Consider the following 56,209-nt stretch of genomic DNA (forward strand, 5'->3'; position numbering starts at 1 on the left):
TTTACCCTGATCGGCACCACCGACCGCGACTACACCGCCGATCCGAAGGATGTGAAGATCTCCGAGGAGGAGACCGTCTATCTCTGCAATGCGGCCTCTGAATATTTCAAGGAGCCGGTCAAGCCGGAGGATATCGTCTGGACCTATTCGGCGGTGCGCCCGCTCTTCGACGACGGCGCCTCGAAGGCACAGGAAGCCACGCGTGACTACGTGCTGAAGGTCGAGGGCAAGGCGGGTGAGGCGCCGCTTCTCAATGTCTTCGGCGGCAAGCTCACCACCTACCGGCGTCTGTCGGAACATGCGCTGGAGAAGATCGGCGAGGCGATCGGCGTCAAGGGCAGGCCGTGGACGGCGGGCAGCCATCTGCCGGGCGGGGATTTTCCGGTGCAGGGCTATGAGGGCGAGGTCGTCAAGCTCAAGAGCCGCTATCCGTTCCTGGCCGATGCCCATGCCCGACGTCTCATTCGCCGCTACGGCACGAAGGCTGCAACGCTTCTCGGCAATGCCGCAAAGATCGACGATCTCGGCCGGCTGTTCGGATCCGACCTCTACGAGGCCGAGGTCCGCTACCTCATCGACAATGAATGGGCCGTCACCGCCCACGATGTGCTCTGGCGGAGAACCAAGGCCGGCCTGCACATGACACCACAACAGATAGATATTTTGGAGGAGTACATCGCCGCTCTGCCCGCGAAACTCGCAGGCTAAGCCGGCATGTGGTCCCCGTCTTGAGGAGGCACGGGAACCGGAATGCTCGAATTGCGCCATGCCGCAAAGATGGTCGGCGGTGAATACCATATTCACCCGACGGACCTGACATTTGAACGGGGATCGCTGAACGTCCTGCTCGGACCGACGCTCGCCGGCAAGACATCATTGATGCGGCTGATGGCCGGTCTCGATCGGCCGACCAGCGGTTCCGTGCATTTTGACGGCGCCGACGTCACCGGCATGCCGGTGCAGAAGCGCAATGTCGCGATGGTCTACCAGCAGTTCATCAATTATCCCGCACTCAGCGTCTATGAAAACATCGCCTCGCCGATGCGCATTGCCGGGCACGATTCCAAGACGATCGATATCGAGGTGCGCAAGGCCGCAGAGCTTCTGAAGCTGACGCCCTATCTCGACCGCACGCCGCTCAATCTTTCCGGCGGCCAGCAGCAGCGTACCGCCCTTGCCCGCGCGCTCGTCAAGAACGCCAGCCTCGTGTTGCTCGACGAGCCACTCGCCAATCTGGACTATAAGCTGCGCGAGGAACTGCGCGAGGAACTGCCGCGTATCTTCGCGCAATCCGGCGCCATCTTCGTCTATGCGACGACCGAACCTTCCGAAGCCCTTTTGCTCGGCGGCAATACGGTGACGCTGAGCGAAGGCCGCGTGACGCAGTTCGGCAAGACGATCGAGGTCTATCGCCGCCCGGTCGATCTCGTCACCGCCAAGACCTTCGCCGACCCGCCGCTGAACTTCATCGAGGTGGAGAAGAACGGCAGCATCTTCCGCCATGGAGCTGGCGCTGAGATCGTCGTGCCGGCGCATCTTGCCGCCACGCCGGATGGCGCCGTCACGATCGCCTTCCACCCGCATCATCTGTCACTGCAAGCCCAGACTCCGGCTTCGCCGCGACTGACGGCGCGCACGCAGATTTCCGAAATCACCGGCTCGGAAAGCTTCGTGCATGTCGATTTCAACGGTGTGCGCTGGGTGATGCTGGCGCACGGCATTCACGACATCGATCCCGATACCGAGATCGCCGTCTTCCTCGACACCCGCCATCTCATGGCCTTTGGGCCTGATGGGCGGGCAATCGCAACCGGCAGCCAGGCGGCATAGGAGGTTTCAATGGCACGCATCACGCTCGACCATATCCGCCACGCCTATGGCCCCGATCCGAAGTCGGACAAGGATTATGCGCTGAAGGAAGTCGATCACGAATGGACCGATGGCGGCGCCTACGCGCTGCTCGGTCCCTCCGGCTGCGGCAAGACCACGCTGCTCAATATCATTTCCGGCCTGTTGCAGCCCTCGCACGGGCGCATCCTTTTCGATGGCCGCGATGTCACCAATCTTTCGACACAGGCGCGCAATATTGCGCAGGTCTTCCAGTTCCCGGTTATCTACGACACGATGACCGTCTACGACAATCTGGCCTTTCCGCTGCGCAACAGGGGCGTTGCCGAACCCGAGGTCGACCGGCGCGTCCGCGAAATCCTCGAGATGATCGATCTGACCGACTGGGCAAAACGCAAGGCGCAGCGCCTGACGGCCGATCAGAAGCAGAAGATCTCGCTCGGCCGCGGCCTCGTGCGCAATGACGTCAACGCCATCCTGTTCGACGAACCGCTGACCGTCATCGATCCGCATATGAAATGGGTGCTGCGTTCGCAGCTGAAGCGCCTGCACAAGCAGTTCGGCTTCACCATGGTCTATGTCACGCATGACCAGACGGAAGCGCTGACCTTCGCCGAAAAGGTTGTGGTCATGTATGAAGGCGAGATCGTCCAGATCGGCACGCCGGCCGAACTCTTCGAGCGGCCAAGCCACACATTCGTCGGCTATTTCATCGGCTCGCCCGGCATGAACGTCATGCCCGCAAAGGTCGCCGGTTCCAGCGTCAGTGTCGGCGGAGAGACCATCAATCTCGATTATGCGCCCGACACGTCGCGGGCCGCCAAGGTCGAGCTCGGCATCCGTCCCGAATTCATCCGGCTTGGCCGTGACGGCATGCCGGTATCGATCTCCAAGGTCGAGGATATCGGACGCCAGAAGATCGTACGCGCCCGTTTTGCCGGCCAGCCGCTGGCGATCGTCCTATCGGAGGACGCCGAGATCCCGGAAGATGCGCGGGTCAGTTTCGACCCCGCAGCGATCAGCATCTACGCCGATTCCTGGCGTGTCGGCAGGGAGGCCTGAGTCATGGAAAAGACCTGGAACAACAAGGCCTGGTTTCTGGTTCTGCCTGTCCTGGTGCTCGTCGCCTTCTCGGCGGCCATCCCGCTGATGACGGTCGTCAACTATTCGGTGCAGGATACGTTTGGCAATAACGAATTCTTCTGGGCCGGCACGGACTGGTTCGTGCAGACCCTGGAGTCGGATCGCTTCTGGGCAGCCCTGCAGCGCAACCTGCTCTTCTCGATCATCATCCTGGCGCTCGAAATTCCGCTCGGCATCTTCATCGCGCTCAACATGCCGAAGAAGGGTATCGGCGTGCCGGTCTGCCTCGTCCTGATGGCGCTGCCGCTGCTGATCCCGTGGAACGTCGTCGGCACGATCTGGCAGGTCTTCGGTCGCGTCGATATCGGCCTGCTCGGCCATACGCTGGAAGCGATCGGCCTCGACTACAACTATGTCCGCGATCCGCTCGATGCCTGGATCACCATCATCGTCATGGATGTCTGGCACTGGACGAGCCTCGTCGTGCTGCTCTGCTATGCCGGCCTCGTGTCTATCCCCGACGCCTATTACCAGGCTGCCAAGATCGACGGCGCCTCGCGCTGGTCCGTCTTCCGCTACATCCAGCTGCCGAAGATGAAGCGGGTGCTTCTGATCGCCGTGCTGCTGCGCTTCATGGACAGCTTCATGATCTACACCGAGCCTTTCGTCGTTACCGGCGGCGGGCCGGGCAATTCGACGACCTTCCTGTCGATCGATCTCGTCAAGATGGCCGTCGGTCAGTTCGACCTCGGACCCGCGGCGGCCATGTCGATCGTCTACTTCCTGATCATCCTGCTGCTGTCGTGGATCTTCTACACGGTCATGACCAGCAGCGACGCAAACGCTTGAGAAAGGAGAGATCCATGGTTTCAAAGATGAAATACAAGCCCGCCGGAAACCTCTCCTGGGTGGTCACGACGATCTACATTCTCTTCCTGCTGCTGCCGATCTACTGGCTGGTCAACATGAGCTTCAAGGAGAATGCCGAAATCACCGGCACCTTCTCGCTCTGGCCGCAGAACCCGACAATCAGGAATTACGCGGTCATCTTCACCGATCCGTCCTGGTATAACGGCTATATCAACTCGATCATCTACGTGGCGATGAATACGGTCATCTCCGTGCTCGCCGCACTTCCCGCCGCTTACGCCTTCTCGCGCTATCGCTTTTTAGGCGACAAGCACCTGTTCTTCTGGCTCTTGACCAACCGTATGGCGCCGCCGGCCGTCTTCGCGCTGCCGTTCTTCCAGCTCTATTCGGCCTTTGGCCTGATCGACACGCATATTGCCGTGGCACTCGCCCATTGCCTCTTCAACGTGCCGCTGGCGGTCTGGATCCTCGAAGGGTTCATGTCCGGCGTGCCGAAGGAGATCGACGAGACGGCCTATATCGACGGCTATTCCTTCCCGCGTTTCTTCGTGAAGATCTTCATGCCGCTGATTGCAAGCGGCGTCGGTGTCGCCGCCTTCTTCTGCTTCATGTTCTCATGGGTCGAACTCCTGCTTGCGCGCACGCTGACGACGACGGCGGCGAAGCCGATCTCGGCGATCATGACCCGCACGGTCTCGGCGGCCGGCATGGACTGGGGTGTGCTCGCGGCAGCCGGCGTGCTGACCATCATTCCCGGCGCGCTCGTCATCTATTTCGTTCGCAACTACATCGCCAAGGGCTTTGCCCTGGGCCGCGTCTGAGGAGATCAGGATATGACCCTTTCGTGGATGGCCTGGACGCTGCCGACGGCGCTCTTCTTTCTCACGATCCTGACCCTGCTCATCGCCATGAGCGTCTGGGAATATTTTTCGCCGGGCGGCTCGCCGCGCGTTGGCTTGCTTCGGTTCGAGACGACGCGCGGCGACCGGCTCTTCATCTCGCTGCTCGGCGCAGCATTCATTCATCTCGCATGGTTGGGTCTTATCGGACCCAGCCTGTGGTGGGCTCTTGGCATCTCCGTGATCTACGCCATCGGCGTGTTCCGTTACGTGTGATTCCAAGCTGATACGGATGGCCGGGGGTACTGGCCGCCTGAGACGTAAGGACTGCAATCGCTAAACCTGGGAGGATATTATGCGACGGCATCTACTAGTGACGACAGCAGGCATTTTGCTGGCCATGGCGGGCTCCGCCTATGCCGGCATGGATGAGGCGAAAACCTTCCTCGACAAGGAGGTCGGCGATCTCTCGACGCTTACGCGCGCGGACCAGGAAAAGGAAATGCAATGGTTCGTCGATGCGGGCAAGCCTTTCGCCGGCATGGACATCAAGGTCGTGTCCGAAACGCTGACAACGCATGAATACGAATCCAAGGTGCTGGCGCCCGCCTTCACCGCGATTACCGGTATCAAGGTCACCCATGACCTGATCGGCGAAGGCGACGTGGTCGAAAAGCTGCAGACGCAGATGCAGTCGGGCGAAAACATCTACGACGCCTATGTCAACGATAGCGACCTGATCGGTACCCATTGGCGCTACCAGCAGGCCCGTTCGCTGACGGACTGGATGGCCAATGAAGGCAAGGATGTCACCAATCCCGGCCTCGATCTCGACGACTTCATCGGCACCAAGTTCACGACCGCGCCGGACAAGAAGCTCTACCAGCTTCCCGACCAGCAGTTCGCAAACCTCTACTGGTTCCGCTACGACTGGTTCAACGACGAAAAGAACAAGGCCGATTTCAAGGCGAAATACGGCTACGACCTCGGTGTGCCCGTCAACTGGTCGGCCTATGAGGACATTGCCGAATTCTTCACCGGCCGCGATGTGAACGGCAAGAAGGTCTTCGGCCATATGGACTACGGCAAGAAGGACCCGTCGCTCGGCTGGCGCTTCACCGATGCCTGGCTGTCCATGGCCGGCAACGGCGACAAGGGCCTGCCGAACGGTCTTCCGGTCGACGAATGGGGCATCAAGGTCGACGAGAATTCGCGTCCGGTCGGCTCCTGCGTCGCACGCGGTGGTGACACAAACGGCCCGGCTTCCGTCTATTCGATCCAGAAATATCTCGACTGGATCAAGGGCTATGCACCGCCGGAAGCAGGTGGCATGACCTTCTCCGAATCCGGCCCGGTTCCGGCGCAGGGTGCGGTTGCCCAGCAGATCTTCTGGTACACGGCCTTTACCGCTGACATGGTCAAGCCCGGCCTGCCGGTCATGAACGAAGACGGTACCCCGAAGTGGCGCATGGCCCCCAGCCCGCATGGCGTCTACTGGAAGGACGGCATGAAGCTCGGCTATCAGGACGTCGGTTCCTGGACGCTGATGAAGTCGACGCCTGACGACCGCGCCAAGGCCGCATGGCTCTATGCGCAGTTCGTCACCTCGAAGACTGTGGACGTGAAGAAGAGCCATGTCGGCCTCACCTTCATCCGCGAATCCACAATCCGCGACAAGAGCTTCACGGAGCGCGCTCCCAAGCTCGGCGGCCTGATCGAGTTCTACCGCTCGCCAGCCCGCGTCCAGTGGTCTCCGACCGGTACCAACGTTCCTGACTATCCGAAGCTCGCGCAGCTGTGGTGGCAGGCAATCGGTGATGCCGCTTCCGGTGCAAAGACCGCGCAGGAGGCCATGGACTCGCTGTGCGCCGAACAGGAAAAGGTGCTGCAGCGCCTCGAACGCGCCAAGGTGCAGGGCGATATCGGCCCGAAGCTCGCCGAGGAGCATGATCTCGCTTACTGGAACGCAGATGCGGTGAAGAAGGGCAACCTCGCCCCGCAGCTGAAGATCGAGAACGAGAAAGAAAAGCCCATCACCGTCAACTACGACGAGCTCGTCAAGAGCTGGGCCGACGCCAAGAAATAAGCGTCATCGGCCGGGTGCGATAGCACCCGGCCATTCCCGATTTTCCAAAACAATAATGGGGACAGAGCTGCCGTTCCGGCGGAACGATAGCTGTTGCGCAGGAAGTAAAGTCATGAGCGGCCATATCCTTGCCATCGATCAGGGCACGACATCGTCGCGGGCCATAATTTTCGATCCTCAGATGCGGATCGCATCCTCGGCGCAGACTGAGATCACCCAGCATTTCCCGCAGACCGGCTGGGTGGAGCATGATGCGAGTGAGATCTGGGACACGGTACTGTCGACCGCGCGCGACGCTCTCACAAAGAGCGGTGTGGCGCCGGGCGCAATCGCTGCCATCGGCATCACCAATCAGCGGGAAACGACCGTCGTCTGGGAAAAAGACACCGGCCGGCCGCTGCACAGGGCGATCGTCTGGCAGGACAGGCGCACGGCGGAAATGTGCGACCGGCTGAAGGTCGATGGCTACGAAAAGCTCTTCACCGCGAAGACCGGCCTGCTCCTCGATCCCTATTTCTCCGGAACGAAACTGCGCTGGCTGCTTGACAATGTCGAGGGGCTGCGTGCCCGAGCCGAGACCGGCGAGGTCTGTTTCGGCACGATCGACAGCTGGCTCATCTACAAGCTGACCGGGGGGCGGGCGCATGTCACCGATGCGACCAACGCCTCGCGAACCCTGCTCTACAACATCGCCGAGAACTGCTGGGATGACGAGCTTCTCAAGATCCTGCGCATCCCGCGGGCGCTGCTGCCCGAGGTCAAGGACAGCGCCGACGATTTCGGCACGGTCGATCCCGGCATTTTCGGCGCCGCGATCCCGATCCTCGGTGTCGCCGGCGACCAGCAGGCGGCGACAATCGGCAATGCCTGTTTCGAACCGGGCATGGTGAAATCGACCTACGGCACTGGTTGTTTTGCACTTCTGAATACGGGTGACGACCGCGTGCATTCGAAGAACCGGCTGCTCACCACCATCGCCTACCGTCTGAACGGCAAGAGCACTTATGCGCTGGAAGGGTCGATCTTCATTGCCGGTGCTGCCGTGCAGTGGCTGCGTGATGGTCTCGGTATTATCGGAAATGCGTCGGAGACCGGCGCGCTGGCCGACAGAGCCGATCCGCAGCAAAGGGTTTATGTCGTGCCCGCTTTCACCGGGCTCGGCGCCCCCTATTGGGATCCGGAGGCCCGCGGCGCGATTTTCGGCCTGACACGCAACAGCGGCCCGGCGGAACTGGCGCGCGCCGTCCTGGAATCGGTCGCCTACCAGACGCTCGACCTGCTTGTGGCGATGCGAAGCGACTGGGGCGACCACCCTATTGAGACGGTACTGCGCGTCGATGGCGGCATGTCGGCATCCGAATGGACCATGCAGCATCTCGCCAATATTCTCTCAAGTCCCGTCGATCGGGCAGCGACCCTTGAAACGACGGCGCTCGGCGCAGCCTGGCTTGCTGGATCGAAGGCCGGTGTCTGGCCGGATCGACAGGAATTTGCGCGCGCCTGGGCGAGCGACCGCAGCTTTGAGCCTGATATGGCTGACATAGACAGGCAGGCGAGAATTGTCGGCTGGCGCAATGCGATTGCGCGAACACTCAGTACGGTGGCCTGACTGGGGCGGACCGCCACCGTAAACAAGGAGCCGGGTGGTGTCAGGCCGCCCGGCTCGTCGCTCCATCCATGACCGCCCTAGGCGTCAAGCCGGTTCTGCGTCTGCCGGTCGAAGAAATGCACTTTCGGGGTCGCAAAAGACAGTCTCACCCGCTGTTCAGGCGTCAGGTTCACCCGTTCGCGCAGGACCCAGGTCAGTTCCTTGCCCTCGACCTCGACGGCGACATGGGTTTCCGACCCGGTCGGCTCGATCACCTTCACGATCGCTTCGACACCCTCCTCGCCGCCGAGCGAAATATCTTCGGGGCGGATGCCGAGTGTCAGTGGCCTGCCGGCGGAATTCTCCGGCGCCTTCGAGAGTCTGACGCGCGCGCCGCCGGGAAGAGCGAGGCTCGGGCTGCCGCCAGTCTCGAGCGTGCCTTCGAGGAAGTTCATCGCCGGCGAGCCGAGGAAACCGGCGACGAAGATATTGCGCGGTCGGTCGTAGAGTTCGAGCGGGCTGCCGATCTGCTCCACCTTGCCGCCCTGCAGCACGACGATCTTGTCGGCCATTGTCATGGCTTCGATCTGGTCATGCGTGACATAGACGATCGTCGTCTTGAGGCGCTGGTGCAGGGCCTTGATTTCGGCCCGCATCTTGACGCGCAGCTTGGCGTCGAGGTTCGACAACGGCTCGTCGAAGAGGAAGACTTTCGGATCGCGAACGATGGCGCGACCCATGGCGACACGCTGGCGCTGGCCGCCGGAAAGCTGTGCCGGCTTGCGCTCCAACAACGGCTGCAGGCCGAGGATGGCGGCAGCTTCGGAGACTTTCCTGTCGATCTCCGGCCGCTTGGCGCCGGCGAGCTCCAGCGCAAAGCCCATATTCTGGGCGACCGTCATCTGCGGATAGAGCGCGTAGTTCTGAAAGACCATGGCGATGTCACGGTCCTTCGGCTGCAGATTGTTGACGACGCGCCCATCGATGCTGATCTTGCCGGCGCTGATATCCTCAAGACCGGCAATCATGCGCAGGAGCGTTGACTTGCCACAGCCGGACGGGCCGACGAGGATGACGAACTCGCCATCGGCGATATCGACATCGATGCCATGGATGATGTCGACCGCGCCGAAGGATTTCTTGACGTTCTGGATGTTCAAGCCGGACATGGGCTCCTCCTTAAATCCCTAGCGCTTTCTGCGCACACGCAGCGCCTGATGCGGCTTGCGCGGAAGCTTGACGCCGAAAGCCGCATCCGGCTTGCCCCCACGCACGATCGCGCCGTGGCGAGTGGGGTGCGGGACGGGTGCGGCAACCTTCTCGGCCGGCGTGATCGTCATCTCCCAGGTGTCGATGATATCGACCTCGTAATTGTCGTCGTCGAGCGGTAGGCCTGATGACCAGATGACGGGCTGGTGCTCGCCGAGATAGATCAGCCGGAAATCGCCGTCGCCATCCCTTGCGCCAGAGACGCGTGACCAGGGCCATTCTCCGAGGACGCCGAGCGGTTCCAGCCCGTGCCTGACGTCGGCCTCGAGCAGATCGCGCAGGAAGCCGATGCGCTTCCAGGCCTCGCCGCGCAGTTCGCCGCCCTTCGCCCACCAGATCAGATCCTCGGGATGGGAATAAGTCTCGCCGTGGCCGGCATAACCGCCGCGCGCCATGGTTATCCAGTAGCGATGCACCAGCTCCTGGGCGGAGAGATTGCCCCAGGACTGCACGATGTCGCCTTCATATTCTGGCTCGTCGTTGACGACCGGCTTGCCATAGGCGTTGCGCCATTCCTGCGTGCGCTTGACGTCCGGATTCTGGATGCAGGTATGGGTGACCCACGGTTTGCGATGATCGAAATTTGCCGTCACGTCGCCATTATGGATCGAGCGCAGGTGCTGGTAGGGGTCGTTTTCCTCAAGGATGTGGAAATAGCGGTCCCATTGTTCCATCGGCTTGGTGTCGATCAGGAAGTCATATTCGTTGGCGAGCGACCACCAGACGTTCCGATAAGCAGAAAGCCGCGCCGCCAGATAGGCGACATAGCGGAAATCCTGCTCGGCCGACATGTCGGCATAACCCCAGCGGTCATAGGGATGGAAGATGATGATGTCGGCCTCGATGCCGAGCGCGCAAAGGGCGGCCACCTGCCGGTCGAAATGCTGGAAGAGGGCCGGGTTCGGCCGGTCGAAATCCTCCTTGCCGTCAGCATCCTTCTCGAAGCAGGCGTGCAGCGGCTCGTTGGTATTATAGGGATAGTCCTTCGGGAAGACGCCCATGCGGATCTTGTTGAAGCGGGTCTTCTTCAGCGTCTCCAATGTCTGTTGCTGCATCTCCAGGGGCTGATGCGTCCAGGCATAGCAGGTCGTGCCGAAGGAGAAGAAGGGCGAACCGTCGGCATAGCCGAAATGGAATTTGTTGCGCACGCGCACCGGGCCGTGATTGCCGGCGGAAGGTGCGGTTGCCGTAAACTGCCCCGTCTTGCCGTCCAGGGCGGCGGTCTTCGAGCGCGTCCTGAAGGACCATTCGCCTTCGACATCGGGCATGAAGCGGATGCGGTAGGTGCCGTTGCCGTCGTAAAAGCCAGGCACACGGACCTCGCGGCTCTTATGCGTGAACACGGCATCGAATGCCACGTCGAGATAGGGATTGCCTTCGGATGGGCCGGCGAAGGCCGCTTCGAACACACCCCATTTTTCGACTGCTGCATCGGACATATGTCTCTCCTCGTAGAACAGATTTCGGTATCAGCCCTTCACGGCCCCGGAGGTCAGTCCGGACACGAAGTAGCGCTGGAACATGAGATAGACGATCGTCGCCGGAAGCACGGTCATCACGATCGCGGCGTTGAGTTGGCCGTAATTGCTGGAAAACTGGCCCTGGAACGACATCAGGCCGAGCGGCAGGGTCCACATGTGCTGGTCCTGAAGGAGGACGAGCGCCATGGCGAATTCGTTCCAGGTGGAGACGAAGTCGAGGATCAGCAAGGCGGCAAGAACTGGCAGGCAGACCGGCAGGAAGATGCGCCGGAAGATGGTGAAATGTGTCGCCCCGTCGATGAGGGCAGCCTCCGACAGTTCCTTCGGAATGCCCTTGAAGAAGCCGTGCAGGATGAAGACCTGATAAGGGACGCCGAAGGCGATGTAGGGCAGGATGACGCCGGGATAGGTGTCGATCAGTCCGAAGGAATTCACCAGCGTGAAGAGCGGCGCCAGCATCACCTGGAACGGGATCATCGTGCCGAAGACGACGAGCAGAAGCAGCGCCTTGCTGATCCTGAGCTTGATCTTGGCAAGTGCGTAGGCGGCCATTGCCGACAGCGCCAGGCCGAGCGGCACCTTGATGACGGTGATGATCACGCTGTTGAAGAAGGAGCTGGCAAAATTGCCGCGGCTCCAGGCATCAGCATAGTTCTGGAAGGCGAGTTCCGTCGGCGGCATGAAGGCGCCGGTGCTGGTGACCGCAGCCGGTGTCTTCAGCGAGGTAAAGACGATGAAGACGAAGGGTGCCACCCAGATCAGCGCGACAAGGATGAGGGCGATCCACAAGCCGATGAGGATGGGATCCCGCTTCAGGCGAAGCGGCTTGGTATCGATGTCGATATCATCGGCTTGCGCTCCAAGAACTGTCACGATTCGACCTCCTCATGCTTTTGCGTCCAGCGCAGATACGGGATGACGATCGCCATGGTGATCAGGAGCAGCACCACCGAGATCGCCGCACCGCGGCCGAAATCGAAGATCTGCATGGCCTGGGTAAAGGCCCAGAGTGCCAGCATCTGAGTGGATTGAGCCGGGCCGCCACCGGTCAGGCCATAGACGATGTCGAAGGCCTTCAGCGACGAGATGATCGACAGAACCAGAACGATGGTGATGGTGGGGCGCAGTGCCGGCAGGGTGACATGCTTGAAGACCGCCCATCGGCCGGCGCCATCGATGCGGGCAGCTTCCACCAACGTCTGCGAGACGTTCTGAAGGCCTGCCAGGAACAGCACCATCGAGAAGCCGACGGTCTGCCAGAGGTAGGCGATGAAGACGGAATAGAGCGCGATATCCTTGTTGCCGAGCCAGTCCTTGATCCAGGTCTGCATGCCCCAGGACGTCAGCATCTGGCTGAACAGGCCGAAGAAGGGATCGTACATCCATTTCCACATCGTGGCGACGGCGATCGGCGCGATGATGACGGGCAGGTAGAAGATGGCGCGCAGGCTGTTGCGGCCAAAAATCTTCTGGTTGAGGCTGAGCGCGAGCAGCAGCCCGACCAGCGGCGGGAAGACCAGGCTCATCAGCGTCCAGATCACGGTATTCTTGAAGGCGACCCAGAAGACCGGGTCGCGCGTGAAGATCGCCGTGTAGTTTGCAAGGCCGACGAAGGGGCGCTGCGGGTCTAGCCCGTTCCATTTCTGGAAGCTGATGACGACCACGTTGAGCATCGGGTAGAGCGCGAAGATCGCGTAGATGGCCAAAGCCGGGACGAGCAGGATGAAGGCCTGCACGCGCGGATCATGCGTTGTTTGGCGCAAGGACATTCTCACCTCCGGGGCAGGATATCCACCCTGCCGGTCTTGCGGATGCGGCGCCAGCCGACCGACAAGGTGTCGGCCAGCCGGCGTCTCGGGAGGGGTCAGGTTCTGCCGGCGATGAAGGCCTGCATCTGCTTGGCGGCGTCGGCCGGTTCGATGCTGCCGGAGGCGACATCGTTGATGACGCGGAAATATTCCGTCGTCACATCAAGCGGGAAGGCCTGGTCGCCGTTCATGTAGATCTTGTCGTAGGTCTTGAAGATATCCAGCCACTCGGCTTCCAGAGGCTTCTGGTTGGTGTACTGGACGTTCTTGTTGACCGAGATCGAGCTGATCTGCCCGACGAGATCCTGCTGCACCTTCGTCGACAGGAAATAGTCGACGAATTTCGCAGCCATATCCGGGTTCTTGGTCTTGGTGCTGATGTAGTTGTATTCGGCGAAACCGTAGAGGCGGTTCGTATTGGTCGGGAAGGGGAAGATCCCGTAATCGTCGAGATTGGCGCCGCTGCCCGAGAGCTGGCCGACCAGCCAGTCGCCTTCCAGCATCATCGCTGCGCGGCCGGCGGTAAACAGGCTGTAGGACTGTTTGTTGTCGATGCCCATGAAGGGCTGCAGCGTATAGTCCTTCGTCCACTTGGCGAATTCGGCGAAACTGTCGGTAGCGCAGGGCTCCTTCGACCAGTCGAGCTTCATCAGCTTCAGCTGGTCGTGCTTTTCAGCGCCGCACTTGGTTTCGAGGATCACATCCATCAGCCGCATGACGTGCCAGTTGACCGTCCCGCCGAAGGTGAAGGCCGGGATGCCGGCTGCTTTCAGCTTGTCGGCTGCGGCCAGAAGCTCTTCATAGGTCTTCGGCTCCTCGGTGATGCCGGCTTGCTGGAAGAGTTTCTTGTTATAATAGACGGCCTCACCCTTGAAGGTAAAAGGCGTGCCGTGCTTGCCGCCCGGATAAAGGTCGGCAAAGGCCGCTGCCGAGGGAAGCAGCTCGTCGTTCCACTTGTATTCGGTGTAGTACTTGTCGAGCGGCAGCGACAGCCCAGCCTTCACATATTCACCGCCGAGGCCAAGGCCTGCCCAGCTGAAATAGATGTCCGGGCCGCGGTTGGAGCCGGCGGCAACGCGCAGCGCCGTCTTGTGCTCGTCGACAGCGCGCTGGACGATCTCGATATGGGTTCCGGGGTTTGCCGCTTCGAAGTCGCTGGCAACCTTCTTCAGGGCCACGTTGGCGGCATTGTTGTCGAAGTTCAGCGTCCAGAGCGTGATGTCTTCAGCCTTGACGGGGGTGACTGCAACGGCCGCAACAGCGATGGCAGCCATGCATGAAGACTTCAATTTTGCAGAAAGCGTCAGCATTACGTCCTCCTCTTGTAAGCTGGGGCCTTTCTTGCCGGATGCTCATTGACATGTCAACTGGTATGATGAGCTAACCATGAGAATAGGCGTCTTGTGATCGAGGCCAGTTTCATTGAGGCCCTGAGGGGGAAGGCGGCAGCGGCCGGAGGATCCGTTTGTCGGAATGGTTATCTCGGGTTGGAAAAAAGTGGCGCCTTCCAGCTTCGGTGTCCAGATTCGTGCGTGCACGGTAGCGCGTTCGAAACGGCTGTCCGCGACACGATCGAAAGCGATCTGGCGTTGAGCCATGCGCTGCTGCCGCTGTTGCAAGCCAGGCAAATGCTTCTGAAGTATGACCCGCGTGAACGATCAGGCCGATGATGCGCCAGGCAGGCCGGAGCTTGACGAGGCAATGCTCAAATCCTTAGACCTCGACTGCAAAAAGATAGCCGCGTCATTTTCCGCTCAGCGGAAGATGTCTCTTTCAAGATGCGATCGTGGTCGCACTTTGTGGAGCCTGGGCAGCGACACGAAGAAGCCCCTCCTACCGTTCGAGTGAGATCGTCTGTGGCTGGGCAGAAACAGGGGCTGCGAGAAATTGATCAAGCAGGGCGATAACTTCGTCGGGCGCTTGCAGTGGCGGTACATGCGCACAGCCCTTGAGTATGGATAATCTAGCATCACTAAGCCGTCCGACCAGATCATTGGCCATCTCTGATGGTGTTGCCTGATCTTCATCTCCGACAATGACCAGTGTCGGGCAGCGCACCGCCGAAACGCCGGCCGACAGATCAAGCGAAGCGAGTATGTCGCAGGCCTCGCAAAAAACACCCACATTCGTGCGGAGAAACGCCTGTCGACGATCCTGCATTAGATCGGGATGGCTCTCTTGAAATTCGGCGGCAAACAATCTGTTCATCGCGGTTTCGGCAACCGCAGCAAGCCCGGCCGCGGACGCGACCGTCGCCATTTTTCGAAACGCCTCCCTGCCCTCGTCCGAAAATCTTGTCCCACAGCCTATCAGAACGAGACGGGATACTAGCGTTGGATGCCTGATCGCAGTCTGGAGCGCGACAAACGCGCCGAAACCATTTCCGAGCAGGGCAGCTTCCTCATTCGCCGCAAATCCTTCGATCAGGTTTGCGATACGATCGGCGGTTTCGTCAAAACCTTCCACGCTCGCGGGAGATCCGCCAAAACCTGGAAGATCGGGGACGATCACTCGATAGTGCGCAGTGAGCGCGGGCATTATTCTATCGAAACTTTCACGGTCGGACAGCAACGAATGAAGCAGGATCAGCGGCTGTCCGCGACCGGCCACGTAAAGGTTCATTTTCTTGTCCATCACAAATCCCTAACTGCGCAGGGTTTGATATTTCATAAATCCCATTTTTGTGTATTGCAAGTCGTTATTTTTCAGGCGTATGACTCATATCGTGAAATATCACCAAATACGGAAATGCTAGAAGCGAGATACGAACTTGCTGCTCAGAGAAAATATCTACGACGCGCTTCGCACCGAAATCTTGACCTGCCGCTTGATGCCCGGCGAGGAAATCCGCGAACAGGATCTCGCTGCCCGTTATGAGGTCAGCCGACAGCCAATCCGCGAAGCGTTACTGCGGTTGCAGCAGGATCGCCTGGTGACCGTGCAGCCGCGCCAAGGCTATCAGGTCAATCCGATTTCGATGAAAGACGTCCGGGATCTCTTCCAGTTTCGCCTTGCGCTGGAGCCCGCATGTGTCGCCGCTGCGATCGAGAGCGCCGACGATCAGACACTGTCGGCCCTTGATCGTTTTCGATCCATCGGACCCGAAGAGGAATTTATCGACTACAACAGGGCCTTTCATGATGCGCTCGCGGCCGCCTCCGGCAATAGCCGGATGGAGGCCGCCATCCGGGATGTTCTTGATCAGGCCGACCGCCTCGTTCGCCTTTCCGTCAGCGCCATCAAGGGACGAGACCCGCAAAAGCTCGTCGATGAACACGGCGATATCATCGATGCCGTGCAGCGGCATGATGCCCGCGTGGCGCGTAAACTCATCCGTGCCCACGTGATTGATGGCCAGAAGCGTGTCCTATCCGCCCTTGGGCGGAGCGCTGTCAGGTCTTGATTGGAGAAAAGTCATGAACCAAACGACCCGTAATCCTGCCGTGGAGACCCACGGTAATTTCGTAGATGGCAAGGAAATCGACGCTGGCAACGGCGCGTTCATCGATGTCCGCAACCCGGCGACCGGAATGGTGATCGCGCGCATTCCGAACTCGACGCCTAGCGATATCGATTGCGCGATGAAGAGTGCGCGTGCGGCTTTCGAAGGCCGCGAATGGGGTGGAATGGATATTCGCGCGCGGGCCCGCCTCGTCAACAGACTGGCGGATGCTTTTGAGGCCAACCTTGAAACTCTGTACCGCCTGGAGACGCTGAACAACGGCAGGCCGCTCAATGAGACGCGGGCGCAACTGTCCCGGCTTCCGGATTTCTTCCGCTACTTTGCTGGACTTGCAATTGCCCGCCGCGACGATGTCATTCCGGTCGAAGGGTCCTATCTCAACTACACGCTGCGCACGCCGATCGGCGTCGTCGCCAACTGCACGCCGTTCAACCATCCGCTGATGATCATGTGCAAGTCCCTTGCCGCGGTTTTGGCATCTGGATGCACGACCGTCGTGAAGCCGTCGGAATATACGCCGCTAACCACCTTGAAACTTGCGGAGATCTTCGTTGAAGCCGGACTGCCGAAAGGCGTGTTCAATGTCGTCCTTGGCTACGGCCCCGAAGCTGGCCGATTCCTGGCAGAGCACCCCGACATCAACAAACTCGTGCTGACCGGCGGCACGGAAGCCGGCCGGATAGCAGGCAGCGCCGCCGGGAAAGTGTTCGCGCATCAGACGCTGGAGCTCGGCGGCAAGACCCCCGTCATGGTCTTTGACGACTTCGACGTCGATCAGGCAGTGAACTATGCCGCGTTTGGCGCCTTCATCGGGGCGGGCCAGACATGCGTGTGCGGCAGCCGGCATCTCGTCCAGGAATCGATCTACGACGCCTTTGTCGAAAAACTTGCCGCAAAGGCGCGTTCCCTCCGGATCGGAAACCCGTTCGATCCGGAGACCCAGCTTGGCCCCGTTATTTCGGCCAAGCAACGCGAGCGTGTCCTGAGGTATTCCCAGCTCGGCCGGGAGGCCGGAGCCCGTGCGGTCGCGGGCGGCGACATCGCAAACGTACCGGGATTTGAAGGCGGCTATTTCGTCCAGCCGACCGTGTTTGCCGACGTCAAGGCGGATATGCGCGTCTTTCAGGAAGAGGTATTCGGGCCATTCACCAGCGTTACGCCCTTCAAGGATGAAGCGGAGGCGCTGCGCCTCGCCAATGATTCGCCGTTCGGTCTCGGAGCTGCAATCCGCACCCGCGATGTTGCCCGCGCGCACCGCGTCGCGGCTGGCGTCAAGGCCGGAATTGTCTGGGTCAACGACCACCACCGCCTGGATCCGGCCTCTCCCTGGGGAGGTGTCGGTGAAAGCGGCATCGGTCGTGAGTTCGGACTGGAAAGCTTCAACGATCATTTCAGCGTCAAGAGCGTCATGGTGGCAACCGCAGACAAGCCCTTCGACTGGTACAGCGCCACCGCAACGCAAACCCGTCTGAACTGACGGACAGCGCGAGGCGGCAGCGGAGGAATTCTCCGCCTCGCGATCACAATTGATCTCAGGAGGAGATAACGTCGACCATCGTCAATGCAGGTGGGCGCCTCGATCAGCTGCCCACCCCGAGCTGTTTCCGATAGAAGTGCGCCTGCCCGCTACCGGGATATGCCAGAACCTGGGGCGAGGGGCCAGCTCGCAACGCCTTCGTCGTCTCGCTTTTCCAGTCGCATGGAATATCCACGGCACCCATACTGAAGCCCAACGGTCTGCGCGATGTGCCTGAAAATCCTAAACGGCAAGTTTGATCGACGCCGTACTAAAAGGCGCCAGTGCCATGCTCGTGCCTTGCGAGGCTGACCCGAAAGCACTGATATCGATGCTTTGCTCTTCCGCGGTCAGGTTGACGACGTGCAGCGTCGCAGCCGGCGGCTGCCGGGAGACGAAAGCCAGGAGTTCCGACGGGCGCGAAGAAATGCAGCTGCTCCATGGCGAGCCGGCAAGGCTCGACAGTAGCTTGACGACTTTGAAGAGCGGCCGATTGCCGCCTTCGTCCGTTGGCTCTGCCTTGCCGGCAATAAGGCCGAAAGGACCAGTGAGTGCCGCGAGCGTCAGGCATTCGATATTGGCATCAAGTATCCGGATGGCATAACCGAGCGCAAACGCCTCCGCGAAGCGGCCATTATGACGCGGATCGCGGTTTGCCATCGGAATGCGTCTGCCGGAGGGATTGTCCATTGTGCGGCTGCCATAGGGGTTCTGCCGCATCGGAATGGTCGAGGGGCCGATCCAGTAGGGTTTGTCGCCATAGATGGCGCGCACCGAACCGGTGATGAAGGGCAGCGCCTCCAGCGTCTGCATGACACTGAGATCATCGGCGGCATGGACAATGGGATTTGTGCAGTGGCTGACGAAATCGAGGCGGTCTGCCGGCACCCGTTTGCGGTTGAGTTCGGTGAAGTAGCTCAGCATGCCGCCGCCGATGCGAATGCCGGCAAAGGCTTCGTGGGCCGCAGCATAAACCTCCTCGAGTGGCGGGCATTCGGGCCATTTGCTGCCCGGAGGCGTCGACTGCCGATCAACCGAAGGCGAGATCAGAATGGCGTCCGGGCGGAAGCCTGCATCCTGCATTTGCCGTGCGATCTCTGCCGTCTCGATGGCTGGCGCCTGCTTGCAGGGCAGGGCGATTTCCAGCGTCGATCTGCCGCCATTGATAGCGGCGACGGCAGCGAAATCCACTAGAGCCGGCATCCCGTGGCCGGCATTTGGGTCGAAGTGGAACAGCAGTTCCTGCGGAGCGATCTCGGAGAGCAGATTGCGGGCTTCAAGCGTCGCTTTCGCTTCATCGGGGGTGACGAGCAGGCCGATCGCCGGCATGGTGCCGCTTCGCTCGCCCGGTTCGAGCCGGATGTCAGCAGCCGTCGAGCCGAGGGCTGTCGCTTGCCCGCTTCTGGTATCGCGGATGGAAAGGACGATCCTCTGCCGCACCGGTTCGTGCGCGGCGATCTGATAGGGCCAGGGCAGCGCCAGCGGGCGCACATAGGTCTTGTAGGAAGCGTCGGACCAGTTGCGCTGGTCCTCCATCTCGAACGTATCGCCTTCCATCCGGCATTCAGCCGAAATACCCGGCAACACCTGATGGGTAATTGCCCGCATATCCTTGAAAGGTTGCCAGGGCTCGATCTGATCGGGAAAGCGCGTCTCGTTCACGTTGCCGTCGACATGCTCGACCTTGGCCGGGCTTCCGGCAATGCCGACGATCGGGTGCAGGATGCAGAAGCCGCAGCGATTGGTCTCGAAACCGGTTGGCGAAAGGGCTCCCGCCTCGAAGGTCAGCTCCCGCTCGGTGGCTGCAATATGCACCGAAATGGCAAGCCTTGTGTCTTCCGGTCCCTTGCAATGGGCGACATAACGGACGGAAAAGCTATCCTTGCCCTGCTCGACCCAGAGATTGTCGATTGTCGGACTATAGGTCCCCCAGTCGCGGTCACGCACCAGATAGGAGACGGCACGCAATACTTCTACGCCGTCATAGCGGATCGTCCGCAGATTGCCCTTGGCAAGATCGACCGAGAGGCGCCCGGCAGTCAGGCGGACCGGATGCTCTTCGGCCTCATGCGTGCCGTAGAGGGCAAAGGCGTCCGTCATCATTTCAGCATGGCCCCCACGTCGATTGTCTTTCCCGATGCGGCACTATCATAGGCCGCTTCGACAAGGGCGAATGTCTTGAGATTGTCGGCACCCGAGGTTGCCGGCTCGCCGCCGTTCTTCAGCCGGTCGACCCAGTGCTTCTGGATGGCGTAGACGCTTTCCTGAATATTGTGCCAGGGTCGCGATGCCCAGGAGAGAAGCTGCGGCGACGCATCGGAAACGACCGTACCGGCAGCATTCGTGACTTCGAGCCGGTAGCCGGATGAAAGGCGGATCGTGCCATCGGTGCCGTCGAGCTCGATCAGCGTTTCCGGGAAAGGCTCGGCGGCAAGCTTCGTCGCGTAGCTGACGTCGACGATAGAGGTCGCCCCACTTTCGTGGTCGAGCAGGATCGTTGCCACATCCTCGCCCTTGATCCTGGGATTGACGCGTTTTGCGCGCGCCGTCAGCGTCTTCACGTCGCCAAGGATGAAGCGGGCGATATCGAGCGTGTGGATGCCGAGATCCTCGATGATGAAACGTTCGCCTTCGGCGAGGTAAGGCTGTCCGGAAAAGACGTCATACCCTGAGCGGAAGGAGAAACGGCCCCAGAAGGGCGTGCCGATCGCCTTGTGGTCGAGCAGCCGGCGGACGGCCTGGATCGGCGTTTGCCAGCGGAAATTCTCATGCACCATCAGCGGGATGCCGGCAATTCGGCAAGCCTCGACCATCGCCTTGGCGTCGACAAGCGTCTTGGCGAAGGGCTTCTGGCAGATGGCGGGGATCTTGTGGCTCGCCGCCATCTCCACCAGCGCCCGGTGGCTTTGGACCGTGGTGGCGATGTCGACGAAATCGAAGCCGCCATCGGCAAACATGGCCGCGGCATCCGTGTAGCGCCTGTTGATGCCGAACTGTTCGCCGACAATTTTCAGGCGCTCGGGATCGCGGTCGCAGATCGCCACGATCGAGGCGCCGTCGACATCCTTCCACGCGTGCATCTGGTTGATCGCAAAGAAGCCGCAACCGATCAAAGCACCTTTCAAGTCAGCCATTTCAACCTGCCTTTGCCATCTGCATGAGGGTCACGCGCTGCTGCAGCCGACGCTGCGCCTGATCGACGACGACGGCGATGATGATCACCAGACCCTTGATGACCATCTGCCAGAAGGAGGAAACCCCCATCATGACCAGACCGTCGGAGAGAATGCCGATCACGAAGGCGCCGATGATCGTGCCGCCAATCGTGCCGCGTCCGCCCGACATCGAGGTGCCGCCAAGAACGGCCGCGGCAATCGCGTTGAGTTCGAAGCTCTCGCCTGTGGCTGGATGTGCGGCCATCAGCTCCGAGGAGATGACGATGCCGACGATCGCGGCGCAAAGACCGGAGAACATATAGACGAAGATTTTCACCAGATCGACGCGGATACCCGACATGCGCGCGGCGCGCTCGTTGCCACCGACAGCGAAGATATGTCGCCCGATCGGCGTCGAGCGCGCCACGTAGGCCGCAAGAAGCGCCAGCACGATCAGGATCCAGATCGAGACCGGAAGGCCGAGAATGCGGCCGGCACCGAAGAAATCGAAACCGGTCGTCGCATATTCCGGTCGGCCGACGAGGTTCGGGAAGGTCTGGCCGTCGGAGGAAAGCAGCGCCAGGCCTCGGGCGACATAGAGCGTGCCGAGTGTGGCGATGAAGGGCGCGACGTTGAGCTTGGTAATCAGCAAGCCATTGATCAGGCCGATGAAGAGACCGATGGCCAGCGTGATCAGCACGATCTCGGCGAGGTTGAAATAGACCGTATAGCCGATCGGCAGTTCGATGCCATACAGGATCAGGCCGCCGGCGACCATACCGCAGAGGCCGACGATCGAGCCGACCGAGAGGTCGATGCCACCGGTGATGATGACGAAGGTCATGCCCATCGCCAGGAAAGCATTCAGCGCCACATGCTTCGACATCAGGATCATGTTTGCGGTCGAGGTGAAGTTCGGCGCGAAGATCGAGAAGAAGATGATGACGGCAAAGAGCGCGATGAAGGTTCGAAGCTTCATCAGCGTCAGCAGGAAGGAGCCGTTCGCGCCCTTCGGCGCGGAATTGGATGCGGTAGCCGCCGTCATGACGCGAGTTTCCCTTGATGTTCGTGCCCCTTGGCGGAGGCCGCGATAATGGCTTCTTCTGTTGCCTGCGCGCGGTCGAAGACGGCGATGAGATGGCCGTTGCTGAGCACTGCGATGCGATCGGAGAGCGCCATGACCTCTTCGAGGTCGGAGGTTGAAAACAGGATGGCGAGACCGTTGGCAGCAAGCCGACGCATCGTGCGGAAGACATCCGCCTTGGCGCCGACATCGATGCCGCGGCTCGGTTCGTCCATCAAAAGGACCTTCGGATTGGTCATCAGCGCCTTGCCGATGACCACCTTCTGCTGGTTGCCGCCGGACATGGAGGTCACCTCGAAGTCCGGATTCGGTGCTTTGATGGAGAGATCGCGGATTGCCTCCGCGATGGCGTTCTTCTCCGCCTTGGCATTGATATGGAAGAGACGGGTGAACCGGCCGAGGCTCGCTAGCGTCAGGTTGGAAGCGATGGAGAGAACCTGCACCAGGCCCTCACGCTGCCGGTCCTCGGGAATGAGCGCGAGACCGCGGCGGATGCGTCGCGTCGTGTCCCGAGCGCGCACTTCCTTGCCGTCGATGAAGATCTTGCCGGTCGAATGCGCATGGCGACCGATGACGCATTCGAAGAATTCGCTTCGCCCGGCGCCCATCAGGCCATAAATACCGAGGATCTCGCCAGCTTTGACGGTCAATGAAACATCGTCGACCGCAAGCCCGCCGGTCGGACGGGGCAGGCTGATGTTCTCGGCCCGAAACATTTCCTTGCCAACTGCATGTTCGACGGATTTGGCGAAATCCTTGGCGTCCGAACCGATCATCGAGCGTACGATCCAGCGCGTGTCTATATCCCTAACCATCGCCTGGCCGGTAATCTGCCCGTCGCGCAGCACGGTGATGTAATCGCCGATCCGCATCAGCTCTTCGAGGCGATGCGAAATATAGACGATCGCCACCCCTTGCGCCTTCAGTTCGCCGATCACCTTGAAGAGGATCTCGACTTCCGCTGCCGACAGCGCCGATGTCGGCTCGTCCATGATCAGGATGCGGGCATTCAGCGACATTGCCTTGGCGATCTCGACAAGCTGCTGCTGGCCGATCGGCAGGTCCTCGACCATGGTCTCGGCATCGATCCCGGCATCGAGTCGCGCAAGGAATTCATTCGCTTTGCGGACCTGTTCCCTGTGGTCAATGCCGAGCACGCCGCGGGTCAGTTCGCGTGTTGCAAAGATATTTTCGGCAACCGACATGTTGGCGAAGAGATTGAGCTCCTGGAAGATCATGCCGATGCCGTGCGCCTGCGCATCCGCGGGGCTCGCGAAGGAAACGGTTTCCCCATCAAGGATGATATTCCCGAGCGTCGGCCGTTCGACGCCGGCGATAATCTTCATCAGTGTCGATTTGCCGGCGCCGTTTTCACCGACCAGCACGTTGACGGCACCGCGGCGCAGTTCGAGATTGGCGCGCTTGACGGCGACGATGCCGGAATAGACCTTCGACACATCGTCGAGGCGCAGGATGATATCGTCCTTGGGAGCCTCGGCCATCGTCATGGTGCCACCGTCAGCGCCGAAGGGGTCACGAGTGGGAGGTCGCTGCCTGATGGCAACGGGAAAGCGCCTGTTACGGTCACCGTCTTGCCGACCAGCCCGTCGCGCGGAACCGCCGACAGGAAAGCGCTGTTGGCCTTCTCATTGAAGGACTTGCCGAACTGCGCCCATTCGATCTGGTTCTTGAATTCGTTGAAATTGACGAAATCCAGCGTGTCTCGCAGCGCCGTGCCACGAATGGCCGGCCCGATCTGCACTTTTGCGTCGGCCTTGCCGTCGCCATCGGCATCGACATCAAGCGTCGCCGCCCGTGACGCCGTATCGGCGGCAATGACCTTGCCGCTGAACTTGACGGCATAGGTCCAGGGAGAGCTCGCCTGTTTGTGCGGATTGCCATATTTTTCGCCCGCCTGATCGGGGCTCGAAGCGGCGAGTGCCACGACGTCCTTGAGCCCGCCGGCACGCTTTTCGTAGTAGGGGACGACCTCAGGCTGCCAAATGGCCTCGACCTTGGCATTCGGATCGAATGCGCTCTTGGCCGTCGCTGCGGCTTTTTCTTCCGCAGTCGGTGTCTTGATGATCTTGCATCCGGGCAAAGCTGCCACGACGATCGCGGCAATCAGGACGCCCCTGATCCTCAACATGCTGTCAACCTCGAAATCAATGGAAATAAGTTGCAGGGAGCGTGGTCGCCCACGCTCCCTGCAACAGTCGGTCCGCCTTACTTTGCGATGGCAAAGGTCTCGAGCTTGCCGGCGTTGTCGGCATTGATGAGAACGCAGTCCATGAGCTGCTTTTCTTCCTTCGGTGCCGTCTTGTTCTTGATATAGGCGTCGGCCTGTTCGACAGCCATCTGGGCCTGTGCGTAGGCCGGTTGCAGCACGGTCGCCTTGATGCCGCCCGACTTGATGGAGTCGCGGACATCGTTGGAACCGTCGAAGCCGACGACGATCACGTCCTTGCGGCCGGCAGCCTGGAGGGCGGCGATTGCGCCCATGGCCATTGTATCGTTGCCGGAGATCACGCCCTTGATATCGGGATTGGCCTGCAGGATGGTTTCCATCTTGGCATAGGCTTCCGTCTGGCTCCAGTTGGCCGACTGCTTGGCGACGGACTTCAGGTCCGGATAGTCGTCGATGACGTCATGATAGCCCTGCGAGCGGATGCCGGCATTGGTATCGGACTCCTTGCCGACGAGCTCGACATAATTGCCCTTCTCGCCCATCAGCTTGACGAATTCCTGCGCGCCGAGCTGGGCACCCTGGTAGTTGTTCGACACGATCTGGGCGACGGCAACGCCAGTCGCATTGATTTCGCGGTCGATCAGGAAGGAGGGGATGCCGGCATCCTTGGCCTTCTTGACGGCGGCAACCGAAGCGTCTGCGCCGGCATTATCGAGGATGATCGCCTTGGCGCCGCGGCCGATCGCGGTATCGATCATTTCCGACTGCTTGTTGGCATCGTCGTCATGGGTCATGACGAGGGCTTCATAGCCGAGTTCCTTGGCCTTGGCTTCGGCGCCGACGGCCTCCGCCTTGAAGAATGGATTGTCGTGGGCCGGCGTGATGATGGCGATCAGGTCAGCCGAAAATGCCGGCATGGCAACGCCGAGCGACAGGGCGCCGGCGAAGGCTGCAAGGGTCAGTCTACACGTAAGGTTCATGGTTTTCCTCCCAGGTTTGACGCATGGCCGAACCAACCCCGGTTCGGCTGAATCCATGCGAAATGAAAACCGGCCCGTCTTCAAAGTCCCCCCCGGGCCGGCAAGGCGGCAAGGCTAAGCCCTGCCGCAGCAGTGTCAGGTGATGCGCCGGATGCTGTCGGCGATCTCCTGAGGTTCGAAGACCTTCTTCCAGTCGTCGCGCATGAGGGCTGGGATGCCGAACTCGATCGCCTTGTTGCAGGCATCCGAGAACACACCGTCGACTTCCTTGAAGATGACGGCGCCGAGCACGTTCATGTGGCCGAGCAGGAAGTCGCGAGCGGCTTCCGCCGGAACGCCGCGTGCGATGCATTCGTCCATCGCCTGGCGCATGATGACGAGCAGCGAGGCGCAGACGGTTTCCGAAAGCCCGGGTTCCAGCATCGCCATCTGATCGACAGTGACGCGGTGCGAGCGCATGACCGGCGCCCATATTACCTTGGCAATCTCTTCGCCGAGGCTATAGGCGCTTTCCGGCCCCTGCATCAGCGCCGAGACGATGTGCTGCTTGGCAAAGAGGCCGCCGAAATGATCCTTTTTCGCCTGCATATCCGTCTCATCGTTGAAGATCGGCGGATGGCAGGGGTGGGTGACGAAATAGGTGAGATCGTCACGCTTGGGCAGGTGACCGGCGAACGGAGCGGCGGCGTCGAGGGCGACGACCATCGTGCCGGGCTTCAGCCTGTCGACGATACCGGCGGCAACCTTGCCGATCGCTGTATCCGGCACGGCCAGGATCACGACCTCTGCGCCGTCGAGCGCTGCATCGGCGGGCGTGCAGTCGATGCCGAGATCGTTCTTCAGGCGCGCCTTGCCGACATCGCTGACCTCGACATGGCGCACATCAAAACGGGAACCTTTGAGATTCTTGGCTAGCCGGTATCCCATTTTTCCGCCGGCGCCAAAGAGGGCAATTGCAGTCATTTTTCCTCACCTTCGTATGTGGGATTGGTATCGTAACTGGTATGATGAGTCAATCACCATTCCATCGGCATTCGAGGGGCCGATCACACCTGATCGATAATCAGGATGTTCGTCCGTCCCGGATCTGCGCGAAGTAACCATCGGACCCGACCTGCCCGCCTTTCAGGGCAATCTGCAGTCCGTCCGTCGGCCCATGGCCGCCATGGGCGGTGCAGAGCGGCGAACCAGGGGTCTGCGGCAGCGGCAGCAGGGTCGTCAGCGCATCGACGCGCAATTCCTTCAGTGCGTGGCTCGACGTGTCGCCACCGGCGATGACCGCCCGCGAAAGCCCTTCGGTTTCGACAAGACGGCGCAGGATGGTTCCGAGCGCGCGACCGAGCCGATGACGGGCGCCTGGCAGCTGATCGATATCGGCGCCGCGATCGGCCGAAGGGCCAAGTGCAGTGTGCAGTATGACACTACGGCCGGCTTTCAGAGCAGCGAGACCCGCGGCGACCGCGACGTCCAGTACCGCCTCGGCATTCGCGCCGACCAGTGCCAGAGGATCGAGTGGAATGTCATGGAAACCGTCGGATATTGCCGTGCGAATCTGTCGCTCCGTCGTCGGCGAAACGCTGCCGGAAACGACGGCGAGCCGATCCACCTTGCCCGGCGACGGGAACTCTACACTCTGTCCGATCAGGCCTTTTTCGCGCCACGCGTTGAGAAGTGCATATTCGATGCCGGAGGAACCGGCGACGAAGCCGCCCTTGGCAGCCGCGATGCGCTGCAACTGTCGTCCGGCGGAAGACTGGCTGTCGCCAGAGTCGACGTCGAGAAGCAGGATGCCCGAGCCCTTGTTCGTCAGCTGGTCGATCCTGGCATCGGCATCGGATGATGCAAGCATTGTCAGGTCGGCGAGCGAAACGGCAAGCTCGGTCTGCTTGCCGAGATGCAAGGCAAGATCCGCCTCATGCATCGGTGTAACCGGATGGCGGCTCATGACCGGATGCCGGTCGATGCGGAAGACACGTCCCTGATAGGCAGCAAAGAGGTTGCCGAAGGCGGTATAGCGCTTGAGCTGCGGCGCGCCGACGATGACGGGCACGAGCTCTTGCTCGAATATGTCTTTGCCGATCTCGATCGCCTTGCCGATATTGCCGACCTCAGGCGCGGAATCGAAAGTCGAGCAGACTTTGTAGTGGCAGATGCTCGCCTGCAGCCCCTTCAGCCATTGGAAGGCCGGTGCAAGATGTTCCTGCATCCAGGCCGGGCTCTCACTGCGGCTCGTTCCGGCAATGCCGATGGCCCGGCAATCCTGGAAGCGATCGAGCAGCGCCTGATCGGGAATGCCGAGGAAGAGCACGGTGGGAATACCGTTGCTGGCGAGCGCTTCCATCACATCGGTGGAGCCGGTGAAGTCGTCGCCGTAGTAACTGACGAGCAGGTCGCGCATCGTTACGCAGCCTTCCCGTCGCCGAACTTGGCGATCGATGCCGCAAGTTCCGGATGATCTTTGGCATAGTCGTCGAGCGGAATATCGGCGACGGCCGCCTGCCAGGCCTGTTGGACCGCGCGCACGCCGGCGGCCGGCCCCTGCGGATGGCTGACGATGCCGCCGCCGCAGAGATAGAGCAGATCGGTGGTGCGGCCGGTGCGCTGATAGGTCTCCGGCGCCTGGCCGCCCCACTGGCCGGAGCCGGCGACAGGAAGCGGGCAGTCGGAGGGGCTAAAGAGCGGCGTGCTGATCGCCTTGAAGGAGGCAACGAAGCTTTCGTCCGGCTCCCAATATTTCACGCGAATGCCGTTGATCTGGAACTGGTCGACGCCAAGCAGCCGCCAGAGCTGCTGATAGACCTTGAAGTCGAGGCCGATGCCGGGATGGCGCGTCAGCACGTCCCAGCCATTGCGATGTGCATGCAGCACGAGGCCGGAGCGCTTGCGCAGGAAGCTCATGCCGCCGAAGCCGATGGAGTTGATATTGACGACGGCGCAGTTGCCGCCTGCCTCAAGCACGAGATCATGGTTGCGCATCATCTCGTCGGGATCGGCATGGGAGATGCCGAACGCATACATGACCTTCCTTCCGGTCTTCTGCTCGTGATCGAGAATGCGAGGCATGATGGCCGCCACGCGCTCTTTCAGCGGCGAATAGGCGGGGCTCATCAGCTTCTCGTCGTCCTTGATGAAGTCGACGCCGGATTCGATCAGTTCGCCGACGAGCTCAGCCGTCTCATATGGACGCAGACCGAGCGCCGGTTTGACGATCGTGCCTATGATCGGCCGTCCCTCGACGCCGGTCAGGCGCCGGCTGCCGGGAATGCCGAATTGCGGGCCGGGATGGGCATCCCTGAAAGCCTCGGGAAGTTTCATGTCGATGACGCGCAGGCCCGTCATGCCCTTGATCGAGAAGGTTCCGCCGATCGCGATCGTCATCAGCGCCGAAAGGTCGGTGCCGATCGCATCGAGCGGGAAAGCGATATCGGCATCGGCGCGATTAAGCCGCACTCCGTCAGGCGCTTCCGGCCAGGACGGGTGACTTGCATCTTCCAGCGGCCGGATGGCGAGCACCCGGGCGGCGACACGCGACTTCAATTCCTCAGTCTCGCCCGGAACCGGAACGAAGGTTCCGGTCGATTGATCGGAAGCGATCTTGTTCGCCATCGCTTCAACGCTGCCGGGCGTCTCGATGCGGTAGGTCAGGACTATCATCATGAAATTGCCGGTTGCTCCTCTCGCCACATCAAGAAGCCATGGCGTCAACTTGTAATCTGGTATAATGAGTATTCCATTTTCTGCAACGGAAATTTTCAACAGGTGTGAATTTCGCGTGGCGCGCTTTGTCGTCGGTCGGTGGAAATGCTAAAGGGAGAGAAGATTTGAGCCAGCGAGACGCCATGACCTCAGCCATCGAGCCAATAGTCCGTCGAAAACTGTCCGATGAGGTTTTTGACCGGCTGGAACGGCTGATCACGTCAGGAGAGTTGCAACCGGGCGACGAGATGCCCTCCGAGCGCGTTCTGATGGAACGCTTCGGCGTCGGTCGTCCGGCGATCCGCGAGGCGATGCAGTCTCTCGCCAACAAGGGTCTCGTCAGCATCTCGCACGGGGAGCGTGCGAAGGTCCTGAAACTGACCGCCCAGTCGATCTTCCGGCAGGTCGATCTGACGGCGAAGATCATGCTGGCGCAATCGGCCGATTCGCTGGAGCACCTGAAGAGCGCCCGTATCTTCTTCGAACGCGGCATGGCGCGTGAAGCGGCGCAACGCGCCAAACGCGCTGACGTCGAGGCGCTTCGCGAGATCATCGACCATCAGCGCGCATCGCTCGGCCATGCCGAGGAATTCATCTCCGCCGACATGCGCTTTCATACGCGCATCGCCCAGATTTCCGGCAATCCGATCTATGTGGCCGTCAGCGAAGCCATGCTGGCATGGCTGAAGGAATATCACACGGAAATGCTGATCTGGACCGGCAAGGAAAAATATACGCTCGCCGAACATGAAGAGATCCTGGAGCAGCTTGCCGCCAACGATGCCGACGGCGCCGAAGCCGCGGTGCTCAAGCATCTGGAGCGCTCTCGCTCGCTTTACATGAAGTAGACAGTCGCTTGCGGCGAACGGCGCGCCAATGCCGTTCGCGCGCAAACAGAATGTCAGTGGTGGCAGCAGTCCTGAGCCGTTTCAGCTGACGGCGGAACGTAGGCGGCAAATTCCTGTTCGAGAGCCTTGATGACGCCGGTGCGCCAGCGATCGGCAAAGCGTTCGGAATAGGGATCGGGGAAGATATCCTCCTCGCCTCTTTCGAAGCCGTCGAATATTCCTGACGCCACCAGGCCGGGCGGCGACTTCGGCACCTCGAATCCGCGCGTCATGTCGGTATCAACAGGTCCGGTGAAACAGCTGTGCACCGCCACGCCACGCGCCGACAGGAGCGCTCGGAAGGCTTGCATCAGGTTATGTGCCGCCGCTTTCGAAATCGAATAGGCCGGTGTGGACGCGACCGGCACGAGCGCCGACAGGGAGAGGTTGTTGATGATGGCGCCTTTCGATCGCACCAGTGCCGGCAGAAACGCCTGGGTCACCCTTAGCGGCCCGAAGAAATTGACTGCCAGATGGCGATTGATGATGTCCGTATCGCCGAGATCGTCAGGTATGAAGATGCCGGCATTGTTGATGAGGATATCGAGGTTCTCGACAGCGGCGGCCGCTTTCTGGACGTCCCACTCGTCGGTAATATCGAGGTTCACGAAGACCACGCGGTCATCCTCATGGTGCTGCTCGCCGCGCGATCCTGCATAGATGCGTTTTGCGCCGCGCCGCAGCGCTTCGTCCATGAGAGCCCGGCCGATGCCGCGATTGGCGCCTGATATCAGGACCGTTTTGTTTTCGATGTTCAAGGCTTGCTCCTGTAAATGGTCGTGCCATCAGGAGGGGTTTCCGGATGGTCATCGTGGAGCCTAGGCCGAGGTATGGACACGCGGGAGTAACAAGTCTGGCGGGATTTCAGCCCCTAAGCGGATCGCCGGACCGCCGCGCAAGCGACGGTCGCACGGGCGGCAGGAGAGCGAACCAAAGCAGTCGATCAGTTTTCGATCTGCTGCTCCGAGACGACGCTGACGATGACTTCGTCGTGCCCATTCGGATACAGGGGCAAATCGAGCGTGATCGCTTGCTTGCGCTCGGAAGACGAGGCCTCGAAGAATTTCCTGATGCGCCCCTGACCATTCTTCGTGCCGGACGCCTTGGCGCGCGTCTCATCGACGAGGCGACGCTCAAATGCCGCAGCGTCGACTTCCGCATAGGCCATGGTGCAGCTTTCCACCTTGCTGTCGCCTACAGACGCCCGCGCGACGACGAGGGCCTCGAATGACCCATCTCCTTCCGTGGTCAGATTCCAGCCTTCCAGCGCGACCGGATTTTCCACCGGCGTGAGGCTGGTGGTCATGTCCGTTGCGAGAGCTGGCCAGTCCCGGTCCTTCGCAGCGGCGACGGTGCGCTGGAAATCCGGCCCCCGCCCGAGGCAACGTTCGCTGAATTGACCATACGGATCCGGCTGGTCGGCCGCCGCAACGCCGGCAAGGCCGGTGAGAAGGATCGCCGTCGAAAGGCAGTCTGTTATCCTGCGCTTGCTTGCCATATGTCAGCCCAATGCCTCCCCGGATGTTTCGCGCTGGCGCGATCCACCTTACCATTGCAATGAAAAGGGAGAAATAATGGCCGCCGTGCCCCCGGAACTTGCCATGGGTGCATGTCGATCGCGGCGAGAAGGACCGATCGCGGCGTTAACCATCCACGGCCTTGCCCCTGGCAAAGATCGTCAACTCGCAATATTCATGCCCGGAGGGGATCACCATGAAGAAACTTATTTCGATCGCGGTCAGCATGCTTTTTGTCGGCGCGCCCGTGCTTGCGCAGTCGAGCGTGACCGCCACGCATACGAACCGCCCCATTGAGCACTACCGCGCCTATATCGGGGAGGCTGATCTCTTCAATTCGAAAGGAACGCGGCTCACGCAACCTTGGCAGATCATCCGCCAGGATCGAGCGAATTTCCATCAATACGGTATCCGCGACAATGATGACCAGTCGGACTCCTTCTTTGCCGATCCCGCCAATCGTCAATCCCTTGAAGTCATGCTCCGCAACGGGACCATGACCGGGGAAGCTGCTGCAATGATCGTTCACGGCAATGTCTGGATTGACGTCGATATCTATGGCAGCCAGGGGACCGGACGCTGGATCGATGTGACGGTTTCCGACTGACGGTCCACCCGGCCAGCCGACTCAGGTGCGAGGCCACGGGCGGCGAGCACTACAAGGCGCATTGAGCAGCGCCTTGTTTCGTCGTTAGCCGGCCTTAGCCCGCAAGGCGGCATTCTCAGCTTCCAGTTCTGCGAGGCGCTGGCGGAGCGGCTCGACGGCGACAGCAATTTCCGCCTCGGTATAACGCGGCGTTATATGCTGCGGGCAGTTCCAGTCGAAAGCTTCGAGGCGCAGGCGGAAGAGGCGTTCCGGCTTTGCCCGATAGCCAGGCGTGGCCAGCAGGTCCGTCAGCTTGGGATCGGCGTCGAACGAGAGCTTTTCGGCATGCGCATAGATCTTCAGCCTTGCGCGACGGGCATAGTCCATCAGAAACAGGCAGACCTTGTCATTGGCAGCAATATTGCCGGTGCTGATGTACTGGCGATTGCCGCGATAATCCGCAAAGCCAAGCGTGCGGTCATCGACCACTTTCAGAAAACCCTGCGGGCCGCCCCGATGCTGCACATAGGGCCAGTCCGTTTCGGAAACGGTGGCCATGTAGAAGCTGTCGCGAGAGGCGATAAAGGCTCTTTCGTTTTCCGTGAAGCGGTCGAAGCTCCGGTCCGTCGGCAGATTGGTCCAGAAGTCCTGGAGTCCCATTTCTGCCTGGGCGGCGCGCACGCTGGGTGTCGAGGCTATGTCGAGAAATCCGTAGGACATGATCCATCTCCTCAAGGTTGGACGGAGCGGAGCTTCACCCCGCTCCTCATCCGTCAGGCCGCATTGGCGGCCGGCACAGCCGGGAAGTCGATATCGGTCTTTGCAACTTCGTTCAGATAATTGGTGAAGGTGTTCTCCGCGACCAGAGCGACGATTTCGACGATCTGCGCATCTGAAAAGCCGGCAGCACGCACGGCGGCTATGTCACTGTCAGTGATATGACCGCGAGCCTCGGCGATCTTGGCCGCAAAGCTGACGGCAGCACTCGCCCTGGCATCGGCGGACGTACCTTTGCGGTTCAGCGCGATTTCGTCTGGGCTGATTTTTGCAAGGTTAAGGCCGAGATAGGTATGGGCGGAAAGGCAATAGTCGCAGCCGTTCACTTGTGCGACGGCGAGCGCAATGCGTTCACGGGTCTTGACGTCGAGCGTCTTCGACAACGCCCCCTGAAAGCCGGTGAAAGCCGTCAGCGCTGCCGGGCTGTTGGCAACCAGGCGAAAAATGTTCGGAACGAAACCGAGTGCCTTCTGGATGCCGTCAAGTATCGGCCTCGCCGCATCAGGGGCGTCGTCTTTAGCGGGAATAGAAATGCGGGACATGGAAGATCTCCTTCGGAACAGGGCAAACCGTGATTGGCTTGTTGATACGAATGTGTCGATTTCCATCCACAAAGAGAATATGCTTTAAATGAAAGTGATTTTACCAGAAATTGGAAGAATGCTGTGGATCGGTTCGAAGCCATGTCGATCCTGCTGGAGGTGGTGGACAGGGGAAGCCTGTCGGCGGCCAGCCGTTCGCTGAAAATTCCGCTGCCGACGCTGAGCCGCAAGATTACCGAGCTCGAGGCTCTGCTTTCAACGAAACTGCTCACCCGAACTACTCGCAAGATCGCCCTCACAGATGCAGGGGCTACCTATCTGGAAGCCGCAAAACGCATTCTTGAACAGGTCGAGGAAGCCGAACGCCAGGCATCGGGAGAGTTTGCGATGCCGAAGGGCGAGTTGGTGATCACGGCGCCGGTGCAGTTCGGCCGCCTTCACGTCCTGCCTGTCGTGACCGATTTTCTGGCCGCCTTTCCGGCGATCAACGTGCGTCTGATGTTGGCCGACCGGAATATCGATCTCGTCGAAGAGCATGTCGACATGGCAGTGCGGATCGGCAATCTGCCCGATAGCGCCATGGTCGCAACACGCGTCGGCTCGGTTCGCCGGGTGGTTTGCGGCAGTCCTGGTCTGTTTGCCAGTCGTGGCGTGCCGAAGGAGCCGGCCGATCTCCTGGATCTGCCCTGCATTGGCGTTGAAGTGCTAACCCCGTTTGCAGGCTGGCAGTTTCGGAAGTCCGGCATCGGCAAACCGATCGAGGTGGCGGTCACGCCGCGGCTTTCCGTCACCACGACGGAAGCGGCTGCGGAGGCGGCGATCCGCGGTGCCGGCGTCACCCGGCTGCTCTATTATCAGGTGGCACAAGACGTTTCCGCAGGCACACTGAGGCTGGTGCTCGAGGATTTCGAACCCGAACCGGCGCCCATCCACCTCATTCATCTTGCGCGTGGGCAGATGCCGCTGAAGATGCGTCATTTCCTTGATTTCGCCGCACCTCGGCTGCGGGCGAGCACCGCGGCCCTTCAATCCTCGTCGCAGCAGCGAAACGCCGCATCACATTCTTCGTGACGCCGCATTGGGGACGCTCCATACCGGTGAAATTTGCATTCGTCAAAATATCGTTTGAATCCTAACTATGTTGATGCTATTAAAGTGCCATGCAATCGCTCACCTCCCTGCAGCGCGTGTTCACCGCGAACCTTTTGTCGACCGGCCGCAACTGGCGCCGGGCGGTGGATCTTGCGCTGACTTCCCACGGCATTTCGGAAGCCTGCGCGGCGCCGCTGTTGTGGATCGGACGTCTCGGCGGCGGCGTGCGTCAGATTGTGCTGGCCAATCATGTCGGTATCGAAGGGCCGTCGCTGGTGAGGCTGCTCGACCAGCTGGAGGCGCTCGAGCTCGTGGTGCGCAAGGACGACCCGATCGACAGGCGGGCAAAAGGTCTCTGGCTGACGGAGGAGGGCCAGAGCCTCGCAACCCGCATGGAAGCCATTCTCGACGACCTGCGCGGCAGGATCCTCGCAAATGTCAGTGAAGCCGATCTCGAAGCGGCGGTGCGCGTCCTCGCTGCCTTCGAAGAGATCAGCCCGTCGCAGGTTGCGGCCGTAACCCAGAAGTTCGAGGAGACACCGTGACCCTTCCCTCCTGGCGGGACTGGCTCTTCTCGGCCAAGGCCTTTCTCGCTTCCATGCTTGCCCTTTTCGTCGCCCTGTCCCTCGATCTGCCACGGCCCTACTGGGCGATGGCGGCCGTCTATGTCGTTGCCAATCCGCTTGCAGGTGCGACCAGCTCCAAGGGCCTTTATCGCGCGCTCGGCACCCTGCTTGGTGCCAGCGCAGCGGTCTTCTTCGTGCCGCTCTTCGTCAACGCGCCGGAGCTCTTGAGCATTGTTATCGCGCTCTGGACCGGCACGCTGCTCTTCATTTCGATGCTGGACCGATCCTCGCGCAGCTATGTCTTCATGCTGGCAGGCTATTCCCTGCCGCTGATCGCCCTGCCGTCGGTCGGTTCGCCCGACACCATCTTCGATACGGCGCTCGCCCGCTCGGAAGAGATCATCATCGGCATCGTCTGCGCGAGCCTCGTCAGCGCCGTCGTCTTCCCGACCAGCGTGCGCAGCGTGCTCGGCCAGCGCATCGCCACCTGGCTCGACGATGCCGGAAGCTGGGCGAACGATATTCTGCGCGGTGAGGGCGCCACACCGGCTACACCCCTGAAGCGGCAGAAACTGGCGGCTGACGTCACCGGCCTCGATCTCATCATCAGCCAGCTCGGCTATGATGCCGGCAGCCGCGATATCGTACGCCATTCGCGCGAATTGCGTGGTCGTCTCCTGATGCTTCTGCCGCTCTTCTCCTCGCTTGCCGACCGGCTACATGCCCTGCGGGCCGAAGGCGAGACGCTCCCAAAAGACCTGATCTGCCTCTTGAACGAGGTTGCCGACTGGCTCGGCCGCGGCGCGAAATCGCAGGCTGACGATACGGCCGAAAAACTGGTGCGGCAGATCGAAAGCCTGCGCGAGACCGATCCGGACCGCCGCTGGAGCGACCTGCTTTTGTCGAGCGCGCTGGCGCGTCTGAAGGAGATCGTCGATCTCTGGCAGGATTGCCTGACGCTGCGCGACGAAATCGTCAGCGGCACACATTCCGGTCCCTGGCGGCCAGCCTTTCGCCATCGCCAGATCGTCGGCCGTATCAGGCATTTCGATTATGCGCTGCTTGCCTTCCAGGCAGGCGCCGTTGTTGCCGGCATTCTCGTCGCCTGCATGTTCTGGATCTATAGCGGCTGGCAGAACGGCGCCGGTTTCGTCACCATGGCGGCCGTTGCCTGCTCTTTCTTCGCCTCGCTCGATCGGCCGGCCCCCTTCATCACCTCGATGTTCATCTGGTGCGGCGTCAGCCTCGTCATCTCCTTCGTCTACATTTTCGGCATCCTGCCGATGGTCAACAGCTACGAGCTGCTGGTTCTGGTCTTCGCTCCGCCCTTCCTGCTGCTCGGCCTGATGATCCCGAAGCCGCAGTTCAATATGCTCGCCATGCTGCTCACGGTGAACAGCGCCTCCTTCATTGCGCTGCAGGATCGCTATGCCTCGGATTTCACCACCTTCACCAATGAGGCCATCGCGGCCCTCGCCGGCATCGGCTTTGCCCTGGTCTGGACTCTGATTGCCCGCCCCTTCGGCGCGGAGCTTGCCGCCTGGCGCCTGGTGCGGGCGGGCTGGAGCGATCTTGCCGAGACGGCTGCCGGCGAGCGCCGCGCCGATCACGAGAAACTCTCCGGCCGCATTCTCGATCGCCTCGGCCAGCTCGTTCCGCGCCTTGCTGTCGTCGAGGATCGCGAGCTGAAGAAAGTGGATGGCTTTGCCGAAGTGCGCATCGGCTTCAACGTGCTAGTGCTGCAGAACGAGCGCAAGAAACTGCGTGGCGCCAGCGCGGCTTCGCTCGGCGCTGTTCTCTCCGGCATTGCCGATTTCTACCACGGCCGTATCGAGGCCGGCCGGGCGGTCGTTCCGCAGGATGGCCTGCGCCAGTCGATCGACGACAGCCTGAAGATCATCGCGCTCGAAGACGACATGCGCGGCGCCGAGAGTATCGACGCACTTGTCGGTGTCAGGCGCGCACTTTTCCCTGACGCAGCTCCGCCAGAAAGCTGGCAGGCGGCCGAGGTTGCGCCGCAACTTCTACCGCTTGCCGCTGAGTAATTGTCATGCCCGCAGAATTTGATGTTTACGGCGTCTATGTGCCACGCCTCCTTGTTCTCATGGTGCTGAGCCTTCTCTTGATCATCGTCGTCAGACGGATGCTTGCCTGGCTCGGTGCCTATTCCCTCGTCTGGCATCGCGGTCTCTTCGACCTTGCCCTTTACGTGCTCGTCCTCGGAGCCGTCTCCTCCATCACACGCTGGTACTTTGCATGAACGCCCTGAAATTCACTGGCCGCCTTATCGTCACCCTTGCCGTTGTCATCGCGGCCGTCTTCGTTGGCCGCGGTCTCTGGGGCCACTACATGGACGAACCCTGGACGCGCGATGCGCGCCTGCGCGCCGATGTCGTCGGGATCGCGCCTGATGTTTCCGGCCTTGTCAGCGACGTGCTCGTTACCGACAACCAGATGGTGAGGAAAGGCGATGTCCTTTTCCGCATTGATCGCGAACGGTTCGCGATCGCTCTCACCCAGTCTGAGGCAGCGCTTGAAAGCAGCAAGGCCGCCCTCGACCAGGCGCATCGCGAGCGCGAGCGTCAGGGCCGCCTCGGCGACGCCGCCTCTCTGCAGCAGAAGGAACAGGCGCAGACGGCGGAAGAACAGGCAGAGGCCGCCTTCCGACAGGCGAAAGCCAACCGTGATCTCGCGGCGCTCAATCTCGACCGCTCCGAGATCAAGGCAACGGTCAACGGCACGGTTTCCAATCTCAGCCTGCGACCGGGCGACTATGTCAGCGCCGGCACTGCCAAGATCGCGCTGATCGATACGGATTCGCTGCGCGTCGAGGGCTATTTCGAGGAAACCAAGCTGCCGCGCATCCACCCCGGCGATAAGGTTTCCATCCACCTGATGGGGCATTCGCAGAGCCTTGACGGCCATGTCGAAAGTATTGCGACCGGCATCGAGGATCGCGAACGCACTTCCGGCACCGGTCTGCTTGCCAATATCAACCCGACCTTCAGCTGGGTGCGTCTTGCCCAGCGCGTGCCGGTGCGCATCAGCATCGACAACGTTCCTGACGATGTCAGGCTGATTGCCGGCCTGACGGCGACTGTCGAGGTGGATAAGAGCTGATCGTAAGCCGCCACGCTCTCGCCTAGCCTTCGAATCTGGACAATAGTCGAGGCTGCATCAGATCGAAATGACACCACGGAGTTCCGTCAGAATGGTAAAATCCGCTTTCAGGCATGCGCTTGTCGCGGTTGTGCTGATGTTATCCGCGATTTCCGCGATGGGGCACAACCAGGCCGTCGCCACCTGGAGCGATTTCATCAGGGGCAGGCACGATCTGACCGCCCTCAATGAGCAGAAGCGGAAGAAAATTCTTAGTGAACTCGGCGCGGCGATTATCGCCGATCCCGCCGGCGTGAGTGATGAGATCGAGAGGAGCAGCGGCGCGCCGGCTCTTTGCCAATATGTCCGTCTCATGTTCGCGAGCGATAGGGCCGCCGAGGTGGTTGATCAGCTTGATGCTGTGCTCCATTGGGGCAAACGGGATAAATCCATCCAGGAGAGGCTTGGCGCCCCGACCTTCGACGACGGCAGCGCCTGGTTTCCGAGGGCCAAGAGAGCCGGCTATTTCACAGGCTGTGTGGCTGGAACGCTGGACAGGAGGAGGAAGGGCGGCCCAAACCTTGCGGGTCGGCTGGCCTTGCTTTTGAAAGCAAGGGATCAGACCGCCATCACCCTGCAGATCGCCGAGCGCCTGAAGATTGGGCCACTCCCCAAGGGCGATACCTACGGCAAATGGATACTGGATGGCCTGGCGAAGAAGGAACTCTTGTCGGATGATGCGCTTGACTGGTTCGAGCTCGGCTTCGACAGATCCTATTGAGCGGTGTCGGAGCTTCAACGCATGCGCAAGTCTGGACTTCAATCCAGGTGAAACACCTCCGGCATCATTGCCCACCATTCGCTTTCCTTGCGCGTAGCAAGCGGCTTCTGGCAGGGCATGCAGGCCGCCCACCATTCCTGGTTTTTCGGGTCGGCGGCCATCTTCGCCATGTCGGCATCGAAATCGTGACCGACATATTCCCAATAGCCGAAAAGCAGGTTTTCCGGCTCCTTGAGGTAGATTGAATAGTTGGTGATGTTGCAAGCCGAGAGCAGCGCCAGGATCTCCGGCCAGACGGCGGCATGCAGCGTCTTGTAGTCTGCGACCTTGTCGGGCTCCAGGCCGATCACCATGCCCATGCGCTGCATATTCTATTGCCCTTGTGTGATTTCCGTGGTGAACTCGGCGACGCTGCGGGCCTTCACGGCATCCCAATCCCATTCGATGCCGATGCCGGGTTCGGAAGGGGCGACGGCGCGACCGTTTCGGATCTCCATGCCCTTGGCCGTCAGGTCGTCCAGCTGCGGGATATATTCGACATATTTGCCGTTCTGGATGGCGCAGACCAGGCTGACATGCAACTCCATCAGGAAATGCGGGCAGACGGGGATATCGAAGGCTTCGGCCGCATGTGCCACCTTCAGCCAGGGCGTGATGCCGCCGATGCGGGCGACGTCGACCTGCACGATCGAGCAGGCGCCCTTCTGCATATACTCGCGGAAATGCCGGATCGAATAGAGGGATTCACCGACGGCGATCGGCGTCGGGGTCGAGCGTGACAGCCGGATATGGCCGTCGAGATCGTCGGCCGGCAGCGGCTCTTCGATCCACGCGAGATCGAGTTCTTTCAGCCGCGCCGCGCGGCGGATCACTTCATCGACTGTAAAGCCCTGATTGCAGTCAGTCATGATCTCGAAACCGTCACCGAGCGCCGCACGCATCGCAGACAGCCGGTCGTAGTCCTCGGCGCCGTGCGGCTTGCCGATCTTCACCTTCGAACCGGAAAAGCCCTTGGCCTTCGCCTGCAGGGCGTCTTCGACAAGCGCTTCCTTCTCGATATGCAGCCAGCCGCCTTCGGTCGTATAGAGCGGGGAGCTCTCCTTCGCGCCGCCGGCCAGTTTCCAGAGCGGCAGACCCTGCTTCTTTGCCCTGAGATCCCAGAGCGCGGTATCGACGGCGGCGAGTGCCAGCGCTGTTATCGCACCGATCGTCGTGGCATGTGTGGCAAATTCCAGCCTGTGCCAGATCGCCTCGATGCAATCGGCATCCTCGCCGATCAGGAGCGGGGCCAGATGGTCCGACAGAAGCCGCATGACGGAGGAACCGCCTGTCCCGATCGTATAGGAATAACCGGTGCCGGAAGCCCCGTCGGAATCGGTGATGGTGACGATTGGTGTTTCCTGGCTGACGAAGCTCTGGATCGCATCGGTGCGCTTCACCTTCGGCGGCAGGTCCACCATGCGCAGTTCGATCTTTTCAATGCGGGCCATGGTTCCTCCTAGCTTGCCGTACGGGCCTGAGCGGGTTCGGCAGCGTGGATCGCCGACATGATGGCGCGGCTGGCCGTTTCATACTTGTGGTCGTTTTCATGTTCGTGGACGATCCTGAAATCGTGCATGACGAGAATGCGGTCGGCGAGCGCCACCATTTCCGGCATATCGCTGGAGATCAGCAGGATCGCCATGCCCTTGTCGGCAAGGCCGTTGATCAGCTCATGGATATAGGCCTTGGCCTTGATGTCGATGCCGACGGTCGGCTCGTCGATGAAGAGGATATCGACATCGGCGGCGAGCCATTTGGCGAGCGAGACCTTCTGCTGGTTACCGCCCGAGAGGTTGCCGACGAGCTGTTCCAGGCTGGGTGTTCGGATTTCCAGCTGCCGGGCGAGCGGCGTAGCAGTCTTGCGCTCCTTGCCAGCGCCGATCAGCCCAAGGGTCGAGGCAATCCTGCCCCAGACGGTCATGGCGATATTCGAACGGATCGGATGGGCGAGAATGACGCCCTCGTGCTTCCTATCCTCGCTGACATAGCCCATGCGGAAGCGCTTGATCGCCTCCTCAACCGAGCGGATGCGGACGGGTTTGCCATCGATCACCACCGTTCCCGATGTCAGCTTGTCCTTGCCGATGACGGCACGGACAAGCTCGGTCCGGCCCGCACCGACAAGGCCGTAGAGGCCGAGGATTTCGCCGCGATGAACCGAGAAATTGACATTGTCATGGCCGACGGCGGTGGCGACATCACGCAGCTCGAGTTTCGCCACCCCTTCCTGCGGCTTGCGTGAGCGCGCGATGACCGGGCGTTCAGCGCGGCCGATCATCGCCTCGATCAGCGTCTGCCGGGTCATGCCGGTCATCGGCGCACCGCGTAGCGTGGTTTCGCCGTCGCGCAGGACCGTGACCCGATCGCAAAGGCTCAAGACTTCCTCCAGCTTGTGGCTGACGAAGAGGATCGCCGTTCCCTGATCGCGCAGCTGTCGCACGAGGCGAAAGAGGATTTCAGTCTCGGCATCGGTAATCGATGCGGTCGGCTCGTCGAGCAGAAGTACCTTGGCCTGATGGCTGAGCGCCTTGGCGATCTCCACCATCTGCATCTGGGCGACGCTGAGGCGTCGCACCTCCGTTGCCGGATCGACGTCGAGGCCGACCTTGCGCAGATGCATGCGCGCCTCTTCATTGGCTCGCCGGAAATCGACGAGGCCGTTGCGAACCGGCAAGCTCTCCAGAAGAATGTTTTCCGCCACCGAGAAGCGCGGAATGAGGTTGCGTTCCTGGTGCACCGCGGAAATGCCGAGCGCGATCGCGTCGCGCGGCGAGGCAAGCGACAGCGGCGTACCATCGAAAGTGACTGTCCCGCTGTCTGGCCGGTGGACGCCGGTGATGATCTTGATCAGCGTCGATTTGCCGGCGCCGTTTTCGCCCATCAGCGCGTGTATCTCGCCGCCATTGAGGGTCAGCGATGCATTGTTGAGCGCCCGCACGCCCGGGAACGATTTGCCGATCCGGTCCAGAATGAGTGCCATCTCAATCCTCCCCGACCCGGATCGCCCGGTAGCGATTGATCCAGACGGCGGCAAGGATCAGTGCACCGAGCAGGAAGGTGACCCAGTAGGGATCGACGGCGAGCAACACCATGGCATTCTGGATGAGCCCGACCAGAAGCACGGCAATGAACGTGCCGAGAATGGAGATGGAGCCGCCGGCAAGGCTGGCGCCGCCGATGATCGGTGCCGCAAAGGAAATGACCACCCAGTCCGCGCCGATCGTCGGCTGGGCAGAGCCGAGCTGGGCGACGGCCAGCGCACCGGCGGTCGCGGCCAGCAGGCCCGACACGACATGGGCCATGACGGTGGCGCGGGCAACGGAAATGCCCGAAAGTTCCGCCGCATGGGCATTGCCGCCGACCGCCAGCATGTAGCGGCCCTCGACCGTGCGGGCAAAGAAGATGACGAGCAGCACCGTCACTACCAGCGGCACGATGAGCAGGAGCGGAAAGGGTCCGAAACGGCCATTGCCGAAGGCGACGAAGGCAGGCGACAGATTGTAGAAGGGGATGGCCTTGGTGATCCCGAGATTGATGCCGGCAAAGGCCGATCCCGTCGCAAGTGTCACGATGAAGCCGTTAATGCCGGTCCTCACCGTCAGCCAGCCATTGATAAAGCCGGCAAGGCCGCCGAAGACGATGCCGATGCCGATGGCGACGATCGCCGGCAGGCCCCAGACATCCATCAGCCCGCCGGTAACAACGGCGACGAGCCCGCCGAGCGCGCCGACCGAAAGGTTCATCTGGCCGACGCCCAGCATCACCATCTGGCTGAAGGCGACGAGCAGCGAAACGCAGATGCTGCGCAGCATGACGAACCAGTTGAATTCGGTCATGAAGGCAGGCGAGGCGAAGGAAAGTGCAATACCGCCGGCAATGACGCCGACAAGGATACCGGACCATTGCGTGCGCGCTGCGAAGGAAAGCAACGTTTTCATGCGCGCCTCGTCTGTTCGCGGATGGCGAGTTTGGCGCGGTAGCGCTCGAAGAGGATGGCCGAGAGCAGGAAGACGCCAAGGAAGAGCTGCAGCCAGAAATTCCCGACCTGCAACACAAGCAGGCCGCTGCGGATGGTCGCAACCAGCAGCGCTCCGAGGATCGTGCCGATCACTGATACCATGCCGCCGGCAAGTGAGGTGCCGCCGATGACGGGGGCGAGGAAGGAGGGCAGCAGCCAGTCGTCACCGGCAACGGCGGGCATGGCGGCCGAAAGCCTTGATGTCAGCATCAATGCGGCGGCACCGGCAAGCACGCCCGAGAGGACATGCACGAAGATCGTGATCCGCCCGACCGGAATACCGGACATTTCCGCCGCGCGCGCATTGGCGCCGACGGCGAGGATCTGCCGGCCGAGAACCGTATGTTTGAAGAGAATGTAGAGCAGGGCACCGATCAGGAGGGCAACGATTGCGAGCGACGGAACCGGGCCGACGCCGCTACGCCCGAAGGCGCCGAAGGTTGCTGGCAGGCCGTTTAGTGGCACGCCCTTGGTGAAGATCAGCATGCCGCCGGAAAACAGGCTGGCGCTCGCAAGCGTCACGATGAAGCTGTTGACGCCGGTCTTGACGATCGCCAACCCATTCAACGCGCCGAGCAAACCGCCGAAGGCGAGCGTGAGCAAGATCGCGACAGGAATAGGCAGGCCGGCCGCCTGCATGAGATAGCCGGCAATCATGACGCAGCAGACGCCGATCGCACCGACGGAAAGGTTCATGCCGCCGGTCGCCAGCACCACCATCTGGGCGAAACCGACGACGACGTCGATCGCGACCGAGCGGCCCATGGAATTCAGGTTGAAACGCGACAGGAAGCCAGGCGCCAGGCTGGTGAAAACGAACCACAGGATCAGAAGGATGATCAGCAGGCCCAGCTGCGCGGGTCCTCTGGTCAGCAGTCCCAGCAGGCTGTGTCTGCCTGCATCGGGGACGGGACTATCATTGTCGATGGGTGCCATGCGCTCGGTCGACCGGTCTCGTGGAATAGGAATGGTCAGGCGCGGGGTGGATTGAACCCCGCGCCGCTCCTGTTACTTGCAGGAAAGGTAAGTGTCCTTGAAGCTTGCCTGCAGCTTCTTCGTCAGCGCCTTCAGATCGTCCTTGTAGCTGTCGACGTTCTTGGCAGAGATCAGCAGCGTCCCGGAATCGACGAAATGCGCTGTCTGCGGCGTGGCGATCCACGGGGCATCGGCCTTGACGCTGCAGCCGCCGGCCATCTGGTCCAGCGCATAGGCGCCGATATAGGCCTGACCATAGGGGTTCTGCGCCATGGTGCCGGCGACGAAGCCATCGCGGATTCCATCGAGGATGATCTTGTCGTCATCGATGCCGACGAGTTTGATCTTCTTGTCCCCGAGGTTCTTGAGCGCGGTCGCAGCCACGACCGAGGAAATGTAGCCTGTGGCGATCAGGCCGTTGATCTTGTCTTTCTGCGCGGCAAGCAGGGCATTGATCTTCTGGTCGCCCTGTTCCTGGCTGTCGGTATCGCCGACGGTCTGCAGCAGGGTCACGGCGCCATTCGTTTCGCCGACGGCCTTTTCGACCGCCTTGACACGCAGCGTCGTGTTCGGATCAACGAGCAGGCCAGCAAGATGGACGATCGTGCCCTTGCCGCCCATCGCCTCGATCAGTGCCTTGGTCCCAAGGTAGGCCGATTGCGAAACGTCGGTTGCCAGGCAAAGGCCGACATCGGTTGGATCCTGCGCGCAGCCGCCGAGCGCGACCGAGGGAATGCTGTTGCTCTTCATTTCCGACAATATGGCGTTGACGCCGACCGCGTCACCCGGAAACACGCCGAAGCCGTTTGTGCCTTGCGCCGCGAGGCTCTCCAGAAGCTCGGTCTGGGCCTCCAGCTTCCATTCGCTCGGCACTTTGTATTCGACCGCGGCAATGCCGAAATCCTTGGCGGCATCGGCGGCGGCCTGTTCCCAGGGCGCAAAATAAGGGTGCGGACCGCCGGGAACCAGGGCGATCTTGTTGTCCGAGGCGAAAGCGCCGAGCGGCGCAAGTGCCACAGAGCATGCAAGGCCTGCAGCAATGAAACTGCGAATTGTCATGACATCCTCCCGTTTGGGCAAGCCAGTCCTCTTCCAGCATTGCCATACCCAATCGCTAACATGATCGAATATCGCATGCAATATTCGATCATTGACTTTTTTGTCATCTTCCGGTTCCATCTCGGCAGGCAATCGGCGGGAGGAGTTGATGAAGCCGCAAGAAAACCAGGCCCCGGTCGATCGATCGAGACTTCTGCCGGAATATCGAACCCTACTGGAGGAGATCGACGCATTGGGCGGGCCGGCTCTGGAAACGCTTTCGCCCCAGGAAGCGCGTGCCGATTCCGAGGTTCGGCTGGCTCTTCTTTGGGGGGCAAAGGACGAGGTTGCGGGTATCGAGAGCCTCGAAATCCCAAACGGTGAAATGAAGCTGAAGGCAAGGCTCTACCGCAGGTCCGACACCAGGCGGACCATCCTCTTCTTCCATGGCGGCGGCTGGATGGTCGGCAGTATCGAAACCCATGACGGGCCGGTGCGAACGCTGTGCAATGCGGCGCGGGCCAACGTGCTTTCGATCGAATATCGCAAGGCGCCGGAGGCGCCGTTTCCGGCGGCATTGGAGGATGCCGAAGTGGCACTGCTGTGGCTTCGAGCAAAAGGAGAGGCACTCGGGCTTGATGCAGAGAGCCTGATCCTTGCAGGCGACAGCGCCGGCGCCAGCATCTGCGCATCCCTGGCAATCCGGGCGCGGGATCTCGAAATCCCGCTTGCCGGCCAGGTTCTGGTCTATCCAGCGACCGACCTCGCAGGCACGACGGCGAGCCGGGCTGAATTTTCGAACGGTTTTTCGCTGCAGCAGTCGACGATGATCTGGTTTGCGGAAAACTACCTGTCAGGAGGCACGCAGCCTTCCGACCCACGTGTTTCGCCGCAGCTTGCCGCCGACCTCTCGCACCTGGCGCCGACCCTGCTGATTACCGCCGACCATGATCCGCTACGGGACGAAGGTCGTGCTTATGCACAGCGTTTGATTGCCGCCGGAAATGACGTCTGTTACGAGGAGTGGCAGGGAACCATCCACGGTTTCTTCATCATGGATCGCGCAGGCAAGACCGCCCGCAAACTGATCGGGCACATCGGGGAATGGGCAGAGAGCCTCTGGAAGAGACATGACGATGCCGAGCGAGGTGGAGACTGAAGCCGCCGCTGCGGTTCGGTCGGAGCCTATCTACCTGACGATCTATCAGGTTCTTCGAGACCATCTGGAACGGCGCGTTCTGACGCCGGGCCTCGTTCTCGGCCAGGCGAATGTCGCGCGCGCCTTCAATGTCAGTCGTATTCCGGCCGGTATTGCACTGGGGCGACTCCTGGGGGACGGCCTTATCCACACCTTCGAAGGTCGCGGCTACATCGTACCGGGCGGCGAGCCACAGCGCGGCGACCTTTTTGCTGCGGGCCTCGACCTGCCTCGTTCACTGACGGTGCCGGTGGTCAATCGCCGTGAACAGATCTACCCGGAAGTCGAGCATGCCGTCGCCGTCTGCCTTGCCTATGGTCGCTTCCTGTTGAACGAGACCGCACTTGCCCAGCACTATGACGTCAGCCGCACCATCGCCCATGAGGTGCTGACACAGCTTGAGCGCAGCGGCGTCATCGAGCAGGACAGCAATAACCGGTGGTATGCCGGACCGCTCAGCGCCAAGGTTTTCCGCCACCATTACGACATGCGCCGTCTGCTGGAACCGGAAGCTTTGCGCCAGGCTTATCCCTTGCTCGCGAAGAAGGACCTGAAGGAACGCAGGCAGAGGCTTGTTACCCTCGGTCCCTATCCACAGGCGCCGGAAAAGCTGGAGCAGGCGGAAGCAGATCTGCATCTGGACTCGCTTGCGCCTTGCCCCAACACGGTACTTCTTTCCGCCGTGCGCCGAAGCCAGCGTGTTCTGATCGCCACCCACTCGACCTTCGCCAAGCTCCGCACCGAAGAAGAAATTTCGATGATGATTTCGGAGCATACACGTGTCTATGACGCGTTGCTCGCCAACGATATCGAGAAGGCGTGTTCAGCACTTTCCGATCATCTTCGCCGGGCGCTCGATCCCAACCTGAAGATCCTCCAGCACCTGCCCGCCATGCCTTCCGGCCTGACGCCGCCTTACCTGATCCAGGTCAAGGGAGAGCGCTGATCGTTTGCGCCATCATGGGCTCGGGGTGATCGGCGCGTAAGCTGCGCCATCGACCGTTGCCGGGCGCCCGGCAAGGCTCAATTCGGCAATACGCGGCGCCGAGCTGGCAATGATCTTGCCGCGACGAATGACGGTCAGCCGGTTCGCCTTCAGCCTGAGCGCTTCCACCGGATCGCGCGCCTGCAGGATGACGAGGTCGGCATTCCCACCCTTTTCCAGGCCGTAGCCTTCGAGGCCCATGGTTTTTGCCGAATTGACGGTCAACGCATCGAAGATCTTTTTCTTGTCCTCGATGCCGGCCATTTGTGCCACATGGATCGCCATATGGCCGACCTCCAGCATGTCGCCGGAGCCCATGGAATACCAGGGGTCCATCACACAGTCATGGCCGAAGGAGACATTGAGACCGGCTTCCATCAGTTCGCGCACCCGTGTCATGCCGCGCCGCCTCGGGTAGGTGTCGTGGCGTCCCTGCAGCATGATGTTGATCAGCGGATTGGGGATGACGTTGATCTGAGCCTCCGCCATCAGCGGAATGAGCTTGGACACGTAATAATTGTCCATCGAATGCATGGATGTCAGGTGCGAGCCGGCGACCCGGCCCTGCAGGCCGAAGCGCACCGTCTCGGCGGCAAGCGTCTCGATATGGCGCGACATCGGATCGTCGGTCTCGTCGCAATGCATGTCGACGGGCAGGCCACGATCGGCGGCGATGCGGCAGAGTGCTGCGACCGAGGCTGCGCCATCGGCCATGGTGCGCTCGAAATGCGGAATGCCACCAACGATATCGAGACCCATGTCGAGCGCGCGGTCCAGGGCGTCGACGCCGCCGGGCGAGCGATAGTAGCCATCCTGCGGGAAGGCGACGAGCTGCAGGTCGAGATACGGAGCGACCTTCTCGCGCACCTCGATCAGCGCCTCGGCGGTCACCAGCCTGGGATCGCTGGTATCGACATGGCTGCGGATGGCGAGAAGCCCCTGCGAGACAGCAAGATCGCAATAGCGAAGCGCCCGCTCCACCAGGGCTTCGCGGGTGAGGATCGGCCGCAGTTCCCCCCAGAGCGCGATGCCTTCGAGAAGCGTGCCGGAGCGGTTCATGCGCGGCAGGCCGAGCGAGAGCGTCGCGTCCATGTGGAAATGCGGATCGACGAAGGGTGGGCTGACGAGCCGGTCCGTCGCATCGATTTCCTCGCCGGCACTGGCCTCGATCCTCGCCGCCACCTCGACGATTTTCCCCTTCTCTATGGCGATGTCGATGCCGTTGCGGCCGTCGGGAAGATTTGCGTTTCTGATGATCAGGTCAAACATGGCGGCACCGGTCTGTTGTGGTTCTGAAGGATGGGATCACCGCTCGCCGCGGCGATAGGGCTGCATCAGCGCCTGCGGCACGCGGGCGCGTCGCGCCATCACGGCAAGCGCTGCGATCGACAGGAGATAGGGCGTCATCAGGAAAAGCTGATAGGGCACGACCCCGCCGAACACCGTCTGCAGCCGCAGCTGGAAGGCATCGAAGAAGGCAAAGAGCAGCGCGCCGAGCAGGGCCCGGCCGGGCCGCCACGAGGCGAAGACGACGAGCGCGATGGAAATCCAGCCGCGCCCCTGGACCATGGTCGGGAAGAAGCTGTTGAAGGCAGAGAGCGTCAGAAAGGCGCCGCCGACCGCCATCAAGGCGCTTCCGGCAATGATTGCACCATAACGGATCCGGATCGGATCTATGCCCTGCGCCTCGGCGGCATGCGGGTTTTCGCCGGTCATGCGGATCGTCAGGCCGAGCGGCGTTCGGAAGATCAGATAGCCCATCGCGAGTGCCAGGAAGATCGCCAGATAGGTCGGCGCCGTCTGTGCAAAAAGGGCCGAGCCAAGGAAGGGCAGGCCGGAGAGGACGGGAATATCGATCGGCTGGAAGGGCACGATCGTCGGCGGTGTGCCGGCAAGCGGCACGACCAGGCGGAAAATGAAATAACTGAGGCTGGAGGCAAAGAGCGTGATGCCGAGGCCCGTGACGTGCTGCGAGAGGCCGAGCGTGACGGTCAGAAGCGCGTGCAGCAGACCGAAGATCGCGCCGGCAAGGGCTGCGACCAGAAGGCCGGTCCAGAGATCGGCGCCATGAAAGACCGCGAGCCAGCCGATCATCGCCCCGAAGGTCATGATGCCTTCGATGCCGAGATTGAGCACGCCCGCTCGCTCGCAGAGCAGCGCGCCGAGCGTGCCGAAGATCAGCGGTGTCGCGATGCGCAGCACGGCCGCCCAGAGGCCTGCAGAGGAGACAATGTCGATCAGAGCCATCATCTGCGGATCCTGTATTGGGTGAAGAACAGGGCGATCAGCATGGTGAGCAGAGAGACGGCAACGGTCACGTCGGCAATATAGGTCGGTATGCCGAGCGCCCGGCTCATGCCGTCGGCGCCGACGAACATCGTGGCCGTGAAGAGGGCCGCCGCAATCACGCCGATCGGGTGCAGGTTGGCAAGCATGGCGACGATGATGCCGGAATAACCGAAGCCGGGCGAGAGATCGGTCGTTACATAACCCTTGACGCCCATCACCTCGATCGCACCGGCGAGACCCGCCAGACCGCCGGAAAGGCATGCGACTTTCACCAGCGTCATGCCAAGCGGAACGCCGGCAAAGACGGCGCCGGCAGGATTGAGGCCGGCGGCGCGCGAACGCAGACCGAAGACAGTGCGCGACTGGAGAAAATATACGGCAAATGCAATGACGATGGCGATGATGAAGCCGACATGCAGCCGCGAACGCGCCACCAGCTTCGGCAGCAGCGCATGATCGCTGACCGGCATGGATTGCGGCCAGCCGAAGGCGAGCGGATCCTTCAGGACGCCATCGATCAGCATGGAAACGAAGAGAAGGGCGACGAAATTCAACAGCAGGCTGGTGACCACCTCATCGACCGAAAAGCGTAGCCGCAGCCAGAGCGGCACAAGGATCAGCACCATGCCGGCAACGGCGCCCGCAACCAGCAAAGCAGGGATGAGAAGTGCCGCCGGCAGGCCTGCCAGGAGCTTGGAGCCGAGTGCCGCAACCGTGATGGCGCCAAGATAGAACTGGCCTTCGGCGCCGATATTCCAGAGCCGGGCGCGGAAGGCGACAGCTGCGGCAAGGCCGGTCAGCATCAGGGGCGTCGCTCGCGTCAGCGTCTCGGTCGCCGAAAGCCGCGTGCCGAAGGCGCCGGTCAGAATGCGCCAATAGGCTTCGAAGACAGGGGCGCCTGCGAGCGCAATCAGAATGCCGGCAATGGCGAGTGCGGCGATGACGGCACCGACAGGCGCTGCCACGACCAGGTAGAGCGGACGGTGGTCGCGACGTTCAAGACGCATGCTGGGCCTCGGACATCCATTCACCTGACATCATCAGGCCGAGTTTTCGGGGATCGGCACTTTGTGCGTCGATGGGGGGCGACAGACGCCCCTTGACGATCGCCTGGATGCGATCGGCAAGGCCGATCACCTCGTCCAGATCCTCCGATATCAGAAGCACGGCCGTGCCCTCCTTGCGTGCCTGCAATATCCGGGCATGGACGGCGGCGACCGCGCCCTCGTCGAGCCCGCGCGTCGGCTGTGCGGCAATCAGGATCTTCGGCCTGTCATGCAGGTTGCGTCCGAGGATCAGCTTCTGCATGTTGCCGCCAGAAAGAAGCCGCGTGCGTGTCGACGGTCCGCCGCCGCGAATATCGAACTCCGCGATGATCTCCTGGGCGAAGGCCATGCCGGCCTTGCGGTCGACCAGCCCATGGCGAGAGAAGCGCGGCGAGGCGATGCGCTCCAGCACGGCATTTTCCCAGACCACGAGTTCGCCGATCGCCCCTTCCTTATTGCGGTCCTCCGGAATGCGGCCGATGCCGGCATCGATGAGACTTTCGACACTGACGTCGGTGACCGGCTGCCCGAAGAGCATGATATCGCCGCGGCTCCAGCCCACCAGTCCGCTGACGAGATGGCTGAGTGTCGCCTGGCCATTCCCGGAGACGCCGATAATGCCGAGTGTCTCGCCGGCATGAAGCTGAAAGCTGATATCTCTCAGCCGCTCCTGGCCGCCGTCAGTGACGCTGACACCGACAGCCTCGAAAACGACCGCGCCTGGCGTGGACGCTTCGCGCACCGGGCGCGTCACCCGGCGGCCAACCATGAGTTCGGCGAGCTCCGCCTTGCTGGTCTCGCCGGTCCGCCGCTCGGCGACGACCTTTCCGCCGCGCAGCACGACGACGCGGTCGGCTGCACTGATCACCTCGTCAAGCTTGTGTGAAATGAAGATCAGCGACAGGCCCTGCCGGGCCATTTCCCGAAGCGTCTGGAAAAGGCGCTCCGCCTCGATATTGGTCAGCACCGCCGTCGGCTCGTCGAGGATGAGAATTCGGGCATCGTTATAGAGCGCCTTGAGGATTTCGACGCGCTGCTGCTCGCCGACCGAGAGGTCGCCAAGCCGGGCATCGGGGTTGACGCCGAGGCCGAAGCGGGCGGCAATGGCGAGAAGCCTGGCGCGGCCGGCCGTTCTCTCCGATTTGAAGGACCAGAGTTTTTCCGTCCCCGTCATGACGTTTTCGAGAACGGTCAGGTTGGGCGCCAGGGAGAAATGCTGGTGCACCATGCCGATGCCGGCGCGGATCGCCGCACGCGGCCGGCCGGCCGGCAATTCACTGCCTTCGATATGGATCGTTCCTGCATCCGGCACATAATGGCCGAAGAGGATGCTCATGAGCGTCGTCTTGCCGGCGCCGTTTTCGCCGAGCAGGGCGAGTACTTCGCCCTTGGCGAGGCTCAGCGAAATATCGTCATTGGCCTGGATCGCACCGAAACGCTTGCTGATACTGTCGAGCTGGAGCACGGGAGCTGATGTCATGAGGCAAGTCCCGCAATGGCATGGGGGTGGATCCAAGGTTGCTCTGCTTCCAGCCGTGAGGCAAGGGCAAGCAGCAGTGGTTCCCGGCCCATCGGAGCAAGCAATTGCACAGGCAGCGGCATTCCGTCCGCATCGCTTCCAAAAGGCAGTGTCAGCGCCGGAAAGCCGGAAATATTGGCAAGACAGGCAAGTGGCGCAAAGCGCGCCATGCGGTTCAGATGCAGGTCGGTATCCTGATGATCGGTCGGGAAGGAGCCGATCGGCAGAGGGGCTGTCGTAAGCATCGGCGTCAGTAGGCAATCGATATCGTCGAACAGGTGCCAGAGGTCATGGCTGACATGCGGCATGGTGCTGAGGCTCTGCCAGAGCGCAGTCGGCGCAAGTCTGGCCCCGCGCACCGCAAAGGCTGCCGTCAGAGGTTCGGCCTTCGAGAGGTCAAGATGGAAGCTATCAACGAGCCATGCCAGATTGATTGCGATGATGTCGGCGAAAATGACGGCACTCGCGATGACACTTGCTTCAAGCCGCTGCCAGTCCACGATGACGATCTCATGTCCGTCCCCCTCGAGGCTGCCGGCCGCGGCCTCTACGGCTTGCTGCCGTGCAGCCTCGGTCGGAAAGTCGCTGCCGGTATCCGTTAGCAGGCCGATGCGCAGGCGGGATTTTTCGCTCCTGTCGAGCGCCGGCTCCGGGTAAGGTCCGGCGGGTTTTCCAAGAAGCGCGTCGAAGATAGCACCGGCATCGCGGACCGAGCGGCAGACTGCCAGCTCGCTGGCGATACCGCCGAGATGATTGCCGAAGCCCGGACCGCCTGGAATGGCGCCGCGGCTGGGCTTCAGGCCGATTAGACCACAACAGGCGGCGGGCACGCGAATGGAACCACCGGCATCCGTTGCGTGGGCAATCGCCACGATCCCGGCAGCAACCGCAGCGGCAGCGCCACCGGAAGAGCCACCCGCCGTACGGGACGGATCGAGCGGATTGCGACAGACGGGTCCGCGCATGGGTTCGCTTGCGAGGGAGAGGCCGACTTCCGGGCTGGTGGTGAGACCGAAGAGGCTGAAACCGGCCTGCCGAAAACGATCTGCCAGATCGGAATCGGCAGACGGATCGAGCATACCGTCGAAGAGATGCGAGCCGGCACGAACCGGAAGACCCTTGAACGGGCCGCCGAGATCCTTGGCAAGCGTTGGCACGCCGGCAAACGGCCGGACGGAGAATATGGCGGGATTGTCCCGATATTCGCGATCAAGCGCGGCGGCATTCGCGAGACCCAGATCTTCATCGAGATGACAGATTGCGCCCAGCGCATCCTTCGCCCTGGCGGCGGAAATCGCAGCCTTCATCGCTTCGGTGCAATCAAATGCACCGGTCCCGATCCGGGCGGCGAGCGCAATCGCGTCGCCGCCCGGTATAGAGCCCTTGCTTTTCTCAATCCCGTTCATGCAGCTGCCGGCTTACTTCGGCTCCTCGGGCATGATCGGAACCTCAAAGGCGCCGGACTTGATGGCGGCGCGCTTGGCCTCCATCGCCGCTTCGGCGTCGGCCGGTGCGACACCCTTGACGTAGACGATATCGCTGCCGCCTTCCTTCATCAGGCCAAAGCGGGTGTAGTTGTTGCCGGTCGGCTTGCCAGCCTTCACATCGGCGATCGCGGCATTGAGGATCGGGCGGAAGCCCCAGATGGCATTGGCAAAGACGGTGTCGGGGTAACGCGGCGTATAGTCGATCAGCGAACCGACCGACTTGATGCCGCGCTCCTTGGCAGCGTCTGCCGTGCCAATGCGCTCGCCGAACAGGATGTCGGCGCCGGCATCGATCTGGGCAAGGCCGGCCTCGCGCGCCTTCGGCGGATCGAAGAAGGTGCCGATGAAGGCGACGAGGTGCTTGGCATCCGGGCGGACTTCCTTCACGCCGGCAGCAAAGGCATTCATCAGCATGTTGACTTCCGGGATCGGCAGCGCGCCGACCGAGCCGACAATGCCCGACTTCGTCATCTTGCCCGCGAGCATGCCGGCAAGATAGGCGCCGTCATGGTTCCAGGTGCCGAAGACGCCGAAATTGTCGCCCGACGGCTCGCCGCTGGAGCCCAGCATGAAAGCGGTCTTCGGATAGTCGGCGGCAACTTGGCGGGCTTCGCGCTCGACGGCATAGGCCTCGCCGACGATGAGGGCGTTGCCCTGCTCGGCATATTCGCGCATGGCACGCGGATAGTCGGTGCCCGAAACGCCTTCGGAGAAGACGTATTCGATCACGCCTTCCGAAGCGGCGTCCTGAAGGGCCTTGTGCAGGCAGGAGTTCCAGGCATTTTCTACAGGCGAGGCGTGAATGCCTGCAACCTTCAGTTTTTCCTGCGCCCAGAGCTTGGGTGCAAAGGCGGTTGCACCGAGTGCCATGCCGGAGGCAAGCACCGTGCGGCGAGACATAATGATCTGATTTTTCATGAGTTCCCCTCTTTTTTACCAGATGGATAAAACTCTATGGATCGCCCAAAATTGTGTCAAGTAATGCTGCTGCGCAAAAACTAGACAATAGCTGTGAGCGACTGCACTCTGAGGCCACGGAGAGGGAGAGGGGCCGCTCCTATTGGTGCTGCATGACGCTCAAACCGCCATCGATCGTCAGGCAGGTGGCGTTCATGAAGGTGCACTCATCCGAGATCATGAAAACCGCCGCCATGGCGATTTCCTTCGGCGTGGCGATGCGACCGCCCGGATGCAGTTTCATAGTCTCAGCCTTTGCCTTTTCGGGATCGGCAAAGCCGTTCCAGTAATCGATGACCTTCTGGGTCGAGACGTAGCCGGGCGCGATCGCGTTCACACGCACGTTTTGAGGCGCATATTCGATGCCGAGGGACTTGGTCATGCCGAGAAGCGCATGTTTGGCGAGAGGGTAGGGGAAGGTGTGGGGAATGATGGTGAAGGCGTGGGTCGAGGCGATATTGAGGATCACGCCACCACCTTCTGCGATCATCTGCGGCAGCACTGAGCGGCAGCAGTGCCAGGCACCCTTGAGATTGATGTCGAAGCATCGCTGCCACTCTTCGTCTGTCGTCTGCAATGGTTCGGCAAAGACATTGACGCCGGCATTGTTGACGAGGGCATTGATGCTGCCGATCTCGCTTGCCGCTTTTACAACGGCCGCCTTGATCGCATCGCCATCAGTGATATCGGCTGCCTGGTAACCGAGCACGGCCCCCTTTGCAGCAAGGGCGGCAGCGGTTTCCTCGAGCAGCTTTTCATCGCGGTCGACGAGGAAGAGTCGGGCATCCTCTGCTGCGAATGCCTCGGCGATCGCCTGTCCAATCCCCTGGGCGGCACCCGTGATGAAGACCCGTTTTCCGGAAAGGCGGTTTGGCATCGTCTGTTTCCTCCTTGTGCGCGTGATAATCAGCCGATTTCCTGTGGCTGCAGACGGATCGAGCCCGCGAGGCTTTCGCCTGGCCGCAGGACGGTGAGGTCGCCGAGACCAGGAAGATTGTGCCCGTTGGCGAGATGCGACATCGGCTCGAAGCAGAAATAGTCCCTGCGAAATCCCGGGTCGAAACGCTCGTCCGACAGGAAGAGAACGGCGTGGCGGAAGATCGGGTCGGCCGTCAGTTCGAGTACTGTTTTCGTCTCGGGCCAGGTGATGCGTGCCGTACCGTTCCAGCCCCCGAATCCATTGTTGATCCAGCGCTGCGGCAGCACGGCTGCCCGCGAGAAATCGAGATCCGCGGGAATTTCGGCGGGCTCGCCCGGCAGCCAGCCCTCCGCTTCGGTCCAGAAGCGATCGGCCTTTGCCAGAAGCGTCGTGCGCTCGGTCAGGGGAAAGAAGGGATGCCAGCCAAGCCCGAAAGGCAAGGCTTCGTCACCGGTATTTTCCACCCGCATGGTGAGTTCCAGCCCGTCTGCCGTCAGTGCGAAGCTCTGCTCTGCCTGGTAGCTATAGGGCGTGCCGTCGGCTCGATGACGAAAAGCGATCCGCGCGTTGCTGCCATCCCTGGAAAGAAGGTCCCATTCCGCCAGCCAGCCATCGCCATGCAGGTAATGCGGATCCCAGTCCCTGTTCGGCCGCAGGCTGTAGTCCCGCCCCTTGAAGGTGAAGCGGTTGCCTCTCACGCGATTGCCAAAGGGCACGAGCGGATAGCAGGCAGAGGAAAGTGCATCGGCACTATCGGCCGCCGGCCGCAGAAGCGGGATTGTCAGGCCGTCCCGCAGCCAGGAATAATGAAGGAGCAGGCCGCCTGTCGTGGAAATGCGGGCCGAAAGCGCGCCGCCCTGCAAATCGATGATGGCCATGAAGCGACGTCTTCTCCGCGAGATCGAGGCTGATCCGGACTGTGGCGGCACCCTATT

53 protein-coding genes are annotated in these 56,209 nt (G+C 61.4%); 20 read left to right on the forward strand and 33 right to left on the reverse strand.

Annotated features, from left to right (window positions below; all coding sequences use genetic code 11):
• The 8 genes from FHT93_RS31805 to glpK all read left to right on the forward strand — a co-directional run.
• A partial coding sequence (locus tag FHT93_RS31805) for a glycerol-3-phosphate dehydrogenase C-terminal domain-containing protein (RefSeq protein ID WP_281413600.1) occupies nt 1-708 on the forward strand: 708 nt, incomplete at its 5' end.
• Between the two features lie 42 nt (nt 709-750).
• Nucleotides 751-1,830 (forward strand): ABC transporter ATP-binding protein, encoded by a 1,080-nt coding sequence (locus FHT93_RS31810; RefSeq protein WP_183851132.1) that lies wholly within the window; start codon nt 751-753, stop codon nt 1,828-1,830.
• Between the two features lie 9 nt (nt 1,831-1,839).
• The gene (locus FHT93_RS31815) at nt 1,840-2,910 is read left to right on the forward strand and encodes an ABC transporter ATP-binding protein (protein WP_112542009.1); all 1,071 of its coding nucleotides are present in this window, start codon (nt 1,840-1,842) and stop codon (nt 2,908-2,910) included.
• 3 nt (nt 2,911-2,913) lie between these two features.
• Entirely contained in the window at nt 2,914-3,780 is an 867-nt protein-coding gene (locus FHT93_RS31820; protein ID WP_112542010.1) for a sugar ABC transporter permease, read from the forward strand.
• A 14-nt stretch (nt 3,781-3,794) separates the two neighbouring features.
• Nucleotides 3,795-4,622, forward strand: coding sequence for a carbohydrate ABC transporter permease (locus FHT93_RS31825; RefSeq protein WP_112542011.1), 828 nt, complete (start codon nt 3,795-3,797; stop codon nt 4,620-4,622).
• Between the two features lie 12 nt (nt 4,623-4,634).
• Nucleotides 4,635-4,916 carry a DUF2160 family membrane protein gene (locus FHT93_RS31830; protein ID WP_113013831.1) on the forward strand — a complete coding sequence of 94 codons (282 nt, stop codon included), beginning with the start codon at nt 4,635-4,637 and terminating at the stop codon, nt 4,914-4,916.
• 79 nt (nt 4,917-4,995) lie between these two features.
• A complete protein-coding gene (locus FHT93_RS31835; protein ID WP_112542013.1) occupies nt 4,996-6,726 on the forward strand; it encodes an ABC transporter substrate-binding protein in 1,731 nt (576 codons plus the stop codon).
• Nucleotides 6,727-6,838: 112 nt separating this feature from the next.
• Nucleotides 6,839-8,335 (forward strand): glycerol kinase GlpK, encoded by a 1,497-nt coding sequence (glpK, locus tag FHT93_RS31840; RefSeq protein WP_183851133.1) that lies wholly within the window; start codon nt 6,839-6,841, stop codon nt 8,333-8,335.
• Between the two features lie 77 nt (nt 8,336-8,412).
• On the opposite strand, the gene ugpC is transcribed toward glpK, so the two are convergent.
• From ugpC to FHT93_RS31870, 6 genes are all read right to left on the reverse strand, one after another.
• Nucleotides 8,413-9,483 (reverse strand): sn-glycerol-3-phosphate ABC transporter ATP-binding protein UgpC, encoded by a 1,071-nt coding sequence (ugpC, locus tag FHT93_RS31845; RefSeq protein WP_183851134.1) that lies wholly within the window; start codon nt 9,481-9,483, stop codon nt 8,413-8,415.
• A gap of 18 nt (nt 9,484-9,501) precedes the next feature.
• Nucleotides 9,502-11,022, reverse strand: coding sequence for a DUF5060 domain-containing protein (locus tag FHT93_RS31850; RefSeq protein ID WP_113202246.1), 1,521 nt, complete (start codon nt 11,020-11,022; stop codon nt 9,502-9,504).
• 30 nt (nt 11,023-11,052) lie between these two features.
• Nucleotides 11,053-11,937 carry a carbohydrate ABC transporter permease gene (locus FHT93_RS31855; protein ID WP_113115499.1) on the reverse strand — a complete coding sequence of 295 codons (885 nt, stop codon included), beginning with the start codon at nt 11,935-11,937 and terminating at the stop codon, nt 11,053-11,055.
• Complete coding sequence (locus tag FHT93_RS31860; protein WP_112542018.1) at nt 11,934-12,833, reverse strand: sugar ABC transporter permease; 900 nt, start codon at nt 12,831-12,833, stop codon at nt 11,934-11,936. Before FHT93_RS31860 ends, FHT93_RS31855 begins: the two co-directional genes overlap by 4 nt.
• A gap of 95 nt (nt 12,834-12,928) precedes the next feature.
• A complete protein-coding gene (locus FHT93_RS31865) occupies nt 12,929-14,182 on the reverse strand; it encodes an extracellular solute-binding protein (protein WP_112542019.1) in 1,254 nt (417 codons plus the stop codon).
• A 523-nt stretch (nt 14,183-14,705) separates the two neighbouring features.
• Nucleotides 14,706-15,506 (reverse strand): alpha/beta fold hydrolase, encoded by an 801-nt coding sequence (locus FHT93_RS31870; RefSeq protein ID WP_183851135.1) that lies wholly within the window; start codon nt 15,504-15,506, stop codon nt 14,706-14,708.
• Between the two features lie 136 nt (nt 15,507-15,642).
• Between FHT93_RS31870 and FHT93_RS31875 the strand changes: the two genes are divergently transcribed.
• Both FHT93_RS31875 and FHT93_RS31880 read left to right on the forward strand, forming a co-directional pair.
• A complete protein-coding gene (locus FHT93_RS31875; RefSeq protein ID WP_112542021.1) occupies nt 15,643-16,275 on the forward strand; it encodes a GntR family transcriptional regulator in 633 nt (210 codons plus the stop codon).
• A 13-nt stretch (nt 16,276-16,288) separates the two neighbouring features.
• A complete protein-coding gene (locus FHT93_RS31880; protein ID WP_183851136.1) occupies nt 16,289-17,812 on the forward strand; it encodes an aldehyde dehydrogenase in 1,524 nt (507 codons plus the stop codon).
• A 282-nt stretch (nt 17,813-18,094) separates the two neighbouring features.
• Here the strand turns inward: FHT93_RS31880 and FHT93_RS31885 are convergent, their stop codons facing one another.
• From FHT93_RS31885 to oiaX, 9 genes are all read right to left on the reverse strand, one after another.
• Nucleotides 18,095-19,954, reverse strand: coding sequence for a hypothetical protein (locus FHT93_RS31885; protein ID WP_183851137.1), 1,860 nt, complete (start codon nt 19,952-19,954; stop codon nt 18,095-18,097).
• On the reverse strand, nt 19,951-20,985 hold the full coding sequence (locus tag FHT93_RS31890) for a Gfo/Idh/MocA family oxidoreductase (protein ID WP_183851138.1): 1,035 nt from the start codon (nt 20,983-20,985) through the stop codon (nt 19,951-19,953). Before FHT93_RS31890 ends, FHT93_RS31885 begins: the two co-directional genes overlap by 4 nt.
• A gap of 1 nt (nt 20,986) precedes the next feature.
• Nucleotides 20,987-22,051 (reverse strand): ABC transporter permease, encoded by a 1,065-nt coding sequence (locus FHT93_RS31895; protein ID WP_112969595.1) that lies wholly within the window; start codon nt 22,049-22,051, stop codon nt 20,987-20,989.
• Entirely contained in the window at nt 22,048-23,598 is a 1,551-nt protein-coding gene (locus FHT93_RS31900; protein WP_113202252.1) for a sugar ABC transporter ATP-binding protein, read from the reverse strand. Before FHT93_RS31900 ends, FHT93_RS31895 begins: the two co-directional genes overlap by 4 nt.
• Entirely contained in the window at nt 23,595-24,239 is a 645-nt protein-coding gene (locus tag FHT93_RS31905; protein WP_018114334.1) for a DUF2291 domain-containing protein, read from the reverse strand. The genes FHT93_RS31900 and FHT93_RS31905 overlap by 4 nt, the downstream gene beginning before the upstream one ends.
• Before the next feature lie 77 nt (nt 24,240-24,316).
• The gene (locus FHT93_RS31910; RefSeq protein ID WP_183851139.1) at nt 24,317-25,258 is read right to left on the reverse strand and encodes a D-ribose ABC transporter substrate-binding protein; all 942 of its coding nucleotides are present in this window, start codon (nt 25,256-25,258) and stop codon (nt 24,317-24,319) included.
• A 135-nt stretch (nt 25,259-25,393) separates the two neighbouring features.
• The gene (locus tag FHT93_RS31915; protein WP_112542029.1) at nt 25,394-26,221 is read right to left on the reverse strand and encodes a phosphogluconate dehydrogenase C-terminal domain-containing protein; all 828 of its coding nucleotides are present in this window, start codon (nt 26,219-26,221) and stop codon (nt 25,394-25,396) included.
• Between the two features lie 100 nt (nt 26,222-26,321).
• Nucleotides 26,322-27,656 carry a four-carbon acid sugar kinase family protein gene (locus tag FHT93_RS31920; RefSeq protein ID WP_183851140.1) on the reverse strand — a complete coding sequence of 445 codons (1,335 nt, stop codon included), beginning with the start codon at nt 27,654-27,656 and terminating at the stop codon, nt 26,322-26,324.
• Between the two features lie 2 nt (nt 27,657-27,658).
• Complete coding sequence (gene oiaX / locus FHT93_RS31925; RefSeq protein ID WP_113211021.1) at nt 27,659-28,915, reverse strand: 3-oxo-isoapionate-4-phosphate decarboxylase OiaX; 1,257 nt, start codon at nt 28,913-28,915, stop codon at nt 27,659-27,661.
• A 182-nt stretch (nt 28,916-29,097) separates the two neighbouring features.
• Between oiaX and FHT93_RS31930 the strand changes: the two genes are divergently transcribed.
• Nucleotides 29,098-29,802: a transcriptional regulator NanR gene (locus FHT93_RS31930; RefSeq protein ID WP_018115444.1), complete on the forward strand. Its 705-nt coding sequence runs from the start codon at nt 29,098-29,100 to the stop codon at nt 29,800-29,802.
• Between the two features lie 53 nt (nt 29,803-29,855).
• Here the strand turns inward: FHT93_RS31930 and FHT93_RS31935 are convergent, their stop codons facing one another.
• The gene (locus tag FHT93_RS31935) at nt 29,856-30,599 is read right to left on the reverse strand and encodes an SDR family NAD(P)-dependent oxidoreductase (RefSeq protein ID WP_183851141.1); all 744 of its coding nucleotides are present in this window, start codon (nt 30,597-30,599) and stop codon (nt 29,856-29,858) included.
• Nucleotides 30,600-30,784: 185 nt separating this feature from the next.
• On the reverse strand, nt 30,785-31,339 hold the full coding sequence (locus tag FHT93_RS31940) for a hypothetical protein (RefSeq protein WP_112542034.1): 555 nt from the start codon (nt 31,337-31,339) through the stop codon (nt 30,785-30,787).
• Nucleotides 31,340-31,554: 215 nt separating this feature from the next.
• On the opposite strand from FHT93_RS31940, the gene FHT93_RS31945 reads away from it, so the two are divergent.
• Nucleotides 31,555-31,965 (forward strand): hypothetical protein, encoded by a 411-nt coding sequence (locus FHT93_RS31945; RefSeq protein ID WP_183851142.1) that lies wholly within the window; start codon nt 31,555-31,557, stop codon nt 31,963-31,965.
• Between the two features lie 84 nt (nt 31,966-32,049).
• On the opposite strand, the gene FHT93_RS31950 is transcribed toward FHT93_RS31945, so the two are convergent.
• A complete protein-coding gene (locus tag FHT93_RS31950) occupies nt 32,050-32,664 on the reverse strand; it encodes a pyridoxamine 5'-phosphate oxidase family protein (protein ID WP_183851143.1) in 615 nt (204 codons plus the stop codon).
• A 53-nt stretch (nt 32,665-32,717) separates the two neighbouring features.
• Nucleotides 32,718-33,263, reverse strand: coding sequence for a peroxidase-related enzyme (locus FHT93_RS31955; RefSeq protein WP_183851144.1), 546 nt, complete (start codon nt 33,261-33,263; stop codon nt 32,718-32,720).
• A gap of 123 nt (nt 33,264-33,386) precedes the next feature.
• Between FHT93_RS31955 and FHT93_RS31960 the strand changes: the two genes are divergently transcribed.
• The 6 genes from FHT93_RS31960 (at nt 33,387) to FHT93_RS31985 (ending at nt 38,801) form a co-directional block, all read left to right on the forward strand.
• Entirely contained in the window at nt 33,387-34,334 is a 948-nt protein-coding gene (locus FHT93_RS31960) for a LysR substrate-binding domain-containing protein (RefSeq protein ID WP_183851145.1), read from the forward strand.
• 89 nt (nt 34,335-34,423) lie between these two features.
• On the forward strand, nt 34,424-34,900 hold the full coding sequence (locus FHT93_RS31965; protein ID WP_018115436.1) for a MarR family transcriptional regulator: 477 nt from the start codon (nt 34,424-34,426) through the stop codon (nt 34,898-34,900).
• Nucleotides 34,897-36,966, forward strand: a complete 2,070-nt coding sequence (locus FHT93_RS31970; RefSeq protein ID WP_183851146.1) for an FUSC family protein — start codon at nt 34,897-34,899, stop codon at nt 36,964-36,966. Before FHT93_RS31965 ends, FHT93_RS31970 begins: the two co-directional genes overlap by 4 nt.
• Nucleotides 36,967-36,971: 5 nt before the next feature.
• A complete protein-coding gene (locus tag FHT93_RS31975; RefSeq protein WP_112542040.1) occupies nt 36,972-37,181 on the forward strand; it encodes a DUF1656 domain-containing protein in 210 nt (69 codons plus the stop codon).
• Nucleotides 37,178-38,041, forward strand: coding sequence for an HlyD family secretion protein (locus tag FHT93_RS31980; protein ID WP_112969607.1), 864 nt, complete (start codon nt 37,178-37,180; stop codon nt 38,039-38,041). The genes FHT93_RS31975 and FHT93_RS31980 overlap by 4 nt, the downstream gene beginning before the upstream one ends.
• A gap of 91 nt (nt 38,042-38,132) precedes the next feature.
• Nucleotides 38,133-38,801, forward strand: a complete 669-nt coding sequence (locus FHT93_RS31985; RefSeq protein WP_112969608.1) for a hypothetical protein — start codon at nt 38,133-38,135, stop codon at nt 38,799-38,801.
• Between the two features lie 38 nt (nt 38,802-38,839).
• Here the strand turns inward: FHT93_RS31985 and FHT93_RS31990 are convergent, their stop codons facing one another.
• The 6 genes from FHT93_RS31990 to FHT93_RS32015 form a co-directional block, all read right to left on the reverse strand.
• Nucleotides 38,840-39,169 (reverse strand): L-rhamnose mutarotase, encoded by a 330-nt coding sequence (locus FHT93_RS31990; RefSeq protein ID WP_183851147.1) that lies wholly within the window; start codon nt 39,167-39,169, stop codon nt 38,840-38,842.
• 3 nt (nt 39,170-39,172) lie between these two features.
• Nucleotides 39,173-40,291 carry a mandelate racemase/muconate lactonizing enzyme family protein gene (locus FHT93_RS31995; RefSeq protein WP_183851148.1) on the reverse strand — a complete coding sequence of 373 codons (1,119 nt, stop codon included), beginning with the start codon at nt 40,289-40,291 and terminating at the stop codon, nt 39,173-39,175.
• Between the two features lie 8 nt (nt 40,292-40,299).
• Nucleotides 40,300-41,823, reverse strand: a complete 1,524-nt coding sequence (locus FHT93_RS32000; protein ID WP_183851149.1) for a sugar ABC transporter ATP-binding protein — start codon at nt 41,821-41,823, stop codon at nt 40,300-40,302.
• A 1-nt stretch (nt 41,824) separates the two neighbouring features.
• Nucleotides 41,825-42,781, reverse strand: coding sequence for an ABC transporter permease (locus FHT93_RS32005; RefSeq protein ID WP_183851150.1), 957 nt, complete (start codon nt 42,779-42,781; stop codon nt 41,825-41,827).
• Nucleotides 42,778-43,797: an ABC transporter permease gene (locus tag FHT93_RS32010; RefSeq protein WP_183851151.1), complete on the reverse strand. Its 1,020-nt coding sequence runs from the start codon at nt 43,795-43,797 to the stop codon at nt 42,778-42,780. The genes FHT93_RS32005 and FHT93_RS32010 overlap by 4 nt, the downstream gene beginning before the upstream one ends.
• A 72-nt stretch (nt 43,798-43,869) precedes the next feature.
• Nucleotides 43,870-44,895, reverse strand: coding sequence for a sugar ABC transporter substrate-binding protein (locus FHT93_RS32015; RefSeq protein ID WP_112542048.1), 1,026 nt, complete (start codon nt 44,893-44,895; stop codon nt 43,870-43,872).
• 148 nt (nt 44,896-45,043) lie between these two features.
• Here FHT93_RS32015 and FHT93_RS32020 point away from each other — a divergent pair, with 148 nt between their 5' ends.
• The gene (locus tag FHT93_RS32020; RefSeq protein WP_183851152.1) at nt 45,044-46,033 is read left to right on the forward strand and encodes an alpha/beta hydrolase; all 990 of its coding nucleotides are present in this window, start codon (nt 45,044-45,046) and stop codon (nt 46,031-46,033) included.
• Complete coding sequence (locus tag FHT93_RS32025; RefSeq protein WP_183851153.1) at nt 46,005-47,018, forward strand: GntR family transcriptional regulator; 1,014 nt, start codon at nt 46,005-46,007, stop codon at nt 47,016-47,018. The genes FHT93_RS32020 and FHT93_RS32025 overlap by 29 nt, the downstream gene beginning before the upstream one ends.
• Nucleotides 47,019-47,030: 12 nt before the next feature.
• Here FHT93_RS32025 and FHT93_RS32030 read toward each other — a convergent pair whose 3' ends face one another.
• From FHT93_RS32030 to FHT93_RS32065, 8 genes are all read right to left on the reverse strand, one after another.
• Nucleotides 47,031-48,326 carry an amidohydrolase family protein gene (locus tag FHT93_RS32030; RefSeq protein ID WP_113013801.1) on the reverse strand — a complete coding sequence of 432 codons (1,296 nt, stop codon included), beginning with the start codon at nt 48,324-48,326 and terminating at the stop codon, nt 47,031-47,033.
• Nucleotides 48,327-48,362: 36 nt separating this feature from the next.
• The gene (locus FHT93_RS32035; protein ID WP_183851154.1) at nt 48,363-49,307 is read right to left on the reverse strand and encodes an ABC transporter permease; all 945 of its coding nucleotides are present in this window, start codon (nt 49,305-49,307) and stop codon (nt 48,363-48,365) included.
• Nucleotides 49,304-50,353: an ABC transporter permease gene (locus FHT93_RS32040; RefSeq protein ID WP_113148018.1), complete on the reverse strand. Its 1,050-nt coding sequence runs from the start codon at nt 50,351-50,353 to the stop codon at nt 49,304-49,306. The genes FHT93_RS32035 and FHT93_RS32040 overlap by 4 nt, the downstream gene beginning before the upstream one ends.
• On the reverse strand, nt 50,343-51,872 hold the full coding sequence (locus FHT93_RS32045; protein WP_183851155.1) for an ABC transporter ATP-binding protein: 1,530 nt from the start codon (nt 51,870-51,872) through the stop codon (nt 50,343-50,345). The genes FHT93_RS32040 and FHT93_RS32045 overlap by 11 nt, the downstream gene beginning before the upstream one ends.
• Nucleotides 51,869-53,317, reverse strand: a complete 1,449-nt coding sequence (locus FHT93_RS32050; protein ID WP_183851156.1) for an amidase — start codon at nt 53,315-53,317, stop codon at nt 51,869-51,871. Before FHT93_RS32050 ends, FHT93_RS32045 begins: the two co-directional genes overlap by 4 nt.
• A gap of 12 nt (nt 53,318-53,329) precedes the next feature.
• The gene (locus FHT93_RS32055) at nt 53,330-54,316 is read right to left on the reverse strand and encodes a BMP family protein (RefSeq protein WP_113115528.1); all 987 of its coding nucleotides are present in this window, start codon (nt 54,314-54,316) and stop codon (nt 53,330-53,332) included.
• Between the two features lie 139 nt (nt 54,317-54,455).
• Nucleotides 54,456-55,232, reverse strand: coding sequence for an SDR family oxidoreductase (locus tag FHT93_RS32060; RefSeq protein WP_113013797.1), 777 nt, complete (start codon nt 55,230-55,232; stop codon nt 54,456-54,458).
• 29 nt (nt 55,233-55,261) lie between these two features.
• Complete coding sequence (locus tag FHT93_RS32065; protein ID WP_183851157.1) at nt 55,262-56,152, reverse strand: aldose 1-epimerase; 891 nt, start codon at nt 56,150-56,152, stop codon at nt 55,262-55,264.
• Between the last annotated feature and the right edge of the window lie 57 nt (nt 56,153-56,209).

Origin of the sequence: Rhizobium sp. BK379, assembly GCF_014193955.1 — a bacterium.
Classification (GTDB): Bacteria; Pseudomonadota; Alphaproteobacteria; order Rhizobiales; family Rhizobiaceae; genus Rhizobium.

Excerpts from the sequence above, each read along its gene's own strand:
- FHT93_RS31810 (WP_183851132.1), top strand. The coding sequence starts at position 751 with ATGCTCGAATTGCGCCATGCCGCAAAGATGGTCGGCGGTGAATACCAT.
- FHT93_RS31815 (WP_112542009.1), top strand. The coding sequence starts at position 1,840 with ATGGCACGCATCACGCTCGACCATATCCGCCACGCCTATGGCCCCGAT.
- FHT93_RS31820 (WP_112542010.1), top strand. The coding sequence starts at position 2,914 with ATGGAAAAGACCTGGAACAACAAGGCCTGGTTTCTGGTTCTGCCTGTC.
- FHT93_RS31825 (WP_112542011.1), top strand. The coding sequence starts at position 3,795 with ATGGTTTCAAAGATGAAATACAAGCCCGCCGGAAACCTCTCCTGGGTG.
- FHT93_RS31830 (WP_113013831.1), top strand. The coding sequence starts at position 4,635 with ATGACCCTTTCGTGGATGGCCTGGACGCTGCCGACGGCGCTCTTCTTT.
- FHT93_RS31835 (WP_112542013.1), top strand. The coding sequence starts at position 4,996 with ATGCGACGGCATCTACTAGTGACGACAGCAGGCATTTTGCTGGCCATG.
- glpK (WP_183851133.1), top strand. The coding sequence starts at position 6,839 with ATGAGCGGCCATATCCTTGCCATCGATCAGGGCACGACATCGTCGCGG.
- ugpC (WP_183851134.1), bottom strand. The coding sequence starts at position 9,483 with ATGTCCGGCTTGAACATCCAGAACGTCAAGAAATCCTTCGGCGCGGTC.
- FHT93_RS31850 (WP_113202246.1), bottom strand. The coding sequence starts at position 11,022 with ATGTCCGATGCAGCAGTCGAAAAATGGGGTGTGTTCGAAGCGGCCTTC.
- FHT93_RS31860 (WP_112542018.1), bottom strand. The coding sequence starts at position 12,833 with ATGTCCTTGCGCCAAACAACGCATGATCCGCGCGTGCAGGCCTTCATC.
- FHT93_RS31865 (WP_112542019.1), bottom strand. The coding sequence starts at position 14,182 with ATGCTGACGCTTTCTGCAAAATTGAAGTCTTCATGCATGGCTGCCATC.
- FHT93_RS31870 (WP_183851135.1), bottom strand. The coding sequence starts at position 15,506 with ATGGACAAGAAAATGAACCTTTACGTGGCCGGTCGCGGACAGCCGCTG.
- FHT93_RS31880 (WP_183851136.1), top strand. The coding sequence starts at position 16,289 with ATGAACCAAACGACCCGTAATCCTGCCGTGGAGACCCACGGTAATTTC.
- FHT93_RS31885 (WP_183851137.1), bottom strand. The coding sequence starts at position 19,954 with ATGATGACGGACGCCTTTGCCCTCTACGGCACGCATGAGGCCGAAGAG.
- FHT93_RS31890 (WP_183851138.1), bottom strand. The coding sequence starts at position 20,985 with ATGGCTGACTTGAAAGGTGCTTTGATCGGTTGCGGCTTCTTTGCGATC.
- FHT93_RS31895 (WP_112969595.1), bottom strand. The coding sequence starts at position 22,051 with ATGACGGCGGCTACCGCATCCAATTCCGCGCCGAAGGGCGCGAACGGC.
- FHT93_RS31900 (WP_113202252.1), bottom strand. The coding sequence starts at position 23,598 with ATGACGATGGCCGAGGCTCCCAAGGACGATATCATCCTGCGCCTCGAC.
- FHT93_RS31905 (WP_018114334.1), bottom strand. The coding sequence starts at position 24,239 with ATGTTGAGGATCAGGGGCGTCCTGATTGCCGCGATCGTCGTGGCAGCT.
- FHT93_RS31910 (WP_183851139.1), bottom strand. The coding sequence starts at position 25,258 with ATGAACCTTACGTGTAGACTGACCCTTGCAGCCTTCGCCGGCGCCCTG.
- FHT93_RS31915 (WP_112542029.1), bottom strand. The coding sequence starts at position 26,221 with ATGACTGCAATTGCCCTCTTTGGCGCCGGCGGAAAAATGGGATACCGG.
- FHT93_RS31920 (WP_183851140.1), bottom strand. The coding sequence starts at position 27,656 with ATGCGCGACCTGCTCGTCAGTTACTACGGCGACGACTTCACCGGCTCC.
- oiaX (WP_113211021.1), bottom strand. The coding sequence starts at position 28,915 with ATGATGATAGTCCTGACCTACCGCATCGAGACGCCCGGCAGCGTTGAA.
- FHT93_RS31930 (WP_018115444.1), top strand. The coding sequence starts at position 29,098 with ATGACCTCAGCCATCGAGCCAATAGTCCGTCGAAAACTGTCCGATGAG.
- FHT93_RS31940 (WP_112542034.1), bottom strand. The coding sequence starts at position 31,339 with ATGGCAAGCAAGCGCAGGATAACAGACTGCCTTTCGACGGCGATCCTT.
- FHT93_RS31945 (WP_183851142.1), top strand. The coding sequence starts at position 31,555 with ATGAAGAAACTTATTTCGATCGCGGTCAGCATGCTTTTTGTCGGCGCG.
- FHT93_RS31950 (WP_183851143.1), bottom strand. The coding sequence starts at position 32,664 with ATGTCCTACGGATTTCTCGACATAGCCTCGACACCCAGCGTGCGCGCC.
- FHT93_RS31955 (WP_183851144.1), bottom strand. The coding sequence starts at position 33,263 with ATGTCCCGCATTTCTATTCCCGCTAAAGACGACGCCCCTGATGCGGCG.
- FHT93_RS31965 (WP_018115436.1), top strand. The coding sequence starts at position 34,424 with ATGCAATCGCTCACCTCCCTGCAGCGCGTGTTCACCGCGAACCTTTTG.
- FHT93_RS31975 (WP_112542040.1), top strand. The coding sequence starts at position 36,972 with ATGCCCGCAGAATTTGATGTTTACGGCGTCTATGTGCCACGCCTCCTT.
- FHT93_RS31980 (WP_112969607.1), top strand. The coding sequence starts at position 37,178 with ATGAACGCCCTGAAATTCACTGGCCGCCTTATCGTCACCCTTGCCGTT.
- FHT93_RS31985 (WP_112969608.1), top strand. The coding sequence starts at position 38,133 with ATGGTAAAATCCGCTTTCAGGCATGCGCTTGTCGCGGTTGTGCTGATG.
- FHT93_RS31990 (WP_183851147.1), bottom strand. The coding sequence starts at position 39,169 with ATGCAGCGCATGGGCATGGTGATCGGCCTGGAGCCCGACAAGGTCGCA.
- FHT93_RS31995 (WP_183851148.1), bottom strand. The coding sequence starts at position 40,291 with ATGGCCCGCATTGAAAAGATCGAACTGCGCATGGTGGACCTGCCGCCG.
- FHT93_RS32000 (WP_183851149.1), bottom strand. The coding sequence starts at position 41,823 with ATGGCACTCATTCTGGACCGGATCGGCAAATCGTTCCCGGGCGTGCGG.
- FHT93_RS32005 (WP_183851150.1), bottom strand. The coding sequence starts at position 42,781 with ATGAAAACGTTGCTTTCCTTCGCAGCGCGCACGCAATGGTCCGGTATC.
- FHT93_RS32010 (WP_183851151.1), bottom strand. The coding sequence starts at position 43,797 with ATGGCACCCATCGACAATGATAGTCCCGTCCCCGATGCAGGCAGACAC.
- FHT93_RS32015 (WP_112542048.1), bottom strand. The coding sequence starts at position 44,895 with ATGACAATTCGCAGTTTCATTGCTGCAGGCCTTGCATGCTCTGTGGCA.
- FHT93_RS32020 (WP_183851152.1), top strand. The coding sequence starts at position 45,044 with ATGAAGCCGCAAGAAAACCAGGCCCCGGTCGATCGATCGAGACTTCTG.
- FHT93_RS32025 (WP_183851153.1), top strand. The coding sequence starts at position 46,005 with ATGACGATGCCGAGCGAGGTGGAGACTGAAGCCGCCGCTGCGGTTCGG.
- FHT93_RS32030 (WP_113013801.1), bottom strand. The coding sequence starts at position 48,326 with ATGTTTGACCTGATCATCAGAAACGCAAATCTTCCCGACGGCCGCAAC.
- FHT93_RS32035 (WP_183851154.1), bottom strand. The coding sequence starts at position 49,307 with ATGATGGCTCTGATCGACATTGTCTCCTCTGCAGGCCTCTGGGCGGCC.
- FHT93_RS32040 (WP_113148018.1), bottom strand. The coding sequence starts at position 50,353 with ATGCGTCTTGAACGTCGCGACCACCGTCCGCTCTACCTGGTCGTGGCA.
- FHT93_RS32045 (WP_183851155.1), bottom strand. The coding sequence starts at position 51,872 with ATGACATCAGCTCCCGTGCTCCAGCTCGACAGTATCAGCAAGCGTTTC.
- FHT93_RS32050 (WP_183851156.1), bottom strand. The coding sequence starts at position 53,317 with ATGAACGGGATTGAGAAAAGCAAGGGCTCTATACCGGGCGGCGACGCG.
- FHT93_RS32055 (WP_113115528.1), bottom strand. The coding sequence starts at position 54,316 with ATGAAAAATCAGATCATTATGTCTCGCCGCACGGTGCTTGCCTCCGGC.
- FHT93_RS32060 (WP_113013797.1), bottom strand. The coding sequence starts at position 55,232 with ATGCCAAACCGCCTTTCCGGAAAACGGGTCTTCATCACGGGTGCCGCC.
- FHT93_RS32065 (WP_183851157.1), bottom strand. The coding sequence starts at position 56,152 with ATGGCCATCATCGATTTGCAGGGCGGCGCGCTTTCGGCCCGCATTTCC.